Source organism: Chitinophagales bacterium, assembly GCA_013816805.1.
GTDB lineage: Bacteria > Bacteroidota > Bacteroidia > Chitinophagales > UBA10324 > MGR-bin340.
Genome location: JACDDS010000020.1, coordinates 1 through 56554 on the forward strand (window position 1 = coordinate 1; position 56554 = coordinate 56554).

46 protein-coding genes and 2 pseudogenes are annotated in these 56554 nt (G+C 38.8%); 25 read left to right on the plus strand and 23 right to left on the minus strand.

Going from position 1 to position 56554, the window contains the following annotated elements:
* The first annotated feature begins 133 nt into the window (after positions 1–133).
* Positions 134–733 carry a hypothetical protein gene (locus tag H0W62_14285; protein MBA3649688.1) on the plus strand — a complete coding sequence of 200 codons (600 nt, stop codon included), beginning with the start codon at positions 134–136 and terminating at the stop codon, positions 731–733.
* A gap of 89 nt (positions 734–822) precedes the next feature.
* Positions 823–1341, plus strand: a complete 519-nt coding sequence (locus tag H0W62_14290; protein ID MBA3649689.1) for a T9SS type A sorting domain-containing protein — start codon at positions 823–825, stop codon at positions 1339–1341.
* Positions 1342–1356: 15 nt separating this feature from the next.
* Here the strand turns inward: H0W62_14290 and H0W62_14295 are convergent, their stop codons facing one another.
* From H0W62_14295 to H0W62_14320, 6 genes are all read right to left on the minus strand, one after another.
* Positions 1357–1701: a hypothetical protein gene (locus tag H0W62_14295; GenBank protein MBA3649690.1), complete on the minus strand. Its 345-nt coding sequence runs from the start codon at positions 1699–1701 to the stop codon at positions 1357–1359.
* 416 nt (positions 1702–2117) lie between these two features.
* Positions 2118–3440: a TolC family protein gene (locus H0W62_14300; GenBank protein ID MBA3649691.1), complete on the minus strand. Its 1323-nt coding sequence runs from the start codon at positions 3438–3440 to the stop codon at positions 2118–2120.
* A complete protein-coding gene (locus H0W62_14305) occupies positions 3415–6510 on the minus strand; it encodes an efflux RND transporter permease subunit (protein ID MBA3649692.1) in 3096 nt (1031 codons plus the stop codon). Before H0W62_14305 ends, H0W62_14300 begins: the two co-directional genes overlap by 26 nt.
* Before the next feature lie 3 nt (positions 6511–6513).
* Entirely contained in the window at positions 6514–7569 is a 1056-nt protein-coding gene (locus H0W62_14310; GenBank protein ID MBA3649693.1) for an efflux RND transporter periplasmic adaptor subunit, read from the minus strand.
* 5 nt (positions 7570–7574) lie between these two features.
* A complete protein-coding gene (locus tag H0W62_14315; GenBank protein MBA3649694.1) occupies positions 7575–8072 on the minus strand; it encodes a MarR family transcriptional regulator in 498 nt (165 codons plus the stop codon).
* Between the two features lie 104 nt (positions 8073–8176).
* Positions 8177–8923 carry a S24/S26 family peptidase gene (locus tag H0W62_14320; protein MBA3649695.1) on the minus strand — a complete coding sequence of 249 codons (747 nt, stop codon included), beginning with the start codon at positions 8921–8923 and terminating at the stop codon, positions 8177–8179.
* A gap of 4668 nt (positions 8924–13591) precedes the next feature.
* On the opposite strand from H0W62_14320, the gene H0W62_14325 reads away from it, so the two are divergent.
* Positions 13592–16942, plus strand: coding sequence for an RHS repeat-associated core domain-containing protein (locus H0W62_14325; GenBank protein ID MBA3649696.1), 3351 nt, complete (start codon positions 13592–13594; stop codon positions 16940–16942).
* The gene (locus H0W62_14330; protein MBA3649697.1) at positions 16942–17568 is read left to right on the plus strand and encodes a hypothetical protein; all 627 of its coding nucleotides are present in this window, start codon (positions 16942–16944) and stop codon (positions 17566–17568) included. The genes H0W62_14325 and H0W62_14330 overlap by 1 nt, the downstream gene beginning before the upstream one ends.
* Before the next feature lie 52 nt (positions 17569–17620).
* On the opposite strand, the pseudogene H0W62_14335 reads toward H0W62_14330, so the two are convergent.
* Positions 17621–17761: pseudogene (locus tag H0W62_14335) on the minus strand (alcohol dehydrogenase).
* 819 nt (positions 17762–18580) lie between these two features.
* Between H0W62_14335 and H0W62_14340 the strand changes: the two are divergent.
* The 7 genes from H0W62_14340 (at position 18581) to H0W62_14370 (ending at position 26435) form a co-directional block, all read left to right on the plus strand.
* Positions 18581–21436 (plus strand): N-6 DNA methylase, encoded by a 2856-nt coding sequence (locus H0W62_14340; protein MBA3649698.1) that lies wholly within the window; start codon positions 18581–18583, stop codon positions 21434–21436.
* Positions 21437–21597: 161 nt separating this feature from the next.
* Positions 21598–22059: a hypothetical protein gene (locus H0W62_14345; protein MBA3649699.1), complete on the plus strand. Its 462-nt coding sequence runs from the start codon at positions 21598–21600 to the stop codon at positions 22057–22059.
* A gap of 484 nt (positions 22060–22543) precedes the next feature.
* On the plus strand, positions 22544–23239 hold the full coding sequence (locus H0W62_14350) for a TerB family tellurite resistance protein (protein MBA3649700.1): 696 nt from the start codon (positions 22544–22546) through the stop codon (positions 23237–23239).
* A gap of 322 nt (positions 23240–23561) precedes the next feature.
* Positions 23562–24029 carry a hypothetical protein gene (locus H0W62_14355; protein ID MBA3649701.1) on the plus strand — a complete coding sequence of 156 codons (468 nt, stop codon included), beginning with the start codon at positions 23562–23564 and terminating at the stop codon, positions 24027–24029.
* Between the two features lie 124 nt (positions 24030–24153).
* Positions 24154–24942, plus strand: coding sequence for an META domain-containing protein (locus H0W62_14360; GenBank protein ID MBA3649702.1), 789 nt, complete (start codon positions 24154–24156; stop codon positions 24940–24942).
* 9 nt (positions 24943–24951) lie between these two features.
* A complete protein-coding gene (locus H0W62_14365; GenBank protein MBA3649703.1) occupies positions 24952–25743 on the plus strand; it encodes a hypothetical protein in 792 nt (263 codons plus the stop codon).
* A 404-nt stretch (positions 25744–26147) separates the two neighbouring features.
* Positions 26148–26435, plus strand: coding sequence for a DUF1330 domain-containing protein (locus tag H0W62_14370; GenBank protein ID MBA3649704.1), 288 nt, complete (start codon positions 26148–26150; stop codon positions 26433–26435).
* Between the two features lie 115 nt (positions 26436–26550).
* Here H0W62_14370 and H0W62_14375 read toward each other — a convergent pair whose 3' ends face one another.
* The gene (locus tag H0W62_14375) at positions 26551–28596 is read right to left on the minus strand and encodes a M13 family metallopeptidase (protein ID MBA3649705.1); all 2046 of its coding nucleotides are present in this window, start codon (positions 28594–28596) and stop codon (positions 26551–26553) included.
* A 224-nt stretch (positions 28597–28820) separates the two neighbouring features.
* On the opposite strand from H0W62_14375, the gene H0W62_14380 reads away from it, so the two are divergent.
* Positions 28821–29264: a GNAT family N-acetyltransferase gene (locus tag H0W62_14380; GenBank protein MBA3649706.1), complete on the plus strand. Its 444-nt coding sequence runs from the start codon at positions 28821–28823 to the stop codon at positions 29262–29264.
* Positions 29265–29603: 339 nt separating this feature from the next.
* Here H0W62_14380 and H0W62_14385 read toward each other — a convergent pair whose 3' ends face one another.
* A complete protein-coding gene (locus tag H0W62_14385; GenBank protein ID MBA3649707.1) occupies positions 29604–31154 on the minus strand; it encodes a T9SS type A sorting domain-containing protein in 1551 nt (516 codons plus the stop codon).
* 120 nt (positions 31155–31274) lie between these two features.
* Between H0W62_14385 and H0W62_14390 the strand changes: the two are divergent.
* A pseudogene (locus H0W62_14390) lies at positions 31275–31529 on the plus strand (GNAT family N-acetyltransferase).
* Between the two features lie 117 nt (positions 31530–31646).
* Positions 31647–32285, plus strand: coding sequence for a cation transporter (locus tag H0W62_14395; protein ID MBA3649708.1), 639 nt, complete (start codon positions 31647–31649; stop codon positions 32283–32285).
* A gap of 18 nt (positions 32286–32303) precedes the next feature.
* Here the strand turns inward: H0W62_14395 and H0W62_14400 are convergent, their stop codons facing one another.
* From H0W62_14400 to H0W62_14415, 4 genes are all read right to left on the minus strand, one after another.
* Positions 32304–32780: a hypothetical protein gene (locus H0W62_14400; GenBank protein MBA3649709.1), complete on the minus strand. Its 477-nt coding sequence runs from the start codon at positions 32778–32780 to the stop codon at positions 32304–32306.
* A gap of 303 nt (positions 32781–33083) precedes the next feature.
* Positions 33084–33506 (minus strand): hypothetical protein, encoded by a 423-nt coding sequence (locus H0W62_14405; protein ID MBA3649710.1) that lies wholly within the window; start codon positions 33504–33506, stop codon positions 33084–33086.
* Entirely contained in the window at positions 33464–33820 is a 357-nt protein-coding gene (locus H0W62_14410) for a hypothetical protein (GenBank protein ID MBA3649711.1), read from the minus strand. The genes H0W62_14405 and H0W62_14410 overlap by 43 nt, the downstream gene beginning before the upstream one ends.
* A 45-nt stretch (positions 33821–33865) precedes the next feature.
* Complete coding sequence (locus H0W62_14415; protein ID MBA3649712.1) at positions 33866–34105, minus strand: hypothetical protein; 240 nt, start codon at positions 34103–34105, stop codon at positions 33866–33868.
* Positions 34106–34506: 401 nt separating this feature from the next.
* On the opposite strand from H0W62_14415, the gene H0W62_14420 reads away from it, so the two are divergent.
* Complete coding sequence (locus tag H0W62_14420; protein ID MBA3649713.1) at positions 34507–35676, plus strand: MFS transporter; 1170 nt, start codon at positions 34507–34509, stop codon at positions 35674–35676.
* Positions 35677–35836: 160 nt separating this feature from the next.
* The gene (locus H0W62_14425) at positions 35837–36094 is read left to right on the plus strand and encodes a DUF1211 domain-containing protein (GenBank protein ID MBA3649714.1); all 258 of its coding nucleotides are present in this window, start codon (positions 35837–35839) and stop codon (positions 36092–36094) included.
* 550 nt (positions 36095–36644) lie between these two features.
* Here the strand turns inward: H0W62_14425 and H0W62_14430 are convergent.
* Positions 36645–37130, minus strand: a complete 486-nt coding sequence (locus tag H0W62_14430; protein ID MBA3649715.1) for a DinB family protein — start codon at positions 37128–37130, stop codon at positions 36645–36647.
* Positions 37131–37423: 293 nt separating this feature from the next.
* Between H0W62_14430 and H0W62_14435 the strand changes: the two genes are divergently transcribed.
* The gene (locus tag H0W62_14435; GenBank protein ID MBA3649716.1) at positions 37424–37912 is read left to right on the plus strand and encodes a GNAT family N-acetyltransferase; all 489 of its coding nucleotides are present in this window, start codon (positions 37424–37426) and stop codon (positions 37910–37912) included.
* A gap of 210 nt (positions 37913–38122) precedes the next feature.
* Here H0W62_14435 and H0W62_14440 read toward each other — a convergent pair whose 3' ends face one another.
* From H0W62_14440 to H0W62_14470, 7 genes are read right to left on the minus strand one after another with little or no spacing between them, the layout of a single operon-like run.
* A complete protein-coding gene (locus H0W62_14440) occupies positions 38123–38899 on the minus strand; it encodes a tryptophan synthase subunit alpha (protein ID MBA3649717.1) in 777 nt (258 codons plus the stop codon).
* Positions 38896–40077: a tryptophan synthase subunit beta gene (gene trpB, locus H0W62_14445; protein ID MBA3649718.1), complete on the minus strand. Its 1182-nt coding sequence runs from the start codon at positions 40075–40077 to the stop codon at positions 38896–38898. The genes H0W62_14440 and trpB overlap by 4 nt, the downstream gene beginning before the upstream one ends.
* Positions 40078–40106: 29 nt before the next feature.
* Positions 40107–40718 (minus strand): phosphoribosylanthranilate isomerase, encoded by a 612-nt coding sequence (locus H0W62_14450; protein ID MBA3649719.1) that lies wholly within the window; start codon positions 40716–40718, stop codon positions 40107–40109.
* A complete protein-coding gene (gene trpC / locus H0W62_14455; protein MBA3649720.1) occupies positions 40715–41530 on the minus strand; it encodes an indole-3-glycerol phosphate synthase TrpC in 816 nt (271 codons plus the stop codon). Before trpC ends, H0W62_14450 begins: the two co-directional genes overlap by 4 nt.
* Positions 41527–42522, minus strand: coding sequence for an anthranilate phosphoribosyltransferase (gene trpD, locus H0W62_14460; GenBank protein MBA3649721.1), 996 nt, complete (start codon positions 42520–42522; stop codon positions 41527–41529). The genes trpC and trpD overlap by 4 nt, the downstream gene beginning before the upstream one ends.
* Positions 42519–43085: an aminodeoxychorismate/anthranilate synthase component II gene (locus tag H0W62_14465; protein MBA3649722.1), complete on the minus strand. Its 567-nt coding sequence runs from the start codon at positions 43083–43085 to the stop codon at positions 42519–42521. Before H0W62_14465 ends, trpD begins: the two co-directional genes overlap by 4 nt.
* A gap of 2 nt (positions 43086–43087) precedes the next feature.
* The gene (locus H0W62_14470; GenBank protein MBA3649723.1) at positions 43088–44515 is read right to left on the minus strand and encodes an anthranilate synthase component I family protein; all 1428 of its coding nucleotides are present in this window, start codon (positions 44513–44515) and stop codon (positions 43088–43090) included.
* Positions 44516–45201: 686 nt separating this feature from the next.
* On the opposite strand from H0W62_14470, the gene sufB reads away from it, so the two are divergent.
* The 7 genes from sufB to H0W62_14505 all read left to right on the plus strand — a co-directional run bounded on the left by sufB (position 45202) and on the right by H0W62_14505 (position 52309).
* Entirely contained in the window at positions 45202–46647 is a 1446-nt protein-coding gene (sufB, locus tag H0W62_14475; protein ID MBA3649724.1) for a Fe-S cluster assembly protein SufB, read from the plus strand.
* Between the two features lie 139 nt (positions 46648–46786).
* Positions 46787–47551 carry a Fe-S cluster assembly ATPase SufC gene (gene sufC / locus H0W62_14480; protein MBA3649725.1) on the plus strand — a complete coding sequence of 255 codons (765 nt, stop codon included), beginning with the start codon at positions 46787–46789 and terminating at the stop codon, positions 47549–47551.
* A complete protein-coding gene (locus tag H0W62_14485; protein MBA3649726.1) occupies positions 47548–48939 on the plus strand; it encodes a SufD family Fe-S cluster assembly protein in 1392 nt (463 codons plus the stop codon). The genes sufC and H0W62_14485 overlap by 4 nt, the downstream gene beginning before the upstream one ends.
* Before the next feature lie 185 nt (positions 48940–49124).
* Positions 49125–50372: a cysteine desulfurase gene (locus tag H0W62_14490; protein ID MBA3649727.1), complete on the plus strand. Its 1248-nt coding sequence runs from the start codon at positions 49125–49127 to the stop codon at positions 50370–50372.
* Positions 50372–50812: a SufE family protein gene (locus tag H0W62_14495; GenBank protein MBA3649728.1), complete on the plus strand. Its 441-nt coding sequence runs from the start codon at positions 50372–50374 to the stop codon at positions 50810–50812. Before H0W62_14490 ends, H0W62_14495 begins: the two co-directional genes overlap by 1 nt.
* Positions 50809–51156 carry a DUF59 domain-containing protein gene (locus tag H0W62_14500; protein ID MBA3649729.1) on the plus strand — a complete coding sequence of 116 codons (348 nt, stop codon included), beginning with the start codon at positions 50809–50811 and terminating at the stop codon, positions 51154–51156. The genes H0W62_14495 and H0W62_14500 overlap by 4 nt, the downstream gene beginning before the upstream one ends.
* A gap of 535 nt (positions 51157–51691) precedes the next feature.
* Entirely contained in the window at positions 51692–52309 is a 618-nt protein-coding gene (locus H0W62_14505; protein ID MBA3649730.1) for a YdeI/OmpD-associated family protein, read from the plus strand.
* An 83-nt stretch (positions 52310–52392) separates the two neighbouring features.
* On the opposite strand, the gene H0W62_14510 is transcribed toward H0W62_14505, so the two are convergent.
* The gene (locus H0W62_14510) at positions 52393–53190 is read right to left on the minus strand and encodes an FRG domain-containing protein (GenBank protein MBA3649731.1); all 798 of its coding nucleotides are present in this window, start codon (positions 53188–53190) and stop codon (positions 52393–52395) included.
* Between the two features lie 76 nt (positions 53191–53266).
* On the minus strand, positions 53267–54223 hold the full coding sequence (locus tag H0W62_14515) for a glycosyltransferase (protein ID MBA3649732.1): 957 nt from the start codon (positions 54221–54223) through the stop codon (positions 53267–53269).
* Between the two features lie 185 nt (positions 54224–54408).
* Here H0W62_14515 and H0W62_14520 point away from each other — a divergent pair, with 185 nt between their 5' ends.
* Complete coding sequence (locus tag H0W62_14520) at positions 54409–56280, plus strand: M1 family metallopeptidase (protein ID MBA3649733.1); 1872 nt, start codon at positions 54409–54411, stop codon at positions 56278–56280.
* Positions 56281–56554: the final 274 nt, after the last annotated feature.

Here is a 56554-nt window from a genome sequence, read left to right on the forward strand (position 1 = left end):
CGTACTCAATGCAGTCAAAAACAAATTACTGGCGCGCGTTCTTGCTGTGGTTAAACGCGGAGAACCTTATGAAAAAAATTACTCATTAAAATGTTTGGCCGTGTCATAGAAATCAACGGCCAAAAATTGTTACATGTATTTAACGGAAATGCAAATCTCATTACATTCGGAAAAAAATATTTCGCTGGAATTTATATTATTTAAGCAATTTCTTCTTAGTACTACGGATGGGTATATTTTTACAGGAGCAACACAATCAACTGATGGAGATATAACAGGGAATAAAGGTGGGCAGGATGTCTGGGTTGTTAAGGTCAATTTTAACGGAAATATAGAATGGCTAAAATGCTATGGTGGTACCTATAATGAGGTTGCTTACGCAATACATGCCGCCATTAAAAATGGCTATTTCATCTCCGGAATAACTACATCACTGGATGGAGATGTTACTGATCACCATAACAGCGAAAATAATGAAGCGGATGAATGGGTAATTAGAATAGATACTTCAGGAAATTTACTGTGGGAAAATGCATTAGGAGGTGCAAACTATGACATTGCTTATGATGCAGAGGCAACCTCTGATGGCGGATGTATAGTATCAGGTGTTAGCTCTTCTTTGAGTGGCGATATTAGATTTAATAAAGGGGGCGAGGATGCCCTGCTGATTAAACTGGATAGTGCTGGAATGTACAATGGAGTAAAAACCTGGGAGGATCTAAAGATGATGTAGGGAATCCAGTTAAGCAAGTTCGCGATGGTGGATATATCGTAGCTATAACCACTGAAAGCAATGATGGCGAAGTGATTAATGCTCATGGAATGAGCGATATCTGGGTGGTGAAGCTCAACAAGCGCGGGAACATAGAGCAAAGCCTTACATTAGGAGGTAGTGACTATGATGAGGCAAACTGCATCCAGCAAACTTATGATGGAGGATTTGTGGTATGCGGTGGAACGTCTTCAACAGATGGAGATATTAAAAAAAACAGGGGCCTGCATGATTTTTGGATAGTGCGCCTTGAGCCTTCAGTAATTGATTCTGCTGATTCAGCAGATAATAAAATAATTTTTCGTGCGAGGAAAGCTGAAAGCATTACAGAAAATTTGCTCTCAATATTTCCTTCAATTACAACAGGCACATTTGAAATCAATCTGCAAACCTCTAACACCATTCACCAAGTAAACATCGAAATCTTCAATGCTTTCGGTCAATTAGTTCAAAGCCAACTAACAACTTTAACAAGTGGTATCATTCAGACCGAAATCACCCTCGATGCCGCTTTACCGAGAGGTCTATATTTCGTGAAAACGAGGTGTGCGATGCGGTTGGTAAAATAGTGCTGCAGTGAAAGTTCAGAATTCGAAATAGCACGTAACCAAAGCAGAAATGAATTTTTGCCATTGATTTCTATGACACTTCAAAGCATTTTGGTGAAAATTTACTCCCAAACCGTGTCTCCACCAGATTGCCTTTGCGGGTATGCGTGGGACACGGCGATGTTGAACATCGTATCTTTCATTAATGTCTGTAAAAACAAGACATAATTTCAGGGGGAAATGTATTTCTGCACTTTCACCTGTTATAATTGAATAAACCTTTTTGAGATCACCCGGTCGCATGGCGAGGTGTATAAGTGGTTCAGTATTGCTCAGAGCAAGAGGTATAAGATTATCGCATATTTCATCATGCCTAATCATTTGCACTTTATAATAGCTGCTCCACAGACTAGTGCAAACCTCATACGCTGATGAGCAATGGAAAGCGTTTTATCGCTTATGAAATAGTAAGCAGGTTGAAGAAGAGTCACTGCCACGAAATCATTGCTAACTTCTTACAACCGCCGTGTCCTACGCTCACCCGCCAAATCTTCGAGTGGAGACACGGCTGGGGGGGAAGAAAGTAAAAATAGATAATGATAAAGAATGAAGAATAAAAATTTTATAGCAATTAACAGTAATTATGAGGTCACAACCAGCAGCTATCAGTAACTGACGTTGACTGTTATATTTTTTAATTGCTGACTACTGATCTCTGAAAACTGATAGCTTTTGATTATCTGATAATATTCAATTTTGATAAAAGCTGCTAAAGCCTGACCGCTGATAGCTTGTAGCTATTGTACTAACGACCCATTCAGCATCTGCAAATTTGTTTCAGCAGATTTTACTGCGTATAAAGAGGTTATATATGCAGCACTTACATCATCATACGATCTGTGTGCCTGCTGCAATTCGATTTGAGTAATCGCATACAACTTAAATTCTTCCAGGGCAATGCGCAGGTTTTCCTCAGCCAATTGAAGGTTTTGCTTAAGCACCATCATCTGTTGTAATGCCGTTTTATATTTATGATAAGCAATACTCACAGATGCCTCGGTATTGCTTACCGCCTGTTCATAGTTAATCCGGGCATTTTCTATATTTATTTTGGAAACCTCAACAAGGTTACGGGTTCTGAAGCCATCAAAGAGGTTCCAGCCAAGTGTAACTCCTGCATTCCAGCCGAGATTTTGATTGAGTAAAAAAAAGCTTGCTGAAGAAGAAGAATTGTTGAAGCCATAACCCCCTATAACACTTAGCTGCGGAAAATAAAGTGATTTGTTTTGCTGCAAAATCGCCGTTTGAATATTTACATTTCTGCTTGCTTCCAGCAAAAAGGGATTATGCTCTGTTAGAAATTGGCGGGTAGTATCTGCAGTCCCTGAAGTAACCGGGATACTGTCACCTACCTCAAAATCTAAATCCGGGCTGCGTTGTAAAAGATGGTTAAGGTTTGTCTTTGCATCGAGCAAGGAATTTAGCTGGGCATAATATTGAGCTTCTTCTGTATTACGATCAATCTGCGATTGAAATATTTGCTGCTGGGTTCCTTTACCATGCAACTTCAGATTCTGCGATGTAATTAATTGAACATCATAATACTTCAGGCTGCTGTCTATCTGTACCAGTAACTGCTTTTGCTGAACTACATTATAATAAGCATTTATAATGGTTGCCATTAAATTTTGAATATCGTCCTTGCTGATCAGGCGGGACTGATCTTCCTGCAATCTTAAAAGTTTTGCCGTTGCAAACATTCTTCCGCCATCAAACAAAGTCCATGAAACCGCGGCGCTTATATTCCGCGTATTTGTAGTAGCATTATTGTGATTTAGCTCTGTTCCGTTCGAGTACTGCTGCTTAATCGTTTGGTCGCTGTACAGTATGTTGCTGTTGACATTGAGCTGTGGAAGAAAACCTGCATTGCCCGGAGAATTGCGGATGGACGAAGCTTCAACATTATTGCTGTCAATAATAAGCTGAAAATTTTGCCGCAGTCCGATAACAATAGCGTCATCAACAGACAAATAAGGTATCGTTTGAGCATTTACACCTGACCAGATAAAACACACCAACAGATACACAAATAATTTATGCTTCAACAGGTTCTTCAACATGTTTTACTGTAGCCGGAGCGACCACTTTTTTTGTTCGTGATAAATAACTGTACATAGCCGGAATAACCAGGAGGGTAAATACCAGTGAAATAAATAAGCCACCCATAACTACAATGCCCATTCCCATCCGGCTGGTAGCTCCGGAACCAAGAGCCGCCGCTATAGGTAACGCTCCGAATATAGTTGCCAGGGTTGTCATCATGATGGGTCGCAGCCGCATCACTGAAGCCTGGCGTATGGCATTCATCTTGTTTAATCCTTTCTCTCGTAGCTGATTTGCAAATTCAACAATCAGTATTCCGTTTTTTGTAACCAAACCTATAAGCATGATCATCCCAATTTCACTGAAGATATTCAGCGTTTGATTAAAGTACCACAAAGATAACAGGGCACCCGCTACGGCAAGAGGTACCGTGAACATAATAATCAGCGGATCGACAAAACTTTCAAACTGAGCTGCTAATACGAGATACACTAAGATGAGTGCCAGCATAAATGTAAAGGCAAGGTTAGAAGAGCTTTCGGCATAGTCCCTGGCAGGACCTGTAAGAGCTGTTGAATAGCTTTTATCCAAAACCTGGGAAGAAATTTTATTCATCTCTTTTATACCATCACCGATCGTTTTACCCGGAATTAATCCAGCAGAAATGGTAGCAGAAACATACCTGTTGTAATGATATATAGCGGGCGGGCTACTCTCCTCTTTTACATCCACTACATTATCGAGCTGAATAAGCTGACCATTATTATTTCGTACATAAAGTGATTTTAGGTCCACCGGCTGATCGCGGTTTTCGCGCGGTACCTGGCCTATTACCTGGTACTGATTATTATTCTTTTCAAAGTATCCGAACAAAAGACTGCTGTATGCGAGCTGCATCGTTTGCGCTACATCGCTTACTGCAACGCCAAGGCTGGCAGCCCGGGCGCGGTCTATGGTAATATCCAATTGCGGCTTGTTGAATTTCAAATTCACATCGGTGCCCTGGAAAATCGGATTGCTTTGCACTGCCTGCAAAAATTTCGGAACAGATTCCTTTAACTTGTCAAAGTTAGGCGCTTGTATAACAAACTGCACGGGCAATCCCGATGAGCGGCCAACCTGTATCGTTTGCTGCTGCACACTGAATACTTTAGCATTATTCAGCTTGCCAAGCTTTGACTGTAAGTAATTCGAGATCTGGTCCTGCGTGCGGCTGCGCTGATCAGGGCTTACAAATCCAATCCGGCCTGCTGCACTGTTAACCGCGCTATTCCCTGTAAAACCTGGCGCTACAATGGTGAGCAATATTTGTTTTTCAGAAACAGAATCATTTATAAACTGCGTAACCTGATCCATATAGTGTTCCATCGATTCATAAGAAGAGCCTTCCGGTGCCGTAACGCTTAACCGCACGTAGCTGCGATCATCAAGAGGCGCCAGTTCAGAAGGCAGATAATAAAAAAATCCTGCTGCAATAGCTAAAGCAACGGCTGTAATTACTAAAGCCATCCAACGCATCTTTAAAAAGCTTCTCAATATTCTTTCATAGGTACTGTTCATACTTTCAAAGAAGGGTTCTGTTTTACGATAAAACCAGGAATGTTTGCGGCTTTTTTTTACCAGGTAAGCATTTAGCATTGGTGTAAGTGAAAGCGAAACGAAAGCCGAGATGACTACCGCTCCCGCGAGCACGACACCAAATTCCCGGAATAGCCGCCCTACAAAACCTTCGAGGAAAATTACCGGCATAAAGACCACTACCAATGTAAGAGAGGTGGAGAGCACGGCAAACAGAATCTCATTGCTTCCTTCGATGGCGGCCTCAATGGGCTTCATGCCTTTTTCAATCCGTTTAAATATATTTTCTGTTACCACAATGCCATCGTCTACCACCAGACCGGTTGCGAGCACAATGGCTAAAAGGGTAAGGATATTTATTGAAAAATCCATTACCCACATAATAAAGAACGCACCAATAAGTGAAACCGGAATATCAATCAAGGGACGAAATGCTATGATCCATTCGCGGAAGAAAAGAAAGATAATAAGGATCACCAGCACCAATGCAATGGCAATTGTCTCGCTTACTTCACTTACTGAATTACGTATGAACTGCGTATTATCCAGCGCCACATTCACTTCCAGATCCTTAGGTAACTCCTGCTTTAGCTGACCCATGCGCTTATAAAACTCATTGGAGATGTCAATATAGTTGGCGCCCGGCTGAGGGACCAGTGCTAATCCCACCATGGGGATGCCCGATTGTTTCAGGATGGTTTCTTCATTCTCAGCGCCAAGTTCAGCGTGCCCTACATCTGTAAGCTTAACTGTTTGCGTCCCGTTAGTCTTTAGTATCAGGTTCTCGAAGTCATTTGTGGAAAGCAGTTGCCCGTGTGTGTTTACATTCAGTTCTGTGTGATACCCTTCTATTTTCCCGCCAGGCAAATCCACATTTTGTTTGTGTAATGCATTTTGTACATCCAAAAGTGTTAAGCCGTATGCTGCCAGCTTATTGGGATCTAGCCAGAGACGCATCGCGTACCGCTTTTGTCCCCAGATCTGTATGCTGCTCACACCGGGTATGGTTTGAAGCCGCTCTGCAATCACATTTTCAGCATAATCGCTTAAATCAAGGATGTTACGGGTGTCACTTTGTACCGTAAGAGTTAAAATGGCATCGGCATTGGCATCTGCTTTTGTTACAGATGGTAAGCCATCTATATCTTGGGGCAGTACCCTTACGGTTTGAGAAACTTTATCCCTAACATCATTCGCAGCTGTTTCCAGGTCAGCACCCAAATTAAATTCTACGTTGATGATGCTGGATCCCTGTGAACTGGTGGAAGAAATGCTCCGGATGCCCTGGATGCCGTTAATCGCTTTTTCCAGCGGCTCCGTAATCTGTGATTCTATCACCGCTGCATTTGCTCCTTTATAGTTGGTATTCACCGTAATCATCGGCGGATCAATGGCTGGAAATTCCCGCACGCCAAGAGATTTAAATCCTATAATTCCAAAAATGACGATCACCAGCGACATTACTATCGCGAGCACCGGACGATGGATACTTAATGTGGGTAGGCTCATACGCTACTGCACCTTCTTTAATTTAACTTTCATCTTATTTTTCAAAAATAAGATGCCTGAAGTAATTACGGTATCGCGGGGATGGAGACCGCTTGTGATTTGTACAGCCGTATCATTTCGTATCCCAATCTGCACCGGCACGCTAAAGGCAGTATCCATTCTTGCCACGTAGACTTGCTGTCCGTTTAACACAGGGATTAATGCCTGTGTTGGAATCAGGATCGCCTCAGGATCCGTTCCAAGGTCAAGCGTTATGTTAGCAAAGCTTCCCGGCATAAGCGAGCCATCATTATCACACAATGCACGAACGGTAAGCGTCCGCGTATCGGTATTGATGCCCGGATTTATTACATACACTTTTCCACTATATTGTTTGGTGCTGCCCTGAATCGTAAATGTCAGACGGGTACCTACTTTTATTTGCGGGGCAAACTTTTCAGGCAAATCAAACTGCACTTTAATCGGATTAAGCTGGTATAACGTTGCAATCACCGTAGTGGTGCTTACAAAAGCGCCGGAGCTTACATAGCGCACTCCTATTACACCGTTAAATGGTGCCCGTATTTCACTGTTATCCAGCTCAGCCTTCGTGAAATTGATATCTGCCTGTGCAGATTTAACGCTCAAGCTGGTAGCATTGTACTCATCTTCATTTACGGCATTCAGCTTATAAAGCTGTTCTTCACGTGCAAGGTTGTTTTGAGCTACTTCCAGGGTAGCTTTCTGCTTCTCTAATGTTGCCTGCAGGTTCGCATTGTTCAGCTTTACCAGAAGGTCGCCTTTATGCACTATGTCGCCTTCTTTAAAATAGATCCCGGTTATCATACCATTGAGCTGTGGCTGCAGGTTCACCGACTCGTTCGCTTCCAGTGATCCGCTCACTAATGCAATATTATTCATTACCTGCGGCCTTACCACAAGCGCATCTACTGCCTGAACCGCGGACTTTTTAGGCCCCGAAGCAGGATCTGTTGTTGTGCTTTTCAGAAAAAGAACTTTGATAAGGACCAATCCTATAATAATTGCCACTACCCAGATAAGCCCCCGGTATCTTTTCATTTGTGTCAGGAATATTGTTTCGAATTAATTTTAGATACTTTTTTTCGCCTCACATTTATTATCAAATCCCTGGAGGGCAAAGCTTTTAAATTTAAATACATCTGCTGCAGTACGTTCATAAATATACCCCAGTCACCCTTGCTTACCTGGCTGCTACAATATTCATTTAGTTCTTTTACCGCTCCGTGGATTTCCTTCATTCTGCGGGCTGCCTTTTCTGTTAACCGTATGCGATGTTTCCTTTTATCATTTTTATCCGATTCTCTTATCACATAGCCGTGGCTGGTAAGATAATTAAGGATGCGCACCATAGCGGCCTTATCTACTCCTAACTGGTCTGCAATCTCCTGCTGCGAGCTGCGCGGGTATTCATTCTCAATCATGATCAGGGCGCTGAAGTACCGCTCAATATCCAGTTGATCCAGCTTGCTGTTTAATGCGCCCAAATAGAGGTGAGCATTTCGCCATAGCAAACGGGCAACAGGTAATTGGTTTGGGGTCATTAATTGTTGAAGTTAAATTAGTTGATTGCAACAACTAACAGTAAATGCTTTAAATGGACCTTTTGTTCAAAAAAAGTTGTTTTTTATTTCACCGCTGTGGTGAGTTACCTCTTAAAGCGAATATCTTTTTTAATTTTCTCAATGTCTTTTTTGAGCTGCTGTAAACTGGAAGCAAGACCCTGGTCTTTCGGTTCAAATTCAGCAGTAAAGTAATATTCCATTATAAAAATCTCAATAACTTCTTTTACAGATATTTTCTGCGGAGGATAAGCAGCATTATCGTATTCCAGAACAATTTTTTTATCATCACCGGTAAAAGAAATGCGATGAATTATAGTATCTTGATTTTTACTTCGAAGCAAAACCACATAGATTTTTTTCTCTACAATCTCTTCTGGTAAAATTTTTCTGCAAATAATCCAGCTATTCCAATTAAGGGTGGGTTTCATGAAATCATCCGCTACCTGTACCATAACATATTCTCCGCTTCGGTGTATAATTTCTGATATGGTGAAAGAGGGAAAACTTTTATAGAATTCGTTGTCTTGTTTTGTTAGCCATTGCGATACTGCCTTTGCATTTAGAACATAAATTTGTGATGCAGTTTCATATTTTTCAGAATCTTCCAGTACTAATTGATCGCTGGTTGTTGGAAAAGATTCGAAAGGTTTCCCCTTACCTGTAAGAAGCCAATTAGCATTTAGGTCTTCAAACCTGTTTGTAAGATCGGAAATAATTTCAAAGGAGGGATTATTTTTTGGATCACGAATTAATCGCTGGAGTTTCTCTGAATGACTATAGCCCAGCGCTCGTGATAATTCGTGGATATTCTTATACCCCTTTTTGCGCATCACCAATAATAATCTTTCCGAAAAACTTATTTTCAAATATGTTTGTATATTAAAAACTTGTTTGTATAATTGTTCTATACTGTTTAGATCATCATAGTTGAGTTTTCCAAATTAAATAAACGTAGTTATTTATTCCTTTAAATTATTTTGTATGAATTGGCTACATAAAATCAATTAATGATAAATTATTACTAATAAATATGATTAAATTATGCTTTATTATATATTCGTAACTACTGTATTGAAAATGTATCACTTTAAAACTTTTATATGAAAAGATATACTACCCTCGTTTTCATTCTAGTTAATTCTTATTTTTTAAACGGTCAATCCACCGATGGATTCTTTCCCATTAACCAGGACATTATGCCACCAAGCCCTAATGCGGCTTCTGTGGCAAAGGTTTCCGAAATACCGGTAAGCTTATATACTGGCATACCTGATATTTCTATTCCTTTATATGAAGCTAAAGGTAGAAGCCTCTCCGTTCCTATTTCTCTATCTTATCATGCAAGCGGACTAAAGGTGGATGAGATAGCAAGCTGGGTAGGTGCAGGGTGGGCACTAAATGCAGGGGGACAAATTACAAGAGTGATTCACGGTTTTGCGGATGAAAGCACGGGAACATATGCTGGCTTCGAATCTTTGGCATCTTCTATTCCCTTGTTCAATTTTACCGATTATCCAACAATGAAATCATATGCAGAAGGGAAATATGACGGTGAGCCCGACGAATATTTTTACAATTTCGGAGGAAAATCTGGCTCCTTTATGATAGGTAATGATGGAGTCTGGAATACAATGCCCTATGACAATATTAAAATTGAGCGTAAAAGTCTCAGTGGTTCAAAATATTTTGTAATTACTGCCGAAGACGGCATAGTATATTATTTTGGATATAGAAAAAATTCTACTTCATCGTATATTGATGGTATTGAAAGCAGCACCAATGAAAGCAGTTGCGGAGATTCCAACAATCCTACCTGGCCTACAACCTGGAATTTAACACGTATTGAATTACCTACCTCAGCAGAATTTATTGATTTTGAATATGCAGATTACGAAATGGAATACTCCACAGGAACTATGGAGACGAAATATTTTTCCATAGATGCGATGGGTGAGTTTGGGGATATTTGCACTAATCAGCAAGATTTAAATTGTACAAACAGGATGTACGTATTTGGAAAAAAGGTTTCAAGAATTAATTTTTCAAATGGTTATATTACATTTAATGATAAAAGTAATTTCATAAGAGAAGATTTAACAAATCTTGATGCAGGAAATATTGGATACCCTTTGGGGAACATTAAAATATATCTAACCAGTCAATTGGTAAAATCTTATGATCTTGACTATTCATATTATTATAAATCGAATGTTGCAACAAGATTAAAGCTATTATCCATAACCGAAAAAGGAAAAGATGTAACAGCTATTGGTCAGCCTTATAAATTTGATTATGAAGCAACAACATTGCCACCCCCTAATTACAATACGACAGATAACTCCGCTAAAGGTCAAGACCACTGGGGATTTTATAATGGCGTTACAGACAATTCAACTTTAATTCCCCCGGCATATGAGCCAATTACTCAAACTAGCTTCAGTGGTGCGGATCGTGAACCTCATTGGCCTTACACTCAAGCTGGAATTCTTACTAAAATTACTTATCCAACCCTGGGTTATACATCTTTTACTTATGAACCTAACTATTATGGTTATAATGCAAACTTATCGCTTATAAGTAATCCCATAACAGAAAATGTAACTTATAAAGCAAATGCTAAATACCCCGGGAAAAATAAAGCCGATGTAGTTGAGGACTCGAAATCTTTTACACTGGCAGCAGACACAGATTTAATTGTAACCTATAGCAGTAGCGCCTGTGATAACTGCCAGGAAATAGAGACTAGTTATAATATCCAAAATGTAAAGACATTAGAATATATAAACTTACCATCATCCGGCGGAATCATAAAGTTAAAGAAGGGAGATTATCAGTTATATGCATCAGCATTTTGTACATGTGAATCCGCTAATGCCTGGATCAGCATCGCATACGATTCAATTACTGGCTACAATAAATCTAAACAAGGTGGAGGATTACGAATTAAAACCATCGTTCAAAGTGATGGGGACGGAGACCATTCAAATGATATAATTAAGAATTATTCTTATAGTATATCAACCGAATCAGATAGACCAAGTGGTGTAAATTTCTCAACACCTGTTTATTCATATAATTACAATAAAATCAGGCCAATTCCATCCCATGGAGTTAATGAGGGTGGTGAAACTCTTTGTCAGTATCTGGTACGAACTCCCTGCAGCCAAACTGTTATGGGAACATCAAAAGGGGGTTATGTGGGTTACCAAGAAGTAAAAGTCGCCGAGGGTGATCAGACTAACAATAATGGTTGGAGTATTAATAAATATAGTATGGTGGGAGTTAATAACCCCTACTCTTATCCATTTACTCCTTTAACCAATTTAGAAAATGAAAAAGGTTTATTAATTGAAAATGCAGTATATGGTAATAATGGAAATATTTTAACAAAGCTTAAGAATGAATATTACACTGACAGGTCGAATAATCGAACCATAGTTTATGGACTGAAAATAGGTTATGTCAACGAGTGCATAGATAAGGACGGATTAGATTATGATCTTTATAAGGGGGCAACCTATAATAATATTTCTGAATGGATTTATCTTAACAAATCCACTGAAACCACTTACGATTCAGTAGATTCCACCAAATCTATTTCAAAAGTAACTCAGTACTACTATGACAATCCTGCTCACCTTCAGCCAACCAGGATTGTAACCACCCGTTCAAATGGCATTACAGAAACGCAGGTAATGAAATATCCAAAAGATTATAATGTGACCGATAGTTATTCCGGCAGTAATTCCATGTTAAAGGCTATTGCTCAAATGGATGTGCAGCATATGGACAACAACATTATTGAAAAATATAACACGATCACTAAGAATAATTACTCTGTGTTTCAGGGAGATCCGAATCTTGTCACGAACCAGGCAAATATAATTGGTGGATCTTTCACTTATTCAGCAAATAATCCGCAACAGAAAGTAATAAATCCTTTTGCAACTGAATCTGTCATCAGCGGTTCCCTCTCAAATTACCGGCTTTTCAAAAATTATGTTGTCCGGGATACTGTTTTACTTCTTGACCTGGATGCGCCTCTTTCTACTTCTTTCTTTACTGTTTCCAACTATGATGGTTCTAAATTTATCAGGGATACAAGATATCGGGGAATAATGGTTAATGACTTGTATGACGATTCTATCCAGCTTACCATGTTTCATCGCCCATATGATATACGCAGCTCTGTAGTATATGATTACCCATCAGGTAAGGTGGCTGTTATTGCGAAAAACGCTGATCAATCTTTAATAGCATATGCTGGTTTTGAAGGTAATAACCTGGGCGGATGGGACTATCCATCTTCCGGAGTTTCTCTTGTTGGATTTCAGGGAATCAATACTACTGCTACCGGCACTCATTTTTACCAGCTGAGCTCTTCCCGTACCTTCCAAAAGAAAAATCTGCCCGCAGGAACATATGTGGTTAGTTACTGGTACAAAGGTGCTCCATCGCTAACAGTTGGAACGATTCAAAAAACCATTACAGGAGAATCTGTTAATGGCTTTACCTATAAGGAGTATGTAATAAAATTAACTGCAACGACGAATGTAACCATTACTGGTACCACCAATGACTTCATCGATGAAGTACGACTTTATCCTTCTAATGCAGTTATGACTTCATATGCCTATTTACCGTCCCGAAACCTTTCTGAAAGCTGTGATGAAAACAACTACATAATCCATCATGAATATGACAACTTTGACCGCTTAAATTATTCTGCCGATCATTACTTGAATGGACTTTCCTATTTGGATTATCACTATAAGGATCCCAACAATTCATCGGATTACAATTTTATCCGTAATGAAATAGCTCATTCAGAAGGCCAAAATAAATCAAGTCTTACAGCAGGTAATCTCTCATCAGGCCTTGCTCACCGTCATCTTGAATTCTTTGACGGATTAGGAAGATCGATACAATCTGTAGCAGTTAAAGAAAGCCCTAAATCTAAAGATATTGTGATTCCGCGAGTATATGATCAGTATGGCAGAGAAACGAAAAAATACTCCTCTTATACTACTTCTTCTTATAGTGGCGCCTTTAAACCAACAGCCATAGCCGATCAGGCAAACTTTTACCTTACATCTTCTGATATTGCTGCTACCTCTTATCCCAATTCAGAGACCTCTTTCGAATCTTCCCCGCTTAACAGGCCTCTTATACAGGCTAACCCGGGAGAAACATGGAAGATGGGAGGTCGTAACATCACCTATTCCTACCGTTCTAATGGAAACAACGAAATACGGCAATGGATTAATACAAATGGAACCTGGGCTGGAAGTAAATTTTTTGGTTCAGGTTTATTTTATGTGAATCAAATAACTGATGAGATCGGCAATCAGCATTTCACCTTTAAGGATAAAAATGGCTTGCTTGTTTTAGAAGCTAACCAGAAACCTAACCCGAATGATATTAACCCGCATAAAGTTATTACTGCCAGCTACATTAATGAAAATGACTTTGCTTTGACCTATTATGTCTACGACGATATGCTTCGGCTGATTATGGTCATTTCTCCGGCTGCAGTGGATTTTATGGCAGATAAAATGGATTATACTTTAAAAACTGATGTGCTTAATAAATGGGTCTTTCAATATCAATACAATAAGCGGGGGTTGGTTTCGGCAAAAAAAATTCCAGCTCAGGATTGGACCTACATGGATTACGATCAGCTCGATCGGATAGCCTTAACTCAGGATCCAAATCTTCGAACATCAAACAAATGGATTTTCCAGAAATATGATGAATTGGGACATCCAATTATTAATGGACTTGCAACTATTAGTAGCAAATCAAACATTGATTTACAAAATACGATGTGGTCCACAAACGCTGTTTTATACGAATCACGTATCGGCCCTTCCGATTGGTGCACTACAAATGATGGCTATACTCACAACGTATATCCGACATCCTGCTCCGAAGATTTATTACTTAACTACTTTAATGATTACGATTTTGACGGTAATGGTTCCGATGATTTTATACCTATCTCATCGGACATTGCACGATCTAAAAATAAGTTAACAGGTACTTTTGTTGAGGTTCTAAATACGACTCCATCTCAATTTGTGAAGCAAGCCAATTTCTATGATTACCGCTACCGCATAATAGAAACAGATGGACTTAATGAAAGGGATAGAAGTGATCAGACATTGAATACTTATGATTTTGCAGGAAACATTTTAACTTCTGTTAGAAATCTTTCTGTTTCACATCTCATGGGAACTTTATCGATTACTAACAGACAAACATTTGATAATGCAGACCGTCTTATTGATACTTATATGCAGGTAGATGCAGCTCCGGAAATCTGGCTCGCTGATTTGGCCTACAATGAAATAGACCAGGTAAAGCAACGCAACCTTGAGAATTACATGGCTGGCATTGATGACCGTCAGTCGGATACGCACAGGGAGTCTACTCAGTATATTGATTATAAATATAATACCCGCGGATGGCTTACCGATATTAATGATATTACTACGGCTTCTTCCCTTAACGGTGATTATTTTGCAATGAAATTGCATTACGACGATGGAAACAGTTCGTTAGGTGCATCCTCGCAGTATACAGGAAATATTTCCTGGGCTGAATGGCGTAACTCCAGCGATTCAGTTAAGCGTCAATACGGATATCAATATGATCAGTTAGACCGGTTGACCAAGGCAAAGTATACTTCTTACAACCCTAAAGAAACTAAGGTGGACGATGATTTATTCACGGTCAGCAACCTGAAATATGATGCTAATGGAAATATAAATGCTATGAAAGTAAAAGGAGTGATAAGTAAAGTTAAAAACGCTTATACATATGGTGTAGCCGATGATCTTACCTATTCTTACGATGGAAATAAGCTAACAAAAGTAGTTGATAAAGGAACGGGTGAATGGAGTAATGGCCTGGATTTTCGTGGAACTGGAAATACCTATAACTATGATGCCAATGCGAACATGACCAATGATCCGAACAAGGGTATTTCCGTTACCTACAATTATTTGAATCTTCCTGAATCCATAACCAAAACTTCTACAGGCGATAATTTAAAAGTAAGCTACGATGCCGGAGGAAACAAGTGGCGGGAAGTTACTACAATAGCCGGCACGAAAGATTCGACACTCTATTTTGGTGGCATTATTTATGAAAAAGGCGTACCTAAGAAAATATTAAACAGTGATGGGTATTTAGTGAAGGACAGTGCAGGCAACTGGAACTCTTACTATTACATTAAAGACCATCTTGGTAACATCCGTACGGTATTTAAAGGCATAGAGATGGTCTATACCAATGCGCCGCTCACCATGGAAACAAACATAGATGAAGAAGGTAATTATCCGAAATATCATAATGTTGCTTCTACACGTAATAACCTTGAGCGATTTCAGGGGATCAGTAGTGCAGAAATACATAACGCACAAGGTCCATATACAGATGCCCCCATTCATGCACGTGACTCAGTGAAAATCAGTGTATATTATTACTGGCAGAAGAATGCGCAAAAGCCACAGCAACCACCAAAGAATCCCAATAATTTTTTGCCTCTTATTCAATTGCAGACGCTTCCTGATATTCTTTCACAACAACGTATAGAATCAGGCAGGCAACACAGCCGGTCCACCTTCGGTATGCAACTTAATATCATTGGATTGTTTAATTATTTACACGATAAGCACCATCAGCAAAGAGATATTGAAGCTCCTGAATCTGCACCAGATGCTTATGCCTTGCTTCAGTTACAAGACAGTTCTAACAATGTGGTGCAGGAGTGGAAATATAAGAGTGACAGCTCGGATAAATGGATACACTTAAGCGACTCCATGAAAATTATCGTTCCCGATTCCACTATGAAATATCATCTTCACATGGAGCTGGTGAACAACAGTGATGAAAATGTCTGGTACGACACCTTGAACCTGCGTATTGGTACGCCAACTACTCCTGTTATTCAGGAGAACAGCTACTACCCTTTTGGAAATATGATCGATAAATTGTGCTGGCAGACAACCGGGGAGGATACTTCAGCGTATAGATATAACGGTAAGGAGTGGTATAATCCATTTGGATTAGACTGGCTGGATTACGGAGCCCGCTGGTACGATCCTCAAGTGGGGAGGTGGTGGAGTGTTGATCCTCTCGCAGAGAAGTTTCTGGGATGGAGCCCGTTTACCTACGGGAATGATAACCCGATTGGAAATATTGATCCCGATGGAATGGCAGCGGACGGGGATTATTATGGTAAAAATGGAAAATATTTAGGCAGTGATGGAATAAACGATAATAGAGTTTACACAGTGAATACTACAACTATCGCAAACTCTAATGTTCCTTCTGTATTTTTACAGTCACAAATCAATTATGTGGGGCAATCAACTGGGTTTGAGTTATCATTCACTGGAAATGCAAATGCGGAAAATTCCCAACAGGCCGATGGAACAGTAAATGTATATCAAAACGTAAGTAACGGAAGCCAATTTACCCGCATGAGTTTAGGTGCTGTTGGAGGCCCTTTTGGAAATGGAGCGCCACCCAATGGGGATTACACTGTAGATGACCCACGTCTAAGAACAGAATCCGGATTTACGAGAGACGATTTTGGTTTTAGTTTTAATCTGAATCCTCAATTTGAAACCCAACGAACACTCTTACGAATCCATCCAGATGGGAATACTTCGGGAACATTGGGCTGCATAGGATTACAATGTACTGGCACTCAAGGAAAATCCTTCTATAATTTATTGAGTAATGAAGTAAATCGAAATGGTGCAATGAACTTAAATATTAATATTACAGACAATCCGAATAATCAAGGCGGTGAAGATGTTCCAAAAATCAACGAATAATGAAAATAGCAATCCTACTCTTTATACAACTTGCAGGAACTATATTATTCCAAGCATGTGATAAATCTTTTAAATCGGACAACAGAGTTAATACTGGAATTATATCTATTACTTCTGACATACATTCTTTTATGCCAGATACTTCTATAAACGGATTACTCTTTTTAAATAATCCAGCCTCTATTAAAAATGGCTTTGGAGATATTATGTCATTGCTGGAAAAAGAAAAAGACTATCCCGATTTATATCTATTAGACAGCACAAAGAAAGAATATTTACGAATGGTCTTATTTCCAGGCAGTAGTAGGAACAGCATAAGTCAATTTGAAGTAGGATACTATGCAGACCTGCCAGCAGCTACTAAAATCACTACCTCTCGTTTTCTTTCCTTTTATACAGAAAGCCAGTTAAAATTAGGAATATCAAAAGAGCAGTCAATTCAGATCAAAGAATCGGATTATAAAGAGGAAAAAGGAAAGAATAACCAAATTATTATTAGATATGTTTTGAATGATTTTAATAAGTCTGCTTTTTTAAAAAGATACAATATGCCCGTTTATTTTGCGGAATATTGGTTCAAAGAAAATAAGCTTATTAAATATTGGTTTGGCTTTGAATATCCGTGATAACAGAATTTGAGAAACCAGCATCCCCTTTGCTGGCCTTTAGGTTTGCAGCCCCATGTAAAATACCGAGGTCGGTTCCGCAAATAGTGGTCTTTACTATTTTGACTACTGCATCAGTAGATTTTATAATGGTAGGGATAGGTATATTTTTCAATTCAATAATGCCGGGTCCACCATATATAAGTCCTTTCATTCCCGCCCTTGTGATGCCCGGCTTTAATATTTCTTCTAATTCAATTTCTATTGGTTCATTAGGAAACAAACCTTGATCTGCGGTGTTCATGGATAATTATACGTTTAAATAATGACTAAATGTTCAGATAAGAAATTCAGTGGAGCAGTCGTAATGAATGGAACAAGTTGGTGAAAGAGATTGAATAATTACAAATGCTTCAAGAGAATACTGTAAGGTAGCCTATTAGATTCAGTTGGATATCATTAAGAATGATTAGATGGCTTCAGGAAATTTGAATACTCTTATGAAAGAGATATTTCATAGTGGTTATACTTCTATTAAACCATGGTTCCACGACGCGAGCAAAGGCAACTGTAGGGAATGAAGATACAGAATGAATTGTGAGGGTGAAATAGACTGGTTAATTTGCATGATTTCAGTTCAAAAGTGTGGGCAAGCAAATTGGCAGGACACAATGAAACACGTTAGCCATGAATGGAGTTCTGGAAAAAGCTTCTCTTGCGCTCGGTGCTGAGGCGGATGAAACGAACGTATTATCGTAGTCAGTGAACTGACCGCAAGCACGTGGAATTTACATTCTTTTTTATCTCCCCGCAGCTTCACTCTGGAGCCCGCAGCGTTTGCAGAGGAAGCTGAGGAGAGAAAAGATGACAGTAAAAATATTTAAAGATTTTATCAGCCGTTCACCTGCAGCTTCCTCTGCCTGCACTCTGATGCTCTGGGAGTGAAGCTGCACTGGGAAAAATCATTTTGTTTAATCAATGCTTGCTACACCTCCGACCAGGCAAATTGCTATATTTGAATTTACATATTTGAATGGCAACAAAAGACACTGCAAATAATGAAATAGCCAGCCTTGTCGAGCGTTTTGAGGAGCAATTTGATTCCTATAAAAGGGCGGAATATAATGAAACACTTGCAAGACATGACTTCATTGATCCATTTTTTAAAGCCCTGGGCTGGGACATTAATAATGAAAACGGTTATGCTGAAAGTTATCGTGAGGTAATTCATGAGGACAGAGTAAAAGTTGGAAAGGCAACCAAAGCCCCGGACTATTCTTTTCGTTTGGTTGGAGGCAAGCGACTTTTCTTTGTAGAAGCAAAGAAGCCGAGTGTGTTTGTCAAAGGAGAAATTATACCTGCTTATCAGGTGCGAAGATATGGCTGGAGTGCAAAGCTTCCTATCAGCATCATCACCGACTTTGAGGAATTTGCCGTTTATGATTGCACCAGGAAACCAAACCCGACAGACAAAGCATCTGTAGCACGAATAAAATATTTAACTTATCAGGATTACCTGAAAGAGTTTGATTTCATTTGGGAAACTTTCAGCAAAGAGCGGGTACTGAAAGGCAGCTTTGACAAGTTCATAACAAGCAATGCAGGCAAAAGAGGAACGGCAACGGTTGACAAAGAATTTTTGCAATCCCTTGATAGTTGGAGAACCTACCTTGCAACTTCAATAAGCTGGAACAACAAAAACCTTGACGAGGAAGAAATAAATTTTGTTGTTCAACAAACCATTGACAGAATTATTTTCCTGCGAATTGCAGAGGACAGAGATGTTGAGCAATACGGAAACTTGCAACAAGCAATTAAGCAAGGCAACTTTTATCAAAATCTTTTCTATCAGTTTCAGCAAGCAGACGACAAATACAATTCGGGTTTATTTGATTTCAGGAAAGACAAAATCAGCAAAACACTTTCGGTTGACAACAAGGTTTTAAAAACCATCATCAACGAATTGTATTATCCCGAAAGCCCTTACGAGTTTTCGGTTTTGTCGGTAGAGATTTTAGGAAGTGCATACGAACAGTTTCTCGGAAAGCAAATAAAAATTGACAAAGCACATCGTGCCCACATTGAAGAAAAACCCGAAGTAAGAAAAGCAGGAGGCGTTTATTACACTCCGCAATATATAGTTGAATACATTGTAAAAAACACAGTCGGCAAACTCACAGAAAACAAAACACCGAAAGAGATAAGAAAAATAAAAATAGTTGACCCCGCCTGCGGCAGTGGCAGCTTTCTTATCGGTGCTTATCAGTATTTGTTGGATTGGCATCGTAATTATTATCACGAACGTCATGCTGAACTCGTTTCAGCATCTCTCAATCAGGGACAGATTCCGAAACGGGTTCGGAATGACGACAAGTTGCTTACACCCGAAGGCAACCTGACAACAGCAGAGAAGAAAAGAATTCTGCTCAACAATATTTTCGGAGTTGACATTGATGTAAACGCAGTTGAAGTAACCAAGTTGAGTTTGCTTCTCAAATGTTTGGAAGGCGAAACCGAAGCAAGCATTGCCTCACAATTGAAACTGTTTAATGAAAGAATTTTGCCAACTCTTGATAACAACATCAAAGATGGAAACAGTTTAGTTGATATTGATTTATACAACAGCCAGCTTGATTTCGGTGAAGAGAAAAAAATAAAACCGTTCAGTTGGCAGAAAGCATTTGTAGAAGTTTTCAAGCAAGGAGGTTTTGATGTTGTAATTGGAAATCCGCCATATGGAGCAACCCTTACTAAAGAAGTTGATACTTATTTAAGAAGTAAATATCAAGTAGCAAATTATCAATTGGATACTTACATTCTTTTTATTGAGAGAGGAAAAAGATTGCTAAACAAAAGCGGCTATTTGGGTTTTATAATTCCATCAGCTTGGGTTGCTTCAACTTATGACAACAAGTTGAGAAAGTATTTAACAGAAGACAACAGAATTGAAAATTTTGTAATCACTCCAAAGCAAACATTCAAAGACGCATCCGTTGAAACTTGCATTTTGATTTTGTCCAACAATTTGCAAAGCAAAAGTTTTGAAGTTGAAAGATGGGATACGAAAGAGAAATCTTCTTACTCACTAAACACAAAAGAAATTCAATTCGAAAATTTTTATGTGTTTCCGGTTTACGCTGATTATAAAACAAACAAGGTTGTTCACAAAATCAGAAAACAAAAGAATGTTCTCAATGATTTTGCTGATGTGAGTTGGGGAATAAAAGCGTATCAGAAGGGAAAGGGAAAGCCACCCCAAAAGGGTTTTGAATCAGAAAGCAAAATTTATCATTCAGATAAAAGAAAAAATAAAACACATAAACCTTTGCTTGGAGGACGTGAGATAAACAGATTTTGCCTAAACTGGAAAGGAGGTTTTATAGATTATGGTGATTGGCTTGCAGAACCGAGAAAGCCTCGTTGGTTTGAGGGAGAAAGAATTTTAGTTAGAGAAGTAACTGCAAATGGAATTGTCCAAGCAACCTTTGTTGAAGATGATTATGTGTTTTCAAATTCAGTTGACGGAATAAAAATGAGGTCAAAAGATTTGAGCATAAAATTTTTGTTAGGACTTATCAATTCAAAACTCATTTCGTTTTATCACAGCAATACTTCTGCGAATGCCTTTAAAGGAGCATTTCCAAAAGTGTTATTACAAGATTTGAGGGAGTTGCCAGTTCCAAAGCCAGATACGAAAACACAAAATGAAATAGAAAATTTGGTAAACCAACTTTTACAACTCAATCAGGAAAAAGCAGAAACAAACCTGCAAACCAAAGTTTCGCAACTTGACGGTAGGATTGAATATTGCGAAAGCAGAATAAACGAAATTGTTTATCAACTTTACGAGTTGACACCTGATGAAATAAAAATTGTAGAAGGGAAATAATGGAAGGAGAGTGAAGCTGCATTGAGAAAAATTTGAAACATTACTTGGGCGACAAGTTCAATGCGTTTTAAAAATAAGGAGTACATTTTTTAAAGAGACTATTACCACAGATATCAGATCGGTGTAGAATATAAAATGGTTAAGATTAAATCAAAATAAATATGAAAAAGACACTTTTAATTTTAGTTGCTCCTGTTTGCATTTTCATATCATGTAAAAACAATTCAATACAAACTACTGATGAAGAGAATCCTGAAAAAACAATCAGCGATAAAACGAATCAGTGTTATGCATACACTGCAAACAAAGACAGTGTGTTTTTGCATATTTCAATTACAGACACCATCGTTACAGGCGATTTGACATACAAACTGTTTGAAAAAGACCAAAACAAAGGCACACTTCAAGGCATGATGAAAGGAGATACACTTATTGCAGAGTATAAATTTTTGTCAGAAGGAACAGAATCAATCAGAGAAGTAGCTTTTCTGAAAAGGGGAAATGATTTTGTGGAAGGTTACGGAGATGTGGAAGGAAATAATGGCAAGATGGTATTTAAAAACACAAGCACATTAAATTTCAACAACAATATGATTTTAAAAGAAGTTGATTGTGAAAAATAAGAGTACTAAAAATTGAGGTGGATGGAATTCAGCAAGGAGATAATTATATTCGCTCATTATTGCAGCTTTTTATTTGCAGGCATAATTGGTTTCACTTTTTTGGCTTCCGTGTAATTACATCTCTCCCAGCAGCTTCACTCTTTTGAACCTAAAGCGTTTGCAGAGGAAGCTGAGGCAAGAAAGATGTCCAGTAAAATATTTTAAAGATCTATCAGCCGTTCACCCTGCAGCTTCCTCTGCTTGCATTCTGATGCTCGGGAGGAGTGAAGCTGCAATGAGAAAATTGAACTGTTTCAATCAGCTATCTAATATAAAAAGTGAGATGATAAATGAGAATATATTCAATTTCAACGTTTATGTTCACATCTCACAAAAAAATTTATTCTGCAATTGACTAATGCCAGTTATTAAAATTAAGTATTGGATACTTGTTCTAATACAGTACCTTTAATTTCTTTTCACAATTATAATTAAAAAAACAAATATGGCAACCCAACTCCTTCAAGGCTGCGCCGAAGAACAAAAAACTGCTTATATCGCAGCTATTGCTTCCATTGCTACTACTGATAATGTAGCCTCTGAAAATGAAATTAACTACCTGGTAAACCTTGCAGATTATGCTGGCCTAAATGATCAGAGTAAAAAAACAGTTTTGGCAGCTGCAAAAGATACCTCCCTTAATTCACTTAAGCAATCTCTTGATGTTCTTAAATCAAGTGAGCTACGGTTTTCACTCGTTGCTGATTTGATTGCATTTGCTGAAGCAGATAGTAATCTTGCAGAAGGTGAAAAAAAACACATCGAAAGCATCTCTAATTACCTTGGAGTAAATAATACACAACTCCAGGCACTGAATGATTATGTAAAAGAAGCGGCATCACAACCAGTTGCTCAGCCCGCGACTACAAATACTTCTATGGGATCTCAGGGAATATTAGGCGGCATTAGCGATAAATTGACAAGCGCCGGTATTGATTTTAGTAGCGTCGCAAAAGGGCTGATGAGCTTCGTTGGTCCAATGATCATGGGAAATATGATCTCCAAGGGAATGCAGAGTGGTGGTAGAAGTGATATAGCGCAGGGAAATACTGCGCAAGGAGGTATTGGTTCTCTTGTTAGTAGTTTAACAGGAGGAAAAGGATTATCAGGGATAGGTGGATTTCTATCTAAACTAATGTGATAACAAAATAATTCAAGAGATGTATCCTATTTATTGATTAAAGATTGCGGATTAAAACCTTGCAGAGATGGCTGTATTATTATATAGGATTAGGAGCAGAAAATAATATCAGCCTCATACAAATCCCTGCAGGTTTTATGATAACCATATATTACAGTTAAAACCCTGCAGCCAATTTCATAATATTCCCCAGTTCTGTAGCTAATCTATCAGTTTATGGATGGAATGACAAGCTTCCTCTGTATACGTTTTCAGACAATAATGCATGATGTATATATACTAAAAACAATATTTAAACCAATTAATAAATCTATAGAAAATTATGAAAATAAATATTTTAGCCGCCGCAGCAATTGCAGGTTTAGTGGTTTCCTGTAACAGCAATCCAACAAAAACCGCAGATGTCGAAAATACGGATGTTGAAAAAAAAGCCACTGATAATGAAATGCATCAATGCTATGCTGACACAACCAAAGACAAAGTGTTTTTGAATCTCAACATTAAGGATAACAATGTAACAGGTAGCCTGGATTATCAAATTGCCGGAAAAGATCAAAACAAAGGTTCACTACAGGGGGAAATGAAAGGAGATACATTAATTGCAGACTATAATTTTATGTCTGAAGGAACCCAGTCTACGAGACAGGTTATATTCTTAAAAAAAGGCAATACCCTGGTGGAAGGCTATGGTGATGTTGAAGAGAAAAACGGGAAGATGGTATTTAAAAATACAGCGCAAGTAAATTTTGGTAATGGGATAGTGCTACAAAAAGTTGAGTGCAATGAGTAAAACGGTGCAGGCCATTTAAAGATAATAATCTAACTAGGAGCCGGAGCGATCTTTAGTTATTGATAGTGTTTTTATATAATTGATAGTGTTTTTATATATATACATAATAATCTTTTAATATAACATGAAAAAAATTAGTGTAGTAATTGCTTCTTTAACAATAATCATTTTAATAGCAGGCTGTCATATTACAAATCCGCTAGGTGGAAGACCAGGTGGTGGCAGTGAAATGCTTTATAAATATAAATGGTATTTAACCGAATTGCAGGGCCAGCCCTTTACCTTTATTGGAGAGGACAACTATGCACATCTTTTATTTACTGCCGGGCAGCCAAACAAGGTAACTGGTTCTACCGGGTGCAACAGGCTAAATGGTTCTTATGATTTAACCGGTGTAAACTTTATAAAATTTTCACCGTTGGCTACCACTAAGATGGCCTGCCCCGGCAATACAGAAGCGAAGTTTATTGAAGCATTGGGGCAGGTAAATAACTGGAGCATCGCCAATGAACAATTACTGTTGAGTAACGGAAAAATATTAGTGGCTAAACTAAACGCCGTGTCAATGGAAACTGATAAACTAAGCGGTACATGGGAACTGAATTATATTTCCGGGCTAAAGATTGCTTTTGAAGGTTTGTATCCCGATAAAAAACCCTTCATATCATTCAACTTTGCCGAAAAAGATCTGATGGGCAATACAACCTGCAATGGTTTCAGTTCCAAATATACTATGAAGGGAAATAATATAAAATTCGCCGACCCTTTAAAGACAATGATATTTTGTGAAGGTGGTGGAGAAGAAGCATTTTTAAACATGCTGAAAAAAGTAAATAAGTATGCGGTAAGTGATGAAAATACGCTAACGTTTTTGATAGACGATGTTGCAGTAATGAGATTTGCTAAAAAATAAACATCAGACATGAAAAGTTTTTTGCTTATCATTTTACAAGGGTTGGTACTGCTGAGTTGTCATGCGCCCCGAAAGGTTGAGCAGAAAGTTTCTATCGCACCTAAAGACAGCGCCGAAATGGAAACAACAAGTTCAGATATATTCAGTGAAAAATTTAAGCAGGGAATTGATTTTATCGCATCGGGTAATGAGCCGTTCTGGTCTTTGGAAATTGATTTCAGCAAATCCATGCATTTCAAAGCACTGAACGGATTTGAAATAACCACTCCCATTCCGGAAGGTGTGAAAGCGATGGATTCCAATGTTACACGTTATTCAGCTAAAACAGAACAGGGTGTATTGACCGTGCAGGTTGCAAAGCAGGAATGCATCAATGATATGTCTGGCAAAAAATTGGATTACAGCGTTACGGTTGATGTAAAAAATAATATAGATAGAGATTACACCACCTATAAAGGCTGCGGAGGAAAGATTATATCAGATGAAGACAAACATGACTGCATAGATTCATTGGGAACTGTATGGTCTGTGATTAAAAATAACTGTGTAGATCTTTCTGCAACTGCCACCCGCCTCAATCCCATTGAAATGAAAGACAAGGATAAGACCCCGGCATTTGTTATTTTTTCTGACAATCAATCACAAGTGGAACTTTATTTACCTCAAAATAATCACTCTGTTATACTTGAACGAAGGGGAAAAGAAGGAAACCAGTACTGGGAATATCAAGACTTGAAATTAATTCAATGGAAAGGGTATGTTTTGAAGAAAGGAAATTTAGCAATTTATGGAGGCATTTAAACGCAACAATACATCTGATGAAAACCCCGCTCTTCTTAGTGTTTGCGCAGCGCACTAAGCAGGATTATATGCAGCCAGACTTAGTCTGGAATTAAAAGAACCATTGCTGAAATAAAGAAATGATGCTAACTTGTATTCTTCTGCAAAAGTTATCTATTGAGCAATTAACCGCAGCCTATACTGCGGCAGTGAATGCCTGACGAAGTCTGGCTTTTATTATATCATCGGGGGTTGTCTATTCTTATTGCTTATTACCATTCTTAAATTTCCATCTTCGTTTGCAAATCCTCTCGTTTAGCTTTGAACTTTTATAATCCATCATCGCGTTCATACCTTTGAAAAAATTTCTTTACCAAAAAAATCTTAATGTCAAATTGAAGAACTAGGACAAAATTTTTTTAGCTATGGCAGCATACGTAATAGTGGAAGTTTCCATTCATGACTTTAAACAGTATGAGGAATACAAAAAATTGACACCTGCGGCAATTGCGGCTTTTGATGGCAGGTTTGTTGTCCGTGGCGGACAATCAGAAACATTAGAGGGAAACTGGCAGCCTGAAAGAATGGTTATTTTGGAATTTCCGACAGTGGAACGTGCTAAAGAATGGTGGAGCTCAGAACTTTACTCTAAGGCAAAGGCGATCAGGCAGCGGTCTGCAAACACAAAAATGATCGTTGTACCCGGTGCGTAATCGCAGGCAAAAAGATTTCATGCAATGTCTATATTACAGAACTTCGAACCTAAGACAAGGCTCAAAATACTGAATCGGAATTACTCCTCAACAAAAACGGGAACCGGATTTCCTTCTACCAGATATTTATTCTTTTATCTTCAGGCACAAACATTTTATCACCTTCCTTCACATTGAAGGCGGTATAGAAGGGTGTAAAGTTCATTAACGGGGCGAGCACCCGGTATATGCTGGGCGAATGAGGATCCGTCGCCACCTGCTGTCGCAATGATGCATCTGTTACTTTTCTTCTCCAGCTTTGGGCAAAAGACAAAAAGAAACGCTGATCGGGAGTAAAGCCATCTATCCTTGACGTATCCTTGCCTTCCTTCGTCAGCTTAAAGGCATCGTAAGCTATTGCAATACCTCCTAAATCCGCAGTATTTTCTCCCTGGGTTAACCTGCCGTTTACATGTAAAGAATCGAGTACAGTAAAGCTATCGTAGAGCTTAATTACCTGCTCCCCTTTTGCTTTGAATTTCTCATAATCTTCTTTCATCCACCAGTCTTTCAGGTTTCCATTTTTATCATACTGCGCTCCCTGATCATCGAAACCATGCGTCATCTCATGACCGATCACCATTCCTATTCCTCCGTAATTCATTGCATCATCCGCTTCCGCATCAAACATGGGGAACTGTAATATTCCTGCAGGAAAAACAATTTCGTTCCCGGTAGGATTATAGTATGCATTGTTTGTGGGAGGTGTCATTCCCCATTCAGCAGGATCTACCGGTTTGCCTATCTTATTCACTTCATAATCGTATTCATTTTTTCCACAGCTCATAAGATCATTAAAATAGTTATGCCGGTCAATAGTAATATTGCTGTAGTCTCTCCACTTGTCCGGGTATCCTACCTTTTTATGGAAGGTATACAACTTTTCTTTCGCCTTTTTCTTAGTACTGTCACTCATCCAGTCCAGCTTATCAATTCTCGCTTCAAAAGCTTTCTGCAGATTGTTTACTAATTCCTGGATGCGTTTTTTTGCATCTTCTGAAAAGTATTTATTTACGTAAAGCTGTCCTAATCCTTCCCCGATATTCGCATCGATAACCCCGTAAACACGCTCCCACCTTTCTTTTATTTTTTTCTGTCCATTCAAAGCCTGATTATAATAGTTGAAATCTGCCTGTACAAAGTCATTACTCAGGGAAGAAGAAACATCGTCAAGCAAATGGAAGCGCAGATAAACCTTCCACGAAGCAATTGGGATGGTGTTTAACAGTTCGTTAAGCTTAGTATAATATTCTGGCTGAGCAAGATTGAATGAATCGGTTTTAACATGGAGGTCAACTAAAAAATCTTTCCATCCGATAACCGGCATTTTTTTGTTAGCATCCGATACTGAAATCTTGTTATAATTTTTTTGCGGATCCCGTAATTCAACGTTGGTCCGGTGACTCGAAGCCATTTGTTTTTCCAGGCTATAAACCGTATTCATTTTTTTAGCAGACGTAGCGGAATCATCACCAGTAAGAATGAATAACCTGATTATATATGACTGATACGCTTTTACTACTGCCAGTGTCGCAGGATCATTTTTGAAATAATAATCTCTGTCAGGCAGACCTAAGCCAGACTGATAGTACACAACAAAATTTCTGGTGCTATTCTTATCATCAGGGGTTACAAATTGTCCGATTATCAGAGGATTGTAATAGGACCATTGGTCCGCCACGAATTTCATTATATCCTCTGCATTTTTTATTGAATCAATATGCTGAAGAAAAGGCTTCACTGGTTCGTATTCCAAATTTTCAATGGTAGCTGAATCCATTCCTGAAGCATACAGGTCGCCAATCTTCTGCTCTATACTTCCTTTAGGGTTGTTCGATGAAGACGCTTCTTCCAAAATGCGTTTGATATTTGCTTTTGTTCTGTAGTCCATTTCCAATCTCGCACCTGAGCGGGATTCCGTCGGCAATATGGTGGCTGTATCATACCATTTACCGTTAGCATATAAAAAGAAATTATCGCCGGGTTTTACAGAGGAATCAATATTCTGCAACGATAATGTCTTTCGCGTGTCTGGCTTTTCATTGTTTGAAGAAGTTCTGCATTCCTGTAGCCCAAAAAGTAGGAGTGCAATTATTAAAATCAAAGGAAGCGTCTTTTTCATACAAAACGTTTTATTGAATGATGAAAAAAACAACTATAATTTAAGAATAATTTTATTTGTTACCGAGGTTTTCAAAATTCATACTTAACAAATGAAGCAACGGATTCAAACCTTACTGTGCAGATTTAAAAACCCTGACCATTTAGCTTTGGATATATAATTCGCTCATCAGGTTCATACATTTGAAAAAAATTCTTTTGTAAAACTCTAAGCAAACTGAAACAATGGACATTGAAATTGAAAAATTGAATGATAATGACATTAACAAATTCATCGAACTGATACGGATTTTTGAGGATGTTTTTAAAATGAAAAATTTAAATCTACCAGACGAAACTTACCTTCAGCAATTACTGGAAAAAGATGACTTTTTTGTTTTTGTGGCATTGCTGGATAACAAAGTTGTAGGCGGCCTGACTTCTTATATAATGCATCAGTATTATTCCAAAGCTCCTTTAGTGTATATTTTCGATCTTGCTGTGAAGACTGAATTTCAGCGGCAAGGAATAGGTAAAATGCTGATCAAAGCCAACAACCATTATTGCAAGACTATTGGAACTGAGGCGGTAATGGTTCAGGCAGATGAAGCAGACGATTACGCCATTAAGTTTTATCATTCAACAGGAGCCACAGCAGAAAAAGTGATCCATTTTGAATACCCTTTTTAACCTAAGCAGCTAAGTTTGTAATGGGTTCTGCTTTTATTGTACGGTTTAAAAGTCTTTAACCCAAACCAGATAAAGCCAGAGTAACTTAAGAAAATTATCACGATTTTTTGACTAGCATTATATACGGATAAGTTATTTCCACAAATGCAATCTATCTGGTTAACCTGAATTGGTTACGATAATAAGTCTGAATCCTATGCAACCCTCAACGATGAGTAAATTGTACAACTGAATACTTTAATATAGTAAGCGCCGGTTATTATCCATTCACGATAGTATTATTATCTTTTTACCATTACTATTTATTCTTTCCTATTAGCATTTTTCAGTGTAGAGCTTTCACCTTTCAAGTATCAGTTTTTTGGTGAAAAACAATTTACTGCCTTGTTTTATTTCAAGTATATAAATTCCATCAGGAAACTTTTGCAAACCATTAAATACATTGTAACTATTCGGCAACGGGGTCTGAAAAATTATTTGTCCTAAAGAATTATAAAATTCCATGATTGAACCTACTAAAGCTAATGGTAGCTCTATGATGATGTAATCATAAGCCAGGTTGGGGAAAACGGCTATGCTTTCTGAACAAATTTCAAATCTCGGGTTTATACTTTGATCAACTTCATAAGCTCCCATATCAGGTGCCGTTTTTGAAGGAAGAGGTCTCGTATTTCCCTCAAGATCGACGTTAGGCGCATTTATCAAAGTACCTGCCCCTGCACAGGGGGAAATATCCTGCAAATGTTTATCACCATCACTCTTTCCTGAGATAAAATCTGGATTTTCATCAATGTTTCCTGTTCCGGGATAACCCATATTTATATCTGAATAAATAACAGAAATAGTTCCCGCACCGACACCCCCAATTTCACTTATATACAAATGGTTATTCCAAAATATTGAATTCTGAACCGTGATAGTATGCGCGTCATTATGCTCATAATAAAGGGAAGTATTGTACGTACCACTTACTGCAGTGCCATTGTTGGCTGTTGTTACCTGGCTTATACAAGCATCGGAATTATTTATATATAGCACATTTCCGGTAGGGCTATCATCAACCTCCAGGGCGTGTTTGTTATTTTGAAACAGGCTATTGGTTATATTGATACTCCCACTTATCACGGCAATTATCCCTTCCGGAGGATGAGAAGCATGTTGTGAGCTTCCGAGACTGTTATTGGTGACCGTGCTTTGGTCTATCGAAATAATAGAACCGGAACCATATATAATCCCTGAGGGATCATTATTCGGAGGTGAGTTTAAGTTATTATCAATTATTTTACATTTATCAAACGAGACCGTCGAATTGATTGCGCAAACAATGCCGTACCCATCAAGATACAATAAGGCATTCGATTTAAACATGCAGTTTTTGAAGATCGGGGATGAATTGGAACAATAAACAGCAGCACCGTAGCCGGTAAGATCAGGATGATCTCCTTTTGAAGTGGCAGCAATAGCATTTTTAGTAAAATTGCAATTCGAAAATTTCGGACCTGCATTGTTGAGATAAACAGCCCCTCCTTCTCCTATCGGATTATTTTCTGTTAAAGTGATAAAGCCACGAATAATGGTAAATCCTTTGATTTCTGTCGAGACATCAATTAAAGACTTTTTTAACATATCGAACGTAAGGATCCTTCCTGTTTTACTCCCATCAATAGAAGTGTTTCCCTTATCTCCCGAACTGTATAATTTAATATCTCCCGTTTCCGGCCAAATAATGTGTTCATAGTAATTTCCGGGGTCAACTAAAACAGTATCACCTTTAGCACAGTCATTCAACGCGCTTTGAATATTGCTGTATTGAGATGGAACTTGCAGAGTTCTTGCGTGAAGTGACAGTATGCAACAAATAGACAACACAACTGTAAAACAAACTTTCATATTTTGGTTTTATATCAAGTGGAAATCAGTCTATCTAAAATAGCAATATCAACTGACTTAACAATAATTTTAGTATTACCCGAAACCCGGAAGACGTAGAATTGATTGATAAAAATTAGCATGACTTCTTACATAATGCTCCAGTATTATTCCAGATCTCCTTTTAGTGTATATTTTCGATCTTGCTGTAAAGACAGAACTTCAGCGGCAAGGAATAGGTAAAAGGCTGATCAAAGCCAACAACCATTACTGCAAGACTATTGGAGCTGAGGCGGTAATGGTTCAGGCAGATGAAGCACACGATTACGCCATTAAGTTTTATCATTCAACAGAGCAAGGGCAGAAAAAGTGATCCATTTTGAATACCTGCCTTGACGAGAGCAAAACATGATGAGAAAGTTATGTACCTCTAAATGTAACTACTTAAAAGACAGATTAAGTGCTTAGGAGGTAATTTTACCTCGTAAACAAACAGTAATGGGTGAGCCTTTAATGTTATCGACAACTAAACAAATGCAATACAACCTTGCCTTCTGGCTTGCGGTATTGACTATTTTTCTTGCTTTTATGGAGGCAATCGTTTCCACTTACTTTGGGTATCGCGATGAAAGCCTGACCCTTTTTGGTTTCGGTGCGGGCAGCTTCGTGGAAGTGATTTCAGCAATCGGAGTTGCACACATGATATTCCGGATGAGGCAAAAGCCGGAGAGCAACCGGGATAATTTTGAATCGACTGCCTTACGCATAACCGGGTTTGGTTTTTACATTTTGGTTGCAGGACTGATAGCATCTGGTTTTTACAACTCTTACACCGGGCATAAGCCTGAAACCACTTTTTCAGGAATTATAATAGCGTTTGCTTCTATAATTTTTATGCTGTCCTTAATTTATGGCAAAATAAAAGTTGGCAGACAATTAAATTCAGACGCGATACTTGCAGACGCAGAATGCACTAAAGTTTGCATTTATATGTCTCTTGTATTACTTGCAGGGAGTTCCATTTACGCGTGGACAAAATTCACATACATTGACACTGTTGGAACTTTCGGACTCGCTTATTTCTCTTTTAAAGAGGGAAAAGAATGTTTTGAAAAAGCAAAATCAAATAAGGTGCGCTGCGACCATTGCTGACATTTCAACAATAACTTTTTAAAATCCCTGCTCCACAAAATACATATCCACTTCACCCTTATTCTTTGCCGGGATTTTGCCGCGGTACGTGCAAATGAATTTGTCTTTGATGAGTTGATAGGTGCTGCCTGAGATGTTGATCTTTCCGGCTTCGCCGTGCTGCTCCATACGAGCCGCCATGTTCACAGCATCGCCCCAGATGTCGTAAGTAAATTTCTTTAATCCTACAACGCCTGTAATGACCGGACCTGTATGAATGCCTACACGAAACTCAAATGCAGGAAGGTCCTGGATGGTTTTGGTAATGGCGAATCCTTTAATGAAGTTCATCATATCAAGAGCTGCTCTTACTGTTTTGATGGCATGATCAACAACGGGCTTGGGTAAGCCACACGCGCATATGTAAGCGTCGCCTACGGCTTTAATTTTCTCAAGTTCGTGCTTCCCTACGATGTGATCGAAGGCACGAAAGCATTCATCGAGCTGATTGACCAATTCAGTTGCAGAAAGATGTTCTGCGATCGAAGAAAAAATCTTTTATATCTGCGAACAGAATAGATACTTCATCATGTTTTCTCGCATACGATTTTCCGAATTGCTTCAGTTCATTTGCAATTTCTTCAGGAAGAATATTCAGAAGGAGAGAATCGGATCACTTCTTCTCATCCTTCAGATTAATCAGATCCTGTCTTGCTTTAGTCAGGTCTTTGAATCGTGAGTAGGCAAGAGAAAAAACGGAAGCTGCGCGCTGTAACAAATCCCAGCTGACTTCTGAAATATCTCCGGAAGCAGTAGCACCTACTGCACCAGTTGAAAATTTGAAAAAAGATGATAGGTTTTGTCCTGTGCAGTTTTACCGAAGTAGCCGTCAATTCTAGGCGAGAGTGAGTACAGGTATTCAACCCATTCTTTTCGTTTGGTTCCTTCCTGGCGAAGCGATTGACGCATCTCATCCGATTTGAAAAAGCGGAGCAGCTCTTTCCCGGCCTCTGTTGTATTCAGCTGGACGGTCAGGTTTTCTGTGATAGATGCTTTGTCGGGAACACGTGTGTCCTTCATTGTGAATCCGAACTGAGCCATTTCTGATTCTTCATCAAAAATGAAAACGGTACCGTTCTCGATTTCCTGCAAGCCGCCGAGCAATCCCATTTCTTTGCGTAACACCTCGGCCACTTCAATCAACTCCTCGGGCTGCAGCATCGCAAGTGCCCGCCCTCGCACACGCTCCATGGCGGCTTCCATCCGCGCCTGCTTGCCTGGGCCTCAGCTTTTTGAATATCGAGAAACCAACGGTAAGCAAGCTCGAAAACATTCTTGAAGCGCTTGAACAACTCAATTTCTCTTTCATTCAGCAACACGTATGTCGACATGCCCAGCGCCACCGGCCCGAGTGAGTACCAGTAATAGCAGAGTGCTTCAGCTTCTTCAAGAAATGAATCAATGAATACATTGGTGGTTTTCTGGTACCTGATCCATTCCTTTACCTCTTCTCCCTGGAAGCCGTGAATAAAAACCTCACCACCACCCTTCAGCATTTGATCAGCAAATTCCTGGTGAACCGGATGATTCTTATAGTCCGTTTAAGTAATAATAGTCTTGTTATGCTTAGAGTAAAGCTCATAGTTGAAGTAAGTGCCTTTTATTTCGTCGAAAATGGCAGTTTGAATATTTCGGATTTCTTTAACGCCGAGTGTTGTAAGCTCATTGGAAATAACTGTGCATACCTCAAGCATATCTTCCGGCTTCTTCATACTTAATGCTACTCTCCGTACGCGCTCCAGTGATGCTTCAATTACCAAATCTCTGCCCCTCTTTTCCAATTCTGCATCAGCTTTCTTTACTGCTTGTGTACCGGTGATTTTTTCATCAGCACTTAAGTCCTCCGATTGTTGTATAAATTTTATATGGTTTGAAGATGCTGATTCATTTGTTTTTCATCAATACAAAACTACTATTACAGAAACCAACGCAGTAAGAAATTCCACGCTTAAACGAGGAACTTCTTTATTTACACTGGGAATTCTCTAATGAATAAATATAAAATTTCTGCTTCATCTTTTGCCCTTCGCCTGGATGCCTCCGGTTGTGTTTAGCTTAATTAATCTCTTAACCTGAATAAAAAAGAACTATTATGCATGCGGCACAATGATTACCCTTGTTAATTTGATAACTGTTGTTGCTGGAATCCGGTTAATAAACTGTGCTCTGAATAATTTTTGCTATGAAGGTTTCTTTGAAGTGGGCTTTTATTCTTGGTTTTGTAGGCTTTATCACTTCTTTTGGTGCACATATAGTAGCGGTTAATCTTCCATTTTATGCAGAAAAAGTTGGCATTGGGTTAACGATGATCGGTGTGCTGATAGCCGTGTATGATTTTGCTGAAATACTTGCCAAGCCTGTATTTGGCGGATTAGCAGATAAAAAAGGAATGAAAAAAGCAATGCTTGCAGGTATCCTGCTATTCATACTTGCATCAATAATGTATCCTTTTGTTTCTCCAAAATTATTGATAGTGGTTCGTTTTTTACAAGGTTTGGGAGCCGCAGCTTTGTCGGCAGTTTCATTGGCAATGGTGGGTACTTTATATAAAGAAAATAAAGGCAAAGCGTTTGGCATTTACAATGCTATTAAGGGAGCAGGCTATGTAGTAAGCCCGGTAATTGGCGGAGCTATTGTAATAAAATCAAGCTTTAGCGGAATTTTTTATGCTACGGCAGGCATTGGTATAATCGGTTTTTTCCTGGCACTTACATTACCCAACGATAAACAAAAGAGTGCCGAAGCATTTGACGATGATGATGACTTTTCAATAAAATCTTTATTCAGTGTTTTAAAAAACAAAACTTTAATGCCGTGGTTTTTAATCATTGTTATCAATATGTTTTTTGTAGGCATACTCTTTGGTTTCTTGCCCGTTCGTATTCATGATTTAGGCTATGATGCATTTCATACAGGCTTATTAGTTTCTGTTACCACTATTTCTTATTTGCTCATTCAACCTGTTGCAGGCTGGCTTGCAGATAAATTCAATCCGGTTGTTACATTAAGAATAGGAATGCTTTTATCCTGTATCTCTACTGCTGCTATACCATTTGTAATTGGCTTTCCCTTGATTATTGTTTGCATTCTTGCAGGTATAGGGATTGGTACGGTATGGACAAACTCTGACGCTTTGGTAAGTAAGTTGGCAACAGAAAATGCAATGGGTGCTACCATGGGTGTTGCAGGTTCATTCAAAGAATTAGGTGATATGATTGGCCCTTTATTGATGGGTGTAATATCGCAGGCATTAGGTTTAAAATACGGCTTTATAATTTGTGCACTACTAGGCGGGGCAGCGCTTCTGATTACCATCTTGGTTGCAGAAAAAAAACACACTGTGTCGGGATGAATTAAAACAGCGCTTGAAATTTTCTTTCTTTTACGTTGTAAAAAGTAATGGAACTTTTCGGCTAACTAATGAAATACCACACCAAAACAATTGAGGCATTTAACTTAAAACTTTATATTGTGATTCATATTTGACTGCAATAAGTGCAAATAATAATAAAATGATGGAGCTGAAAAAAAACGAAACTGCTATAAAAGAAACCATACGATTAGAAGCATTTACCGATGGTGTTTTTGCCATAGCGATTACCTTGTTAGTGTTGGATATTCACGTACCTATTGTAAAGGATGGTGAATCACTACTTCAATCGCTCTTAGCCAATTGGGTCACCTATTTAGCTTTCCTGATTGGTTTTTTTACTATACTGGTTTGCTGGATAAACATCACTACATGTTTGAAAATATATTCGCAAGATTGATGGTACGCTAATATTACTGAACGGATTCAAACTCCTGATAGTCTCATTTACACCTTTTGCAACTGCAGTTCTTTCAAAGTATATTGGAACCACTCATCAGCAAACCGCCATCAGCCTTTATGGCCTTAATTTTTTCTTAATGGGTTTGGCTATGAGTGGCATATGGTATTATGGATATCAAAAAGGTTTCATGACCTCTGCGTCACCTGAATTCTTAAAAGCAATAACCAGACTCTACATTTTTGCCCCTATTCTGTCAGGAGTTATTTTCATTCTCTCCTTCTTCACCATCTGGATTTGCCTAACGTTATTCGCTATAATGTTTTTAATTTATGTAATTCCAAAAAATGCCGCGACGCATATAGAGAAAATGGGTCTTACTTTGTCAAATACTTTTCAGGTGCATGGCAGAAGGAGGGCACAGCAAGGTATTCGTGAATATAACCACTGAGGTGCAACCTAAAGCATTATACGTTTAATTCGACATTTAAATATATTCACGGTTTTATAAGTTATCCGCTACGGTTGCTTTTCACGGATATCGACCTTTTCACTTATCCATGAGCTTTAATTGTCCGAGGTGGTACGCAAGATGATTGGTTCTGTTGATCAATACATTTAACTTATTGCGGTGAGGTTCTTTGTTAAAATCTTCCTGTGAAACGGACATATGTCTTTCTAACCATTCTGCAGGAGTCATTTTATTAAATGCATTTTTCAGCCTGCTATTCACATCAGACCAAGATTGTCTCAGTTGCGTAATTGGAGGAAACTCCAATCCCGATTTATCGGGATTCGCGATAAAGGTATCATCCAATTGAGAATATACCCGTTCTCCCAAACCCAACATAGGCAAAAGCCTGTCGTGTACCGCCGTTAAATGGCCAAGCATATAGATACCCCGGTTCCTGCCTGGAGCAATTTCCTCCATCAATTGATCATCGGTAAGTTTAGCAAATAAATCGCTGGCTCTTTGAATGTATGTTTGCCATGCATCATAAGCCATTTTCACAAATAGTGTTTGCTGGTCTGTCATGCTTTTTGTATGAGGTGAAATAAATAGTAAAGGAATGTTTTATTATCGATAATAATTACCAACTATTCTTTTAATAAAATGAATTTTTAATTCAGTTACCTGGCTAACTATCCGGTTTAGCTCAATTTATTATTTTGAAAACAGTTCAAATAGATTTATTATGTAATATTTATTGCGGCCACCTGCTATCAATAACCATCAGTAATAAATTTTACGGGATGTAATTTTACGATCAATGCCGTAAAAAGAAGTCAGCAAAAAAATCAACTCCTGGTGTAGACTATAGCACTCAAATGCAAACCACGTTGTCTTCAGACCGCCTTTTATTAGAGCCCATCACTGCAAAAGACAGTCACTTTATATTTGAATTAGTTAACACGGAACGATGGCTTAAATATATAGGTAACCGTAATGTAACCACACCGGAAGAGGCCAATACTTATATTGAAGAAAAGCTCAACAGCAGCAGCGTCAGTTCCTGGATCGTTAAGCTTAAATGCAATTTAGATTCAATTGGTATAATCACTTTTATAAAGCGCGATTACCTGTTGCATTATGATATAGGATTTGCCTTTTTGCCAAGGGCAGCCAACAATGGATATGCTTATGAAGCTGCTAAGGCAGTTCTTTTGATGTTAACTAATGATCCCGGACACTCACATATACTTGCGACTACCCTTCCGGAAAATATAAATTCCATTAAGTTGCTTATAAAGCTGGGATTTCATTATGATAGAGAAATCGAAGTTGATGGGGAAAAATTACATATCTATTCATCCTAACCGATGACAGTACAACTTAATATTAGCCAAACTGTGAATTAAATGAAATAAAAAAGTGGGTTATGCCAACTATGTCTTTTTCTACCCGCTAACTCTCTTAAGTCCTGGCGATATGCGCTTTGTTCTCCCTATTACAATACGTTTTCATCATCCTGAAGTGAGTAAGCTTCTCAAATCATTTCTGCATTTACGCCTCAGCCTTGCATAAATCTAATTCCCTATACTTCTGATGAAAGAGGCTATATTATCTTTTAAGCTTCCCCCTTTCTCCAACTCCCTGATAAACGCACTTCCTATGATGGCACCGCTCGTATATTGACTTGCTTTCAAAAAATCCCTTCGTTCCGAAATTCCGAAACCTATCATCAATGGTTTGCTGAGATTCATTTTTCGAATGCGATCAAAGTACTTTTCTTTTTCTTCATCGATGCCGGTCCTTGTTCCTGTAGTGCTTGATGATGAAACCATATAAATAAACCCATTCGAATGCTGATCAATCAAACGAATTCGATCTGCCGATGTCTGCGGAGTGATCAGAAAAATATTAGCTATTTTATGGTTAACAAATAAATCTTTATAGTTGGATAAATATTCATTCAGCGGCAGATCAGGAATAATTACTCCATCGATTCCAATTCGGTTAACTTCTTCACAAAACTTATCCATCCCGTATTGAAGTATGGGATTCAGGTATCCCATGAGTAGAAGCGGTATATCTACCGATTTTCGAATATCACGCAGTTGTTCAAATAATAATTTTAATGTCATGCCATTTGTCAGTGCTACCTGGCTGCTGTGCTGAATTACTGCGCCATCAGCAAGCGGATCAGAAAAAGGGATTCCGATCTCTATCATGTCCACACCGCAACTTTGGAGTTGTTCAATGATTACCACAGTATCGTTCAATTCAGGAAAGCCGGCTGTGAAATAAATGGAAAGAATACCATTCTTTTTTTTCGCAAATAAGTTTTGAATTCGCACGCCTATAAATTTTGCTTATTAGTATAAGTGCTTAAATCCTTGTCACCTCTGCCTGATAAATTCACGACCACAATTTCATGTTCACCAGCATTCAATTTGTCCAGGTATGCTAAAGCATGCGCACTTTCCAGGGCAGGAATAATACCTTCGAGTTTGCAAAGCTGAAAAGCAGCCCTCAACGCTTCTGCATCATCTACTGAAACAAATTGTGCTCTGCCGGTTTTAAATAAATGAGCATGCAAGGGGCCTACGCCAGGGTAATCTAATCCCGCGGAGATACTATAAGGTTCCGTAATTTGTCCATCCTCATTCTGCATGAGCATGGTTTTACTTCCGTGAATGATGCCTGGCTTGCCAAGCACCATGGTAGCCGCCGAATAGCCACTGTCATTACCCTTTCCTGCTGCTTCTACCGCTATGAGCTTCACCTCTTCTTCATCCAGGAAATGATAAAATGCTCCTGCCGCGTTGCTTCCTCCGCCCACACATGCCACCACATAATCCGGATTTTCTTTGCCGGTTTTTTCCTTGAGCTGCTTTTTGATTTCTTTGCTAATCACACTTTGAAAACGGGTAACCATGTCCGGATATGGATGCGGGCCCACTACGGAACCTATGATGTAGTAAGTGTCGTCAGGATGGTTAATCCAATCACGAATAGCTTCATTGGTTGCATCCTTTAATGTGCGGCTGCCACTGGCCACGGAAATTACTTTCGCGCCGAGTAGTTTCATGCGTGACACGTTGGGTGCTTGTCGCGCAATATCTACTTCTCCCATGTAAACAATACATTGTAACCCCATCAATGCGCATACAGTAGCAGTGGCCACGCCGTGTTGCCCTGCACCAGTTTCTGCAATAATTCTCTTTTTGTTTAGCTTCTTTGCAATCAGAATTTGACCAATGGTATTATTGATCTTATGCGCACCGGTATGGTTGAGATCTTCGCGCTTTAAATAGATTTGAGTGTTATAAAGACTAGAAAGACGATTGGCGAAGTATAATGGAGAAGGTCGGCCAACATAATCGTGAAGCAGGCTATTAAATTCTTTTTGAAATGAATCCTGCTGAATGATTTTCAGGTAAGATGTCCGGAGCTCTTCCACATTCTGAAAAAGAATTTCAGGGATAAACGCTCCACCGAAATTACCATAATAACCTTCTTTGCTTACTTCGTATTTCATCTGTTTACTTTTCTATTATAGATTTTATTTTAGGCATGAATTATTGCCAGAAATTCTTGTAGCAGATCAGTATCCTTTAATCCGGGGTCAGTTTCAAATTTGCTGTTTACATCGATGGCAAAAGGATGCTGTTGTTTCAGATCTGCAATAGATCCCATCCCTACTCCACCACTCAGGAAATAAGGAATATCCAAATCATATTGGTTCAATATATTCCAATCAAATTGTTTTCCGCTTCCTCCAAATGATGAGATTTTAGTATCGAATAAAAAATAACTGCAATGAGGTTTGTACTTTTTAAGGGAATGAAAATCAAAATGAGGATGAATGCCAAATGCCTTTATGATTTTTATTTCATAAGAAAGCCTTTCGCAATAAGCTGGTGATTCCATTCCATGAAGCTGAACATAATCGAGATCATTTCTTTTCACCATAAATCTGATAAATTGTTCCTCTGCATTTACAAACACTCCTACTTTTTTTACTTCTTTTGGAAATGCCTTTATCTTCTTTAAATCAAAATGTTCTCCTACATATCTTTTTGAATGAGGATAGAAAATAAATCCCATAAAATCAGGATGCAGGGCAGCCACTTCCATAATGTTTTCGGCATACTTCATTCCGCACACTTTCAGTTTCATCTTCCGACGGGCATTTTTTCAGGATGAAATGTTTCAACTCCGTAAATAAAATTTGCGCATGCAAGATCAGGACGTGAGTCCTTCATAAAATGCTCCCCTATTAGAAAACCTCTATACCCGTAGTTCTTTAATTCATAAACTATTTGGGGAGAATTGATCCCACTTTCAGAAATCTTAATAAACCCATCCGGGATAGAAGAAGACAGCTCAAATGATCGTTGTATATCGATTGAAAAATCTTTAAGATCGCGGTTGTTTACACCGACCATATTCACCTCTTCATTCAAGACCTTTAATTCCTCCTTATTGTGCACTTCCAACAAGATCTCTAAGCCGATGGAGGAGGCAAGCTTGGAAAAAAGTTTTATTTTCTTCTCGTCAAGAACATTAGCAAGCAACAGGATTACATCTGCGCCCAATGCCTTTGATTCAATTATTTGATATTCGTCCACAATGAATTCTTTCCGCAGGATGGGTCCATCTACATGATTGCGAACAGTGTTGAGGTCCTCATCTTTTCCGCCAAAAAATTCCTGATCAGTTAACACAGAGACACCACTGGCACCAGCCATCAAATAGCCGGCAGCGGTGCGCTCTACAGAAATGAGCCGGTTGATATTCCCTTTTGAAGGAGATTTTCGTTTTATCTCAGCAATGATGCCGATCCGATCTTCGCGCAATAGACTTTGCTGCAGCGAAATGGTTGGCCTTCGAAAAAAATCCGAATGTTCTAATTGCTGATAGGTAATATTGATTTTTTTTTCCGCAATTTCTTTCTGCTTATGACTTATTATTTCTTCCAGAATGTTCACAAGGTTGTATTTAAAAGTTTGGAAAAACTGTGAAGCGCCCTTTTAGATTCAAGTGATTCACTGGCTTCGGCAATGCAATCAGTAATGCTAACCGTCGATTTAACCGTATGAATTGCAAATGCCGCATTGGCAATAGTTACTTCACGCTGTGCCGGTGTGCAATCACCGTTAAGAACACCCATAAAAATTTTGGCTGCATCTGTTATTGAATCTCCACCGCTGATGTCCTGCGCTAAGTATCTTGTAAATCCATATTGTTCCGGCACGGATTGTTCCTCCTTTTCATTCGAAATCATTTTAAAGCTCCCAGTGAGTGAGATCTCATCATAGCCCTGCAGTGAATGCAGGATCAAAAAATTCTTCTGAGACTGCTGCAGGAGGTATTGATATAACCTTGCAAGGGTAAGATTAAAGACACCTGTGCACTGGTATTTGGGAAAAGATGGATTTACCAGAGGGCCCAGCATATTAAAAAATGTTTTTACTCCAAGCTCCTTTCTCACTGGTGCTACCATTTTTATGGCGGGATGAAAAAGCGGCGCATGCAGGAAAGTAATTCCAGCTTGCTCGATTTGCAATTTCAGCATATCAATCCTGTTAGTAAATGTGAATCCGAAAAATTCCATCATGTCTGATGAACCGCTCACAGATGAGACACCGTAATTTCCATGCTTTGCCACTTTAATTCCTGTGCCCGCTACCACAAAACCTGCAAGGGTGGAAATATTGAAGGTATTTTTCCCATCACCGCCAGTGCCGCATACGTCTACAGTATCAAATTCACTGAGATCTGCAACCAGGCACAGTTCCAGAAGTGCATCGCGAAAGCCATCAAGCTCCTCAACAGTAACCGATCGCATGATGTACACAGAAAGAAAAGCAGCAATTTGACTCTTATTGCAATCCCCTTTTGCAATAGATATCAGCACCTCTTTTGCCTGACGCTTAGTAAGCACTTTGTTTTCAAACAAATGATTTAATATTTCCTTCATAGAGCAGTCCAGTTTTTAATAATTTGTTCTCCGTAATCGGTTAAAATACTTTCAGGATGAAATTGTACTCCCCGCACGTCAAACTTTTTATGCCGGAGGGCCATGATGTTCCCTTCATCATCATAAGCGGTTATTTCCAGAGATGGGGGTAATTCATTTCGATTCACTGCCCATGAATGGTAACGCCCCACAATAAATCTTTTCGGGACATCATGAAAAAGGTCTTCATCTCCGGAAATTTCAATTGAAGTAGCAATACCATGAAACACGTTATTTAAATTAAATAAGGTTCCACCGAATGCCTCTGCAATTGCCTGATGACCGAGGCAGACACCGAGGATACTTTTTTTAGAACAGTACTCTCTGATCACTTCCAGAAGAATTCCTGCTTCACCAGGAATTCCTGGACCGGGTGATAAAATTATTTTATCAAACCGGCCAATTTCATTAAGGCCAATTTTATCATTGCGATGCACCTCCAGTTCTACATTCTCTATCTTTTTTAATAGATAGACCAGATTATATGTGAAGCTGTCGTAATTATCGAGAACTAAGATTTTCATAGTCAGAGTAGTTGTGCTAGGTCAATTGCTTTTTTTAATGCCGCGAGCTTGTTATTTACTTCCTGTAATTCCATGTGCTCATTAGAAGAATCAACAATGCCCGCCCCTGCCTGGTAAAACAATAAATTGTTTTTACTTAAAAAGGATCGAATGATGATGGCGTGATTAAAGGAACCGTTAAATCCCATAAAGCCGATGCAGCCACCATAGAAACCGCGATTATTTTTTTCATATACATCAATCAGTTGCATGGCACGGTGCTTGGGTGCACCACTTAAGGTACCCGCGGGAAATGTGGCGGCAACTATGTTCAGGGTTTCACCTGCGTCATTCATTTTGCCGGTGACTTTCGAAACGAGGTGAATAACGTGAGAGTAGTATTGAATTTCGCGAAGCGTTTCCACCTTTACAGCGCTGCAATTTTTGCTTAAATCATTTCTTGCTAAATCCACCAGCATGATGTGCTCCGCATTCTCTTTGGTATCAGTTTTTAACTTTTTTGCGAGCTCCGCATCATTTATTTCGTTCCCTGTTCTGCGGAAAGTGCCGGCAATGGGATGTATGCTGGCCATTCCGTTTTTTACAGTTAACTGTGCTTCAGGGGAAGAGCCTAAAATCTTGAAGCTTCCATAATCAAAATAAAAAAGATAAGGTGAAGGATTTACCGTTCGAAGTGCACGATAAACATTAAATTCATCCCCCTGAAATGACTGGGAAAACTCCCTGGATAATACCACTTGGAATACATCCCCGCGATGGCAGTGTTTCTTACCCTGCTGCACCATATATAAAAATTCTTCATCCGTTAAACTAGATTGCTCATCGTGAATAGTTTTGAAGTGATAGGAAGCAAAGTTTTTATTATAGATAAGTGCCTCAATTTCCGGGAGCGCAGAATCTTTTTCATCATCAAATAAATTCTCTGTGATCATCATCTCATCATTAAAATGATTAATCACTATTGAATATTGATATATGCTGTAAATAATGTCAGGAATGGATTTGCTTTCCTTTTTCTGATTCTTAAGATGAATGTCTTCAAAATATTTTACTGCATCATAAGCAATGTAACCAAACATGCCGGAGGTATTGAAGTTGCTGGCTTTACTCCCGTTTAGAAAAGGAAAATCATTCGTTTCAAATTTATCAGCAAAGTTCCGTAGTGCTTCAGAAGCAGATAGTTGATTTGTAATTGCTGATTTAAGGATTTGCCCATCCGGAAATACCGCTGTTGTAATATTATCTTCTACCCTGATAGATGCAATAGGATTAAAACAAATGTAGGAAAAACTGTTCTCGTTGCCATGGTAGTCGGAACTTTCCATCAAAATACTGTTAGCATATTGATCACGTATTTTCAGGTAAATGCTCACCGGTGTCACAGTATCCGCGAGCAACTTTTTATAATTGATTTTGAACTTGTATTTCATTTTTTTAAAAGTATTAAAAACAAAAAGGGCTTGCGTGAACAGCAAGCCCTTTCAGGATTAGTTATGAGAATCACTCCTCAACTGCTCACGATACCATATCGGGACAGCCACCACCAAAAGTTTAAAGAGTAATTTGTTTTCATTTTATGAATTGGCGGTAAAAGTATAAACTTATCCGGAAGGAGCAAATAAATTTTAATCAGATACACATTGGGAAGGGAATCATCCTCTTTAGCGCGAATTTAAAAAGCTGACAGTTTTAAAGTTGTCAATCCACTCTGGACAAATATTCTATAATGCTTCAGAATGCTTGTTTAATAATTTGATGTCCGTTTTTGGTGAAATCAATAATGTTAATCCTCTTGACAGAATTTCATTCACGCATTCTAATTTAAAGTTACTCTGCTTACCAATATGTCGTTATTGGTCCCGTAGTCTTATTTATCCGCCCCGAAGGTTAAAATTCACTTTTTTAGATAATTGAAAGGCAGCGCTTTATAAATTATCTTTATACATTGACCAGGGGTGTAAAATTTGTATTCTAATTAATTTCCTCCGGCAGAATAATTTATAGAAGTCTATAAGAATCTGTAAGACTATCAGGCAATTGATCTTCACTCAGGGAACGTTTTAGCTCAAATTGTTATTTAGAATAAGTCTAAATTTGCATTGATTAAAAGAGCGATATGGCAAGTAATGAAAACATTCTGGATCAGTTCACTACCTCGGAATATAAATACGGATTCATATCCGATATCGAGCAGGATATTGCTCCAAAAGGTTTAAATGAAGAGACAGTTCGGTTTATATCTGCCAAAAAGCAGGAGCCCGGATGGTTGCTTGAATGGAGGCTGAAAGCGTATCGCTATTGGCTGACTATGGAGGAGCCGCAATGGGCTAATATTTACTATCCGGAAATTGATTACCAGCAATATCATTATTACGCTGCTCCCAAAGTAAAGCCACAACTAGGTTCTATGGATGAAGTAGACCCTGAGATTCGAAAGACCTTCGACAAGCTCGGTATTTCATTGGTTGAGCAAATGAGGCTGGCCGGCGTTGCTGTTGATGCGGTGCTGGATAGCGTAAGTGTTGCCACTACCTTTAAGAAAAAGCTGAGTGAACTGGGAATTATTTTTTGTTCTATGAGTGAGGCTGTTCGGGAACACCCGGAACTGGTGCAAAAGTATATGGGAACGGTAGTTCCTTTAACTGATAATTTTTTTGCTTCCCTGAATTCTGCAGTTTTTAGCGACGGATCTTTTGTATACATACCAAAGGGTGTTCGTTGCCCAATGGAATTAAGCACCTATTTCAGGATGAATGCAGCGAATACCGGTCAGTTTGAGCGTACCCTGGTTATAGCCGATGAAGGGAGCTATGTCAGTTACCTGGAAGGTTGCACCGCACCTATGAGAGATACAAACCAGCTCCATGCTGCAGTGGTGGAACTTATTGCGCTTGACAATGCCGAAATTAAATACAGCACCGTTCAGAATTGGTATCCGGGTGATAAGGAGGGAAAAGGTGGTATTTACAATTTTGTTACAAAGCGCGGTATTTGCTCCGGAATAAATAGTAAGATCAGCTGGACTCAGGTGGAAACCGGTTCTTCGATCACCTGGAAGTATCCCGGCGTTATCCTAAAGGGAGATAACTCCATTGGAGAATTTTATTCTGTAGCAGTTACGAATAATCACCAGCAGGCGGATACAGGAACTAAGATGATTCACATTGGCAAAAACACCCGAAGTCGTATTGTTAGTAAAGGAATTTCTTCAGGAAGTGGTAATAATTCATACCGTGGATTGGTGAAAATCAATAAGAAAGCAACAAATTCGCGCAATTTTTCACAGTGCGATTCCCTGTTAATGTCTGATCACTGCGGAGCACATACCTTTCCATATTTTGAGGTAAATAATCCTACTGCCATCGTGGAGCATGAAGCAACCACATCAAAGATTGGTGAGGATATTCTGTTTTACTGCAATCAGCGTGGTATTGGAACAGAAGAAGCCATTAACCTTATTGTAAACGGATATTGCAAAGAAGTCTTTAACCAGTTACCTATGGAGTTTGCCGTGGAAGCCCAGAAGCTACTTGCTGTTTCTTTGGAAGGAAGTGTAGGATAATCTGTTAAGGTGGACTGCCCGGCATTTAAAAGTGTCTCCCTTTAGCATTAAACAGTTTTGAGGAGCTTGTTTAATGCTTATCTGAAATTGGATGCCAGCTACCAGGTAACAACTTTTTAAAGTATAATGAATGAACCAAATGCTTGAAATAAAAAATTTAAGAGCCTCTGTAAATGGAATCGAAATCCTGAGGGGGGTAACCCTCACAGTAAATGAAGGCGAGGTACATGCCATTATGGGACCTAACGGTTCCGGGAAAAGTACACTGGCTTCCGTTTTATCGGGAAGGGATGATTATGAAGTTACAGAGGGTGAAGTATTATTTGATGGAGTGAATTTACTTGAACTGAATGTAGAGGACCGTGCACGGCAGGGCATCTTCCTTGCCTTCCAGTACCCGGTAGAAATTCCGGGAGTAAGCAATGCAAATTTTCTGAAAACGGCCGTAAACGAGACCCGTAAATCAAAGGGCCTGGAACCCATGCAGGCGAAAGAATTTCTTACAATGATGCGCGAAAAGATGAAGCTGCTGGAAATGGACCTGAAGCTTACTTCACGCTCGGTAAATGAAGGCTTTAGCGGAGGTGAAAAAAAACGCAATGAGATTTTTCAAATGGCGATGCTGAATCCACGGCTGGCCATACTGGATGAAACTGACAGTGGACTTGATATAGATGCACTGCGTATTGTTGCAGCGGGAGTGAACCATCTTCACCGCAGTGACAATGCATTTATTGTAATAACCCATTACCAGCGGCTGCTGGATTACATTGTTCCTGATTTTGTACATGTGCTGGAAGGTGGACGTATTGTAAAGTCAGGGACTAAGGAACTTGCTCTTGAGCTCGAGGAAAAAGGATACGATTGGATAAAAGAAGAAGCTGCCGAAAGTGTTAAGTCATGAGAAAGAAAGAGCTGGAAATACCAGGCTTAAATGAAAAATTGCTCGCAGGAATGCATTTCCTTGAAGCGGGAATGAACGGTAACAGGAATTCCATAGTAAACCGCTTACGCCAGCCGGCGATGGAGAAGTTCCGTCAGTCAGGTTTTCCTTCACCCAAAAATGAAGAATGGCGCTTCACTCCTATTGAATCGTCATTAAAAAAAATATCAAGACTTTCTTTTGATTCCCGTGTTCTATCTTCTGAAACAGAGGCATTTATTGCTTCTTTAGAGCCATCAGATGCTTACAAAGTGATCGTGGTTAACTCCAGGCCGGTTTTCTTTTCCACTCCGGATAATGCAGGAGTTGAATTAATGAGCATAAGCGATGCACAGAAAAAAATACCCTTAGTAATAGAAAAGCATTATGGGAAATATCTGTCCTTTGAAAATGAAACATTCAGTGCGATTAATACCGCATTAAGTAAAGATGGAATTGTTCTTCACATAAAGGATAATATTACTCTTGATAAGCCTCTTCATATTATATACGCACACGATAACCATGAAGAGGGCAATTTTTGTTGCAGCAGAATTTTAGTAGTGCTGGAAGAAGGTGCAAAAGCCAGTATCACTGAAACGCACATTGCTCTTTCAACCCATTTCTCTCTTTCGAATATCGGAGCCGAGATAAAGGTAAGTGCCAATGCACGGGTAGATTACTATTTGGTTCAGCATCTTGCTGCTGGACGCCATAACTTACAAAACGAAGAATCACAACAAAGAAGTTTTTCTTTTGGATCCGGAAGCACTGAAGCATCTATAATTGACAATCGCCAGGTTTCGTTAGATAAGGATAGCTATTGCAATTTTACCACAGTTACCTTGAGCGGACAATTGGTTCGTAATAATCTCAACGTTCAATTTGATGGAACAAATGGAGAAAGTCATCTTTACGGATTATACCTCCCTTCCGGCAATGAATTGTTTGATAATCATACTCTGGTTGACCATGCAACTCCAAGTTCTTTCAGTAAAGAGTTTTACAAAGGCATCATTTCAGGAAACGGGAAAGGTGTTTTTAACGGGAAGATTTTAGTGAGAAAAGATGCTCAAAAAACAAATGCCTACCAGAATAATAAAAATCTCCTGCTTTCAGATGAAGCGCACGTAAATGCGAAACCCCAGCTGGAAATTTTTGCCGACGATGTGAAATGCACACATGGAGCAACTACCGGGCAATTGGACCAGGATGCATTATTCTATTTACAGGCAAGAGGAATCGGAAAAAATGAAGCAAAAAAAATGCTTACGGTCGCATTCGCAGCTGACATGTTATCTCAAATATTACATGAACCTCTTCACCAACAATTAGAAAGATGGATTGAAGAGAAGCTTTCCCAACCATGATAGGGTTGTTCTGAATTCATATATCCATTAAGAAATATTCTCAATAAATTAAGCACAGGCACTGGGTGCCATATCTGCTATCGATATTGTAGCATTGTATAATCAAAGCTATATTTAAACTTTTCAGTGTATGGCTTTGTTACATATAAATCATTTTCCTGTAATCCACTGTATCTTTGCCTGTCATGAGTCAAGTCTTACAACATACAGAATCTGCCCTTGATATTGATTCTATTCGCAGTCAGTTTCCGATCCTTAAACGGCAGGTAAACGGAGTACCTTTAATCTATCTGGATAATGCGGCTACTTCACAAAAGCCACAAAGCGTTATAGATGCAATCACTAATTATTATAGTGAATTAAATGCAAATATCCATCGCGGCGTTCATACGCTTAGTCAGCAAGCAACTGATGCATATGAGCAATCCAGGCAAACAATTGCTGCATTTATTAATGCGGAGCAACATCATGAAATAATTTTTACCCGGGGCACCACAGAGTCCATTAATTTGGTTTCAAATTGCTTTGGGAAAAGATTTATTCAGCCCGGTGATGAGGTTATCATAACAGAAATGGAACACCATAGCAATATGGTTCCCTGGCAAATGATGTGTGAGGAACATCAGGCAGTTCTTAAAATAATTCCTGTAGATGCGAATGGTGATTTGATTTTTGACGAGTTTACCTCTCTCGTTAATAAGAAAACGAAACTGTTGGCTATATCACATGTTTCGAATACGCTTGGAACAATTAATCCTGTTAAAAAATATATTGAGCATGCACATCAGTTTGGTACAGCTGTTTTAATTGATGGTGCCCAGGCTATATCGCATATGGCAGTAGATGTTCAGGACCTGGACTGCGATTTCTATTGCTTTAGTGGTCACAAGATGTATGGACCAACAGGTGTTGGCATTTTATATGGAAAAGATAAATGGCTGACTGAATTTCCTCCCTACCACGGAGGAGGCGGAATGATTAAAGAAGTAACTCTTCAGAAGACCATTTATGCCGATTTGCCTTTAAAATTTGAAGCGGGAACCCCTAATATTGAAGGCGGTATTGCAATAGGGAAAGCGATAGAATGGATACAAAAGATCGGAATACAAAACATAGAACACCATGAGCAGGAGCTGATTCAGTATTCAATGAATGCTCTCAGTGCTATTCCCGGAATAAAGTTTATTGGTAAATCCCGACATCATGCCTCAGCTGTTTCCTTTATTCTTCATAATATACATCCATATGATACTGGGGTGATTCTTGATAAACTGGGAATTGCAGTTCGCACAGGGCACCATTGCAATCAACCACTTATGAAATGCTATAATATCCCCGGAACCGTACGCGCCTCTTTTGCTGTTTACAACATCATTGAAGAGATTGACGTGTTAGTTAAAGGATTATACAAAGTGATCAAAATGTTTAGTTGATGGAAGCCGTAAGAGAAATGATCGAGGTGGAGCAGGAAATAATTGATGAGTTCGAACTATTTGATGACTGGTCTGACCGGTATGAGCATTTGATCAACGAAGGCAAATCATTGCCGTTAATCGATACCATTTATAAAGACGAGGATCACCTGGTAAAAGGGTGTCAGAGCCTTGTATGGCTGCATGCGGATCACGGAAATGAAAGAATGCATTATACAGCAGATAGTGATGCAATTATTACAAAAGGAATGATCGCTTTGCTATTGCGGGTATTAAATGATCGCACGCCTGATGAAATTATTAATGCAAAGCTTGCTTTTATTGACCGCATCAATCTTAAAGAACACCTTAGCCCTGGACGCGCAAACGGTTTAGTGAGCATGTTAAGGAAAATAAAAATATACGCCCTCGCTTTTAAAACCACGAACCATCAAACATGAACAATGTGCCTGAAATAGTTTCTGAAAAACCCACTGAATTTAAAGAGATTACTCGTGATGAAGTGGTGCAGGCAATAAAGACTTGCTATGACCCGGAAATACCTGTCGATATTTGGGAACTTGGACTCATCTATGAGTTAAACGTGGTAATGAATAATATTTATGTTCGCATGACTTTAACCTCACCAGCTTGCCCGGCTGCACAATCCCTTCCCGCAGATGTAGAACAAAAGCTAAAAAGCATATCCGGAGCTAAAGACGTAAGTGTTGAAGTTGTTTGGGATCCTCCATATGAATCAAGCATGATGAGCGATGAAGCAAGGCTGGAGTTGGGATTCTCATGAATATGTAAAAATATTCACACTTACGGACTTGTGCTCTTCCGCTGTTCATATCTTTTCTACCAGAATTATTTATTTTATTTTTTTCATTATTATAATTACAGTACGGCATAACCTGAATCGTGAGCCGTAGTTTGATTGATCCGCACAATGGATTAAATTAATACTTAGATGTTTTTCAGAGATCCCTTTGTATTTTATCGCTATAAAAATCTTTTCTTAATTGCATGAGAAAGAGACCATGTATAGTTATAATATTGTGAATGACACCTTCGAAATAGAATGGAGCCATACCCCAACCGTAAAAACTAAATATTATCATTGCTTTTACATCGAAATAAAATGGAATCACAATGATGAAAGAAAGCGGGAAAGGTTAAGAAGAGATTTTCTAAGGCTTCTTAACAGATACTATGATTGAGAACAATTATGATAGTATCGGGTATCTGAAATTAGCTGCAACTTTAACCACGTTTAGCATCTCCGGTACTTGGAAATAAATACTAAAAAAATAACTTTATAGCTCAAATTTTTAGCCATGAGCATTAAAGTCCACGAAATTGAAGCTTACATACTAAGATCTAAAGATTTCGCGAAACCCATATTAATCCATTTCAGAAACCTGGTACATCAGGCATGCCCTGAAGTGGAGGAAAAAATTAAATGGAGCTTTCCTCACTTCGATTACCTTGGTGAAATGATGTGCAGCATGGCAGCTTTTAAAGAACATTGCTCACTCGGTTTCTGGAAGTATTCATTGTTAAACTCGGCTCCTTCACAACACGGTGATCAGGATAAGGACGGCATGGGAAGCTTCGGTAAAATAAAATCACTAAAGGAAATGCCGCTGGATAAGGTTCTTACCAGTATGGTTAAAGAAGCAATGAAATTGAATAAGCAGGGTATTAAGCTACCCTCACGATCTAGGCCGGCAGAGAAAAAGGAATTAGTTGTTCCGGATTACTTTATTGCTTTCCTGAAAAAAAATAAGAAAGCATATCAGGTTTTTGAAAACTTTCCCTATAGCCATAAAAAAGAATATGTTCAATGGATTGAAGAGGCAAAGACAGAACCAACACGGATTAAAAGGATAGAAACAGCAATGGAATGGATAGCAGAAGGACGCGGGAGAAACTGGAAATATGAAAGTAAATAATATAGATCTTTCTAAAAGCAACTACAATAGGGAGAAAAAATAAAGTGCTTGCCCTGCTTTATTGAAAGTGGTTTATGTATTTCCTACTTGCGGTAATAATACAGACGCCTTAACCATTTTGAAAGCCCGTCGAGGCCAGGATAGATAATCCGTTCTGTAATATTCATCTGATCAAGTCTATCTCTGAACTCCCACTTTAAGTCTCTCGGAATAATAATTTTACGATATAGCTCAGGATGCTTTTCAAGCCACTCACCGGTGATTGTACGGGGATTTCTAGTGGTTGACAACAATGCGAATTGATGGACAATGCGTTCATTTATAGAAGGAGGCTCAAAAAATATTAATATATCTTCTCCTTCATAGTTTGTAAGTTTCTCCAAAGTGTCCCAAAAGCTATCAAGAGTCTTCAACGTAAAGGTGAAGGCTCCATCAGCATCAAACTTTTTCCTGATAGCTGCGGGAAGGGTTTTTTTTAATTCTACCAAATTCACACTCCATATTGCAGCATCAGCTTTTTCAAAGATGGTATGATCCTCCAAAGCAAAATGAAGCGCAGACAGCATGGAAAAGCTCCAGTCGAGGAGGCGGGTGGGCAAGCCGTGGTGCTGGCCTAATGTTAACCAGTTCCACATGCTCTCATAAGACACGGAACTTTGAGGGGCATATTTTTTCAGGCTTCTTAAAAGATGCCTTTCTACAATATCTATTTTGGGCAGATTGGTTCTTTGCAAACTTGTTTCATTCTTCCATCGTGCATCTGCGGTGCCCCTGTAAGCAAGGTTGCTCCGGTTCCTTTTAATATCATTTTGAAAGGAAGTATCCGCTTCAAAAATTTCCATCAGTTCCCTCCAAGATGCAATGGTGATAATGTTATTCATTCATATAATTTTCTGCGTCGAATATAAGCAGTAGACAAACAAAAATAAATACAGCCGATAATTCCAATCGTTACACTTAATGCAGGTTAATAACGGTTAGCATCTTCCTCATTATAACCTTATCTGAAAATATATTGTTTGGCCGGTTTAAACGACTGTTCTGCATTAACTGTTTTTTAGACCATGCGTATTTGAGTGCGTGATAAAAATTAGTGTCGTAACACCAGGAAATCAAAAACCTAATCGCTATAGAAATAAAATGCTGGGCGCGAAATATGGGATCATCAAGGTTTTTCCAGGTGTATAAAAACTGGTGGCCGCGATAAATTTGTTCCCTTCCCTTATCAGAAGTAGCACGGTATATAGTACTGAATTCATGGCAATGAATCACTTTAGAACGGGGTTCATAACATACTTTCCATCCATTCTTCCAGGCCCGGTAAAACAAATCTTCATCTTCTGAAAAAAAGGGAAGAAACAACGGGTCGAAACCACCCATTTTATGGAACTTATTTACATCTAATAAGGACCAGGCATCTCCAAAGTGATGGAACTGTTTCCCTTTCGCGTCCTCATCCGTCGGTTGGGAAGAAGTATGATAGCGTTTCAACCTTCCCCACTTCATCTTTACCGCGCGGCGATAACTTTGAGGATTTCCGTTTTCATATATCAGCCTGGCACTTACCGCAAATATCTCAGGATCACTAAACTGCGGCATTAAAAAATTCAGCCAGTCAGATGCAGGTACCATGTCATTACTTATCAGTGCGGCATAGGGATTTCGGCAGGCTGCAAAACCGGCATTGGCAGCGATGGCAAAACCCCGGTTGGTTATTAAAGAAATCAATTTAATATCTGGAAAACCTGAGCGAATAAAATCACAGCTTTCATCACTGCTACCATCATCAACCAAAATCAATTCATCACAAAGCTTGTTGCTTTTGCAAGCCTCCCAAATGCGATTTAGAAACCGTGGTAAATTTCCATTTTTTAATCCATTATAGTTGGTGAGAACAATGGAGCATAATGGCATAGCACAACAATATAAAATTATTTCCGGCGATGGATTTATTATCTATACAAATCATTATGTATTTTCTGAACTATTTTTATCTGCAGCACGACTTGACAAAGTACAATAATGTATAAACAATTGCTACAGCCCTCCTGTAAATTAAGATTATCTTCTATTCAATTAAAAGTTAAATCAAAAAAAATATGAAAAAATCTTTTTTACTATATGTCCTTATAATTAATTGGTCATTGACCGAGGCTCAAATACTTTACATGCCGAGAAATATTAAAGAAGCAATTCAAAAAGGAACTCGTTCGCCTGATGGCAAACCGGGTAAAAATTATTGGCAAAATTTTGCGAGATACAATATCCGGCTGACCATTAATCCACCTGACCGGGTGATAAACGGCACAGAAGATATAGTCTATATTAATAACAGCCCTGACACACTTAGTAGTCTGGTATTTAAATTAATCCTGAACTGTCACCTTGCCGGAGCTATAAGACAATTTCCTGCCGATTCAGCTTATCTTTCATCCGGAATAAATATTGACAGGTATATAGAAAACAATGTTGTAAAAAAATGGGAAGTTGGGAATGGTACTTTTCAGGAGGTCAATTTCGATTTACCACTATTACCGCATGATTCAGTGAAACTGTCAATGGACTGGCATTACGATATCACACCCAAAGGAAATCGGGAAGGCCTGATAGATTCGACAACCTTTTTCCTCGCTTATTTTTACCCCCGTCTAGCTGTCTTTGACGATTATAACGGGTGGGACAATACAAATTTTACGGAAGCACAGGAATTCTATAACGATTTTAATGATTATTTGTTAACTATAGAAGTGCCTGAAAATTATTGTGTATGGGCAACGGGTGATTTACTGAATCCGGAGGAAGTGCTTCGACCTGTTCAAGTGAAACGATTGAAAGAGTCGATGACGTCTGATTCAACTATTCATGTTGCGAGTCTTCATGATTTGATTTCAAAAAATGTTACCGCACAAAAAGTAAGGAATACCTGGAAGTGGAGAGCCGATTATGTTTCGGATATGGCTGTTGTTATCAGCGATCATTTTGCATGGGATGCGTCGAGTGTGATAGTGGATGATGCCACGCACAGGCGTGCAAGTGTCCAGGCCGTCTATAATGATACTGCAAAAGATTTTCATCACATGGTTGAATATGGAAGGCAAGCCCTTGACTGGCTTTCCCATAAGTGGCCCGGCATGCCATATCCGTATCAGAAAATTACAGTTGTCCAGGGATATTACGATATGGAATATCCGATGTTGGTGAACGATAACTCCTTTGAAGATTTAACTTTTGCCCGGTTTGTTGCTGAACATGAAATTGCACATACCTGGTTTCCTTTTTATACAGGTATCAATGAAACCCGTTATGGCTTTATGGATGAAGGATGGGCCACTACCTTTGAATACCTCATTTCGGTAGATATTTTAGGCGGAAGCGCCGCAGCTAATTTTTTTAAAAAATTTAGAATTGGCCCCTGGATTAAAAATACCTTAGCAGAAACAGATTTGCCGGTTATTACCCCAGGAAATGTATTGAGTGGTATGCCCTTATCCATCAACGAATATGGGAAAGCTGCATTGGGATATCTTGCTATCAAAGACTTTCTGGGGGACACAGTATTTAAAAAATGCCTCATTGAATTTATTGATCGCTGGCATGGCAAACATCCAACCCCCTGGGATATGTTTTATACTTTTAATAATATTTCCGGTAAAAATTTAAACTGGTTCTGGAGCAATTGGTTTTTTAGCAATAATTTCCTCGATCTTTCAATACAAAGCGTTAAGGTGTCTTCAGGAAAAATTGCTGTTTCAATTAAAAATATAGGAGGTTTTGTTTCCCCTGTGGATATCATAGTATCTTATTCTGATGGAACCGCCCATTCATTTCATGAAACTCCGGATATGTGGATGCACCACCCGGAAGCAGCATTAGTCAAAATTTCAGCTAAAAAACAAGTTCAATCCGTACGGTTGGACGGGGGAATTTTTATGGATGCCGATGAAACAAATAATACTTGGAAAGTAAAATGACAACTTCAAACCGGGCATAAATTTCCTGCCCGGTTAATCGTATAATTTTATCATAACTCATCTAACTTTCGACTTTCGAAATAGAGCCAACAGTATCAGGTCTTTTGAGATGCTGTAAAAAATAATTCCAATGATCTCTTTTTTATCTAGGGTCAACCTGAAAACTCAAAAGGCTTATCTATGAAGGATTTCACAATGGGATGTGGAAAATGAAAAGCCCCAAAACGCAGATAAGCATGCAATTTTGGGGCAGATCAATTTGCACTTCAAATGT

What these genes read in the sequence shown, in the direction of transcription:
- H0W62_14285 (MBA3649688.1), top strand. Translation starts at nt 134, where the DNA reads ATGTATTTAACGGAAATGCAAATCTCATTACATTCGGAAAAAAATATT.
- H0W62_14290 (MBA3649689.1), top strand. Translation starts at nt 823, where the DNA reads ATGAGCGATATCTGGGTGGTGAAGCTCAACAAGCGCGGGAACATAGAG.
- H0W62_14295 (MBA3649690.1), bottom strand. Translation starts at nt 1,701, where the DNA reads ATGATTAGGCATGATGAAATATGCGATAATCTTATACCTCTTGCTCTG.
- H0W62_14300 (MBA3649691.1), bottom strand. Translation starts at nt 3,440, where the DNA reads ATGTTGAAGAACCTGTTGAAGCATAAATTATTTGTGTATCTGTTGGTG.
- H0W62_14305 (MBA3649692.1), bottom strand. Translation starts at nt 6,510, where the DNA reads ATGAGCCTACCCACATTAAGTATCCATCGTCCGGTGCTCGCGATAGTA.
- H0W62_14310 (MBA3649693.1), bottom strand. Translation starts at nt 7,569, where the DNA reads ATGAAAAGATACCGGGGGCTTATCTGGGTAGTGGCAATTATTATAGGA.
- H0W62_14315 (MBA3649694.1), bottom strand. Translation starts at nt 8,072, where the DNA reads ATGACCCCAAACCAATTACCTGTTGCCCGTTTGCTATGGCGAAATGCT.
- H0W62_14320 (MBA3649695.1), bottom strand. Translation starts at nt 8,923, where the DNA reads ATGCGCAAAAAGGGGTATAAGAATATCCACGAATTATCACGAGCGCTG.
- H0W62_14325 (MBA3649696.1), top strand. Translation starts at nt 13,592, where the DNA reads ATGCTTCGGCTGATTATGGTCATTTCTCCGGCTGCAGTGGATTTTATG.
- H0W62_14330 (MBA3649697.1), top strand. Translation starts at nt 16,942, where the DNA reads ATGAAAATAGCAATCCTACTCTTTATACAACTTGCAGGAACTATATTA.
- H0W62_14340 (MBA3649698.1), top strand. Translation starts at nt 18,581, where the DNA reads ATGGCAACAAAAGACACTGCAAATAATGAAATAGCCAGCCTTGTCGAG.
- H0W62_14345 (MBA3649699.1), top strand. Translation starts at nt 21,598, where the DNA reads ATGAAAAAGACACTTTTAATTTTAGTTGCTCCTGTTTGCATTTTCATA.
- H0W62_14350 (MBA3649700.1), top strand. Translation starts at nt 22,544, where the DNA reads ATGGCAACCCAACTCCTTCAAGGCTGCGCCGAAGAACAAAAAACTGCT.
- H0W62_14355 (MBA3649701.1), top strand. Translation starts at nt 23,562, where the DNA reads ATGAAAATAAATATTTTAGCCGCCGCAGCAATTGCAGGTTTAGTGGTT.
- H0W62_14360 (MBA3649702.1), top strand. Translation starts at nt 24,154, where the DNA reads ATGAAAAAAATTAGTGTAGTAATTGCTTCTTTAACAATAATCATTTTA.
- H0W62_14365 (MBA3649703.1), top strand. Translation starts at nt 24,952, where the DNA reads ATGAAAAGTTTTTTGCTTATCATTTTACAAGGGTTGGTACTGCTGAGT.
- H0W62_14370 (MBA3649704.1), top strand. Translation starts at nt 26,148, where the DNA reads ATGGCAGCATACGTAATAGTGGAAGTTTCCATTCATGACTTTAAACAG.
- H0W62_14375 (MBA3649705.1), bottom strand. Translation starts at nt 28,596, where the DNA reads ATGAAAAAGACGCTTCCTTTGATTTTAATAATTGCACTCCTACTTTTT.
- H0W62_14380 (MBA3649706.1), top strand. Translation starts at nt 28,821, where the DNA reads ATGGACATTGAAATTGAAAAATTGAATGATAATGACATTAACAAATTC.
- H0W62_14385 (MBA3649707.1), bottom strand. Translation starts at nt 31,154, where the DNA reads ATGAAAGTTTGTTTTACAGTTGTGTTGTCTATTTGTTGCATACTGTCA.
- H0W62_14395 (MBA3649708.1), top strand. Translation starts at nt 31,647, where the DNA reads ATGTTATCGACAACTAAACAAATGCAATACAACCTTGCCTTCTGGCTT.
- H0W62_14410 (MBA3649711.1), bottom strand. Translation starts at nt 33,820, where the DNA reads ATGCTGAAGGGTGGTGGTGAGGTTTTTATTCACGGCTTCCAGGGAGAA.
- H0W62_14420 (MBA3649713.1), top strand. Translation starts at nt 34,507, where the DNA reads ATGAAGGTTTCTTTGAAGTGGGCTTTTATTCTTGGTTTTGTAGGCTTT.
- H0W62_14425 (MBA3649714.1), top strand. Translation starts at nt 35,837, where the DNA reads ATGATGGAGCTGAAAAAAAACGAAACTGCTATAAAAGAAACCATACGA.
- H0W62_14430 (MBA3649715.1), bottom strand. Translation starts at nt 37,130, where the DNA reads ATGACAGACCAGCAAACACTATTTGTGAAAATGGCTTATGATGCATGG.
- H0W62_14435 (MBA3649716.1), top strand. Translation starts at nt 37,424, where the DNA reads ATGCAAACCACGTTGTCTTCAGACCGCCTTTTATTAGAGCCCATCACT.
- trpB (MBA3649718.1), bottom strand. Translation starts at nt 40,077, where the DNA reads ATGAAATACGAAGTAAGCAAAGAAGGTTATTATGGTAATTTCGGTGGA.
- H0W62_14450 (MBA3649719.1), bottom strand. Translation starts at nt 40,718, where the DNA reads ATGAAACTGAAAGTGTGCGGAATGAAGTATGCCGAAAACATTATGGAA.
- trpD (MBA3649721.1), bottom strand. Translation starts at nt 42,522, where the DNA reads ATGAAGGAAATATTAAATCATTTGTTTGAAAACAAAGTGCTTACTAAG.
- H0W62_14465 (MBA3649722.1), bottom strand. Translation starts at nt 43,085, where the DNA reads ATGAAAATCTTAGTTCTCGATAATTACGACAGCTTCACATATAATCTG.
- H0W62_14470 (MBA3649723.1), bottom strand. Translation starts at nt 44,515, where the DNA reads ATGAAATACAAGTTCAAAATCAATTATAAAAAGTTGCTCGCGGATACT.
- sufB (MBA3649724.1), top strand. Translation starts at nt 45,202, where the DNA reads ATGGCAAGTAATGAAAACATTCTGGATCAGTTCACTACCTCGGAATAT.
- sufC (MBA3649725.1), top strand. Translation starts at nt 46,787, where the DNA reads ATGCTTGAAATAAAAAATTTAAGAGCCTCTGTAAATGGAATCGAAATC.
- H0W62_14485 (MBA3649726.1), top strand. Translation starts at nt 47,548, where the DNA reads ATGAGAAAGAAAGAGCTGGAAATACCAGGCTTAAATGAAAAATTGCTC.
- H0W62_14490 (MBA3649727.1), top strand. Translation starts at nt 49,125, where the DNA reads ATGAGTCAAGTCTTACAACATACAGAATCTGCCCTTGATATTGATTCT.
- H0W62_14495 (MBA3649728.1), top strand. Translation starts at nt 50,372, where the DNA reads ATGGAAGCCGTAAGAGAAATGATCGAGGTGGAGCAGGAAATAATTGAT.
- H0W62_14500 (MBA3649729.1), top strand. Translation starts at nt 50,809, where the DNA reads ATGAACAATGTGCCTGAAATAGTTTCTGAAAAACCCACTGAATTTAAA.
- H0W62_14505 (MBA3649730.1), top strand. Translation starts at nt 51,692, where the DNA reads ATGAGCATTAAAGTCCACGAAATTGAAGCTTACATACTAAGATCTAAA.
- H0W62_14510 (MBA3649731.1), bottom strand. Translation starts at nt 53,190, where the DNA reads ATGAATAACATTATCACCATTGCATCTTGGAGGGAACTGATGGAAATT.
- H0W62_14515 (MBA3649732.1), bottom strand. Translation starts at nt 54,223, where the DNA reads ATGCCATTATGCTCCATTGTTCTCACCAACTATAATGGATTAAAAAAT.
- H0W62_14520 (MBA3649733.1), top strand. Translation starts at nt 54,409, where the DNA reads ATGAAAAAATCTTTTTTACTATATGTCCTTATAATTAATTGGTCATTG.